Source organism: Metalysinibacillus jejuensis (genome assembly GCF_003057615.1).
Classification (GTDB): Bacteria; Bacillota; Bacilli; order Bacillales_A; family Planococcaceae; genus Metalysinibacillus; species Metalysinibacillus jejuensis.
The window spans coordinates 1-57,671 of the sequence record NZ_QAFW01000009.1 but is presented as its reverse complement, the minus strand read 5'-3'; the positions used below and the strand labels follow the sequence as shown (position 1 = coordinate 57,671).

General features: G+C 37.5%; 59 protein-coding genes (1 of these 59 running past the window's edge). 13 read left to right on the top strand and 46 right to left on the bottom strand.

The genetic code is table 11. The features are described 5' to 3' along the window. The 10 genes from DDE80_RS04910 to DDE80_RS04870 all read right to left on the bottom strand — a co-directional run. Window positions 1-349, bottom strand: the 5' portion of a protein-coding gene (locus tag DDE80_RS04910) for a heavy metal translocating P-type ATPase (protein WP_108306559.1). It extends 1,553 nt beyond the left edge of the window; 349 of the gene's 1,902 nt are visible here — the first part of the coding sequence; it begins with the start codon at window positions 347-349; the stop codon falls past the left edge of the window. A gap of 231 nt (window positions 350-580) precedes the next feature. Further along, entirely contained in the window at window positions 581-2,116 is a 1,536-nt protein-coding gene (locus DDE80_RS04905) for a fumarate hydratase (protein ID WP_108306558.1), read from the bottom strand. Between the two features lie 99 nt (window positions 2,117-2,215). Next, entirely contained in the window at window positions 2,216-2,371 is a 156-nt protein-coding gene (locus DDE80_RS15280; protein ID WP_201261495.1) for an SE1561 family protein, read from the bottom strand. A gap of 99 nt (window positions 2,372-2,470) precedes the next feature. Continuing rightward, complete coding sequence (locus DDE80_RS04900; protein ID WP_108306557.1) at window positions 2,471-2,857, bottom strand: DMT family transporter; 387 nt, start codon at window positions 2,855-2,857, stop codon at window positions 2,471-2,473. Window position 2,858: 1 nt separating this feature from the next. Next, window positions 2,859-3,215 (bottom strand): DMT family transporter, encoded by a 357-nt coding sequence (locus tag DDE80_RS04895; protein ID WP_108306556.1) that lies wholly within the window; start codon window positions 3,213-3,215, stop codon window positions 2,859-2,861. A gap of 12 nt (window positions 3,216-3,227) precedes the next feature. Beyond that, the gene (locus DDE80_RS04890) at window positions 3,228-3,797 is read right to left on the bottom strand and encodes a TetR/AcrR family transcriptional regulator (protein ID WP_108306555.1); all 570 of its coding nucleotides are present in this window, start codon (window positions 3,795-3,797) and stop codon (window positions 3,228-3,230) included. Window positions 3,798-3,891: 94 nt separating this feature from the next. Then, window positions 3,892-5,235 carry a TldD/PmbA family protein gene (locus tag DDE80_RS04885; protein WP_108306554.1) on the bottom strand — a complete coding sequence of 448 codons (1,344 nt, stop codon included), beginning with the start codon at window positions 5,233-5,235 and terminating at the stop codon, window positions 3,892-3,894. After that, the gene (locus DDE80_RS04880; RefSeq protein WP_108306553.1) at window positions 5,235-6,626 is read right to left on the bottom strand and encodes a TldD/PmbA family protein; all 1,392 of its coding nucleotides are present in this window, start codon (window positions 6,624-6,626) and stop codon (window positions 5,235-5,237) included. The genes DDE80_RS04885 and DDE80_RS04880 overlap by 1 nt, the downstream gene beginning before the upstream one ends. A gap of 60 nt (window positions 6,627-6,686) precedes the next feature. Beyond that, window positions 6,687-7,613, bottom strand: a complete 927-nt coding sequence (locus DDE80_RS04875) for a YihY/virulence factor BrkB family protein (RefSeq protein WP_108306552.1) — start codon at window positions 7,611-7,613, stop codon at window positions 6,687-6,689. 18 nt (window positions 7,614-7,631) lie between these two features. Continuing rightward, window positions 7,632-7,964: a YtxH domain-containing protein gene (locus DDE80_RS04870; protein ID WP_108306551.1), complete on the bottom strand. Its 333-nt coding sequence runs from the start codon at window positions 7,962-7,964 to the stop codon at window positions 7,632-7,634. 172 nt (window positions 7,965-8,136) lie between these two features. On the opposite strand from DDE80_RS04870, the gene DDE80_RS04865 reads away from it, so the two are divergent. Further along, on the top strand, window positions 8,137-8,358 hold the full coding sequence (locus tag DDE80_RS04865; RefSeq protein WP_108306550.1) for a DUF1128 domain-containing protein: 222 nt from the start codon (window positions 8,137-8,139) through the stop codon (window positions 8,356-8,358). A gap of 92 nt (window positions 8,359-8,450) precedes the next feature. On the opposite strand, the gene DDE80_RS04860 is transcribed toward DDE80_RS04865, so the two are convergent. The 3 genes from DDE80_RS04860 to motA all read right to left on the bottom strand — a co-directional run bounded on the left by DDE80_RS04860 (window position 8,451) and on the right by motA (window position 10,745). Beyond that, window positions 8,451-9,080 (bottom strand): ribonuclease H1 domain-containing protein, encoded by a 630-nt coding sequence (locus tag DDE80_RS04860; RefSeq protein WP_161952270.1) that lies wholly within the window; start codon window positions 9,078-9,080, stop codon window positions 8,451-8,453. 101 nt (window positions 9,081-9,181) lie between these two features. Next, window positions 9,182-9,964, bottom strand: a complete 783-nt coding sequence (motB, locus tag DDE80_RS04855; protein WP_108306548.1) for a flagellar motor protein MotB — start codon at window positions 9,962-9,964, stop codon at window positions 9,182-9,184. Continuing rightward, on the bottom strand, window positions 9,948-10,745 hold the full coding sequence (motA, locus tag DDE80_RS04850) for a flagellar motor stator protein MotA (protein ID WP_108306547.1): 798 nt from the start codon (window positions 10,743-10,745) through the stop codon (window positions 9,948-9,950). Before motA ends, motB begins: the two co-directional genes overlap by 17 nt. 285 nt (window positions 10,746-11,030) lie before the next feature. On the opposite strand from motA, the gene DDE80_RS15275 reads away from it, so the two are divergent. Then, window positions 11,031-11,168 carry a hypothetical protein gene (locus tag DDE80_RS15275; RefSeq protein WP_201261494.1) on the top strand — a complete coding sequence of 46 codons (138 nt, stop codon included), beginning with the start codon at window positions 11,031-11,033 and terminating at the stop codon, window positions 11,166-11,168. A 360-nt stretch (window positions 11,169-11,528) separates the two neighbouring features. After that, window positions 11,529-12,098 (top strand): beta-class carbonic anhydrase, encoded by a 570-nt coding sequence (locus DDE80_RS04845; protein WP_108306546.1) that lies wholly within the window; start codon window positions 11,529-11,531, stop codon window positions 12,096-12,098. A 44-nt stretch (window positions 12,099-12,142) separates the two neighbouring features. On the opposite strand, the gene DDE80_RS04840 is transcribed toward DDE80_RS04845, so the two are convergent. Both DDE80_RS04840 and DDE80_RS04835 read right to left on the bottom strand, forming a co-directional pair. Next, window positions 12,143-12,727, bottom strand: coding sequence for a GNAT family N-acetyltransferase (locus DDE80_RS04840; RefSeq protein WP_235612278.1), 585 nt, complete (start codon window positions 12,725-12,727; stop codon window positions 12,143-12,145). Next, on the bottom strand, window positions 12,727-13,551 hold the full coding sequence (locus DDE80_RS04835; protein ID WP_108306545.1) for a polyphosphate kinase 2 family protein: 825 nt from the start codon (window positions 13,549-13,551) through the stop codon (window positions 12,727-12,729). Before DDE80_RS04835 ends, DDE80_RS04840 begins: the two co-directional genes overlap by 1 nt. 98 nt (window positions 13,552-13,649) lie before the next feature. On the opposite strand from DDE80_RS04835, the gene DDE80_RS04830 reads away from it, so the two are divergent. Further along, window positions 13,650-14,354 carry a hypothetical protein gene (locus tag DDE80_RS04830; RefSeq protein WP_153060871.1) on the top strand — a complete coding sequence of 235 codons (705 nt, stop codon included), beginning with the start codon at window positions 13,650-13,652 and terminating at the stop codon, window positions 14,352-14,354. 20 nt (window positions 14,355-14,374) lie between these two features. Here the strand turns inward: DDE80_RS04830 and map are convergent, their stop codons facing one another. Beyond that, window positions 14,375-15,124 carry a type I methionyl aminopeptidase gene (gene map / locus DDE80_RS04825; protein WP_108306543.1) on the bottom strand — a complete coding sequence of 250 codons (750 nt, stop codon included), beginning with the start codon at window positions 15,122-15,124 and terminating at the stop codon, window positions 14,375-14,377. 137 nt (window positions 15,125-15,261) lie between these two features. On the opposite strand from map, the gene DDE80_RS04820 reads away from it, so the two are divergent. After that, a complete protein-coding gene (locus DDE80_RS04820; protein ID WP_108306542.1) occupies window positions 15,262-15,591 on the top strand; it encodes a magnetosome magnetite crystal formation protein family in 330 nt (109 codons plus the stop codon). Between the two features lie 43 nt (window positions 15,592-15,634). Then, a complete protein-coding gene (locus DDE80_RS15270; protein ID WP_201261493.1) occupies window positions 15,635-15,784 on the top strand; it encodes a hypothetical protein in 150 nt (49 codons plus the stop codon). Here the strand turns inward: DDE80_RS15270 and DDE80_RS04815 are convergent. The 8 genes from DDE80_RS04815 to asnB all read right to left on the bottom strand — a co-directional run bounded on the left by DDE80_RS04815 (window position 15,781) and on the right by asnB (window position 27,220). Next, window positions 15,781-18,837 carry an AAA family ATPase gene (locus DDE80_RS04815; RefSeq protein WP_108306541.1) on the bottom strand — a complete coding sequence of 1,019 codons (3,057 nt, stop codon included), beginning with the start codon at window positions 18,835-18,837 and terminating at the stop codon, window positions 15,781-15,783. The genes DDE80_RS15270 and DDE80_RS04815 overlap by 4 nt on opposite strands. Beyond that, window positions 18,834-19,985 (bottom strand): exonuclease SbcCD subunit D, encoded by a 1,152-nt coding sequence (locus DDE80_RS04810; RefSeq protein ID WP_108306540.1) that lies wholly within the window; start codon window positions 19,983-19,985, stop codon window positions 18,834-18,836. The genes DDE80_RS04815 and DDE80_RS04810 overlap by 4 nt, the downstream gene beginning before the upstream one ends. A gap of 106 nt (window positions 19,986-20,091) precedes the next feature. After that, entirely contained in the window at window positions 20,092-20,949 is an 858-nt protein-coding gene (locus DDE80_RS04805; RefSeq protein ID WP_108306539.1) for an SGNH/GDSL hydrolase family protein, read from the bottom strand. Between the two features lie 14 nt (window positions 20,950-20,963). Continuing rightward, window positions 20,964-22,193: an aminopeptidase gene (locus DDE80_RS04800; RefSeq protein WP_108306538.1), complete on the bottom strand. Its 1,230-nt coding sequence runs from the start codon at window positions 22,191-22,193 to the stop codon at window positions 20,964-20,966. A gap of 1 nt (window position 22,194) precedes the next feature. Continuing rightward, window positions 22,195-23,343, bottom strand: a complete 1,149-nt coding sequence (locus DDE80_RS04795) for a DEAD/DEAH box helicase (RefSeq protein WP_108306537.1) — start codon at window positions 23,341-23,343, stop codon at window positions 22,195-22,197. Window positions 23,344-23,427: 84 nt separating this feature from the next. Continuing rightward, window positions 23,428-24,132 carry a cysteate racemase gene (gene cuyB, locus DDE80_RS04790; protein ID WP_108306536.1) on the bottom strand — a complete coding sequence of 235 codons (705 nt, stop codon included), beginning with the start codon at window positions 24,130-24,132 and terminating at the stop codon, window positions 23,428-23,430. Further along, window positions 24,133-25,317 (bottom strand): carboxylate--amine ligase, encoded by a 1,185-nt coding sequence (locus DDE80_RS04785; RefSeq protein WP_108306577.1) that lies wholly within the window; start codon window positions 25,315-25,317, stop codon window positions 24,133-24,135. A gap of 73 nt (window positions 25,318-25,390) precedes the next feature. Continuing rightward, complete coding sequence (gene asnB / locus DDE80_RS04780) at window positions 25,391-27,220, bottom strand: asparagine synthase (glutamine-hydrolyzing) (protein WP_108306535.1); 1,830 nt, start codon at window positions 27,218-27,220, stop codon at window positions 25,391-25,393. Window positions 27,221-27,382: 162 nt separating this feature from the next. Between asnB and DDE80_RS04775 the strand changes: the two genes are divergently transcribed. Continuing rightward, complete coding sequence (locus DDE80_RS04775) at window positions 27,383-27,955, top strand: metallophosphoesterase family protein (RefSeq protein WP_108306534.1); 573 nt, start codon at window positions 27,383-27,385, stop codon at window positions 27,953-27,955. An 82-nt stretch (window positions 27,956-28,037) separates the two neighbouring features. Here DDE80_RS04775 and DDE80_RS04770 read toward each other — a convergent pair whose 3' ends face one another. Continuing rightward, a complete protein-coding gene (locus DDE80_RS04770) occupies window positions 28,038-29,786 on the bottom strand; it encodes a protoglobin domain-containing protein (RefSeq protein WP_108306533.1) in 1,749 nt (582 codons plus the stop codon). Between the two features lie 188 nt (window positions 29,787-29,974). Between DDE80_RS04770 and DDE80_RS04765 the strand changes: the two genes are divergently transcribed. From DDE80_RS04765 to DDE80_RS04750, 4 genes are all read left to right on the top strand, one after another. Further along, a complete protein-coding gene (locus DDE80_RS04765) occupies window positions 29,975-31,276 on the top strand; it encodes an efflux RND transporter periplasmic adaptor subunit (RefSeq protein WP_108306532.1) in 1,302 nt (433 codons plus the stop codon). Then, window positions 31,263-31,940 (top strand): ABC transporter ATP-binding protein, encoded by a 678-nt coding sequence (locus DDE80_RS04760; RefSeq protein ID WP_108306531.1) that lies wholly within the window; start codon window positions 31,263-31,265, stop codon window positions 31,938-31,940. Before DDE80_RS04765 ends, DDE80_RS04760 begins: the two co-directional genes overlap by 14 nt. Continuing rightward, a complete protein-coding gene (locus DDE80_RS04755) occupies window positions 31,937-33,154 on the top strand; it encodes an ABC transporter permease (protein ID WP_108306530.1) in 1,218 nt (405 codons plus the stop codon). The genes DDE80_RS04760 and DDE80_RS04755 overlap by 4 nt, the downstream gene beginning before the upstream one ends. Window positions 33,155-33,452: 298 nt before the next feature. Further along, window positions 33,453-35,135, top strand: a complete 1,683-nt coding sequence (locus DDE80_RS04750) for a methyl-accepting chemotaxis protein (protein WP_108306529.1) — start codon at window positions 33,453-33,455, stop codon at window positions 35,133-35,135. Window positions 35,136-35,493: 358 nt separating this feature from the next. On the opposite strand, the gene DDE80_RS04745 is transcribed toward DDE80_RS04750, so the two are convergent. Further along, on the bottom strand, window positions 35,494-36,114 hold the full coding sequence (locus DDE80_RS04745) for a hypothetical protein (protein ID WP_108306528.1): 621 nt from the start codon (window positions 36,112-36,114) through the stop codon (window positions 35,494-35,496). 94 nt (window positions 36,115-36,208) lie between these two features. Between DDE80_RS04745 and DDE80_RS04740 the strand changes: the two genes are divergently transcribed. After that, window positions 36,209-36,820 carry a hypothetical protein gene (locus DDE80_RS04740; RefSeq protein ID WP_108306527.1) on the top strand — a complete coding sequence of 204 codons (612 nt, stop codon included), beginning with the start codon at window positions 36,209-36,211 and terminating at the stop codon, window positions 36,818-36,820. A gap of 264 nt (window positions 36,821-37,084) precedes the next feature. On the opposite strand, the gene lnu(B) is transcribed toward DDE80_RS04740, so the two are convergent. From lnu(B) to DDE80_RS04725, 3 genes are all read right to left on the bottom strand, one after another. Then, entirely contained in the window at window positions 37,085-37,888 is an 804-nt protein-coding gene (lnu(B), locus tag DDE80_RS04735) for a lincosamide nucleotidyltransferase Lnu(B) (protein ID WP_002294514.1), read from the bottom strand. A gap of 53 nt (window positions 37,889-37,941) precedes the next feature. Then, a complete protein-coding gene (gene lsa(E) / locus DDE80_RS04730) occupies window positions 37,942-39,426 on the bottom strand; it encodes an ABC-F type ribosomal protection protein Lsa(E) (protein ID WP_002294513.1) in 1,485 nt (494 codons plus the stop codon). A gap of 442 nt (window positions 39,427-39,868) precedes the next feature. Beyond that, window positions 39,869-40,453, bottom strand: coding sequence for a recombinase zinc beta ribbon domain-containing protein (locus DDE80_RS04725; RefSeq protein ID WP_002294511.1), 585 nt, complete (start codon window positions 40,451-40,453; stop codon window positions 39,869-39,871). Window positions 40,454-40,514: 61 nt separating this feature from the next. Between DDE80_RS04725 and DDE80_RS04720 the strand changes: the two genes are divergently transcribed. Then, on the top strand, window positions 40,515-40,973 hold the full coding sequence (locus DDE80_RS04720; RefSeq protein ID WP_002325145.1) for a hypothetical protein: 459 nt from the start codon (window positions 40,515-40,517) through the stop codon (window positions 40,971-40,973). Window positions 40,974-41,023: 50 nt separating this feature from the next. Here DDE80_RS04720 and DDE80_RS04715 read toward each other — a convergent pair whose 3' ends face one another. The 17 genes from DDE80_RS04715 to DDE80_RS04640 all read right to left on the bottom strand — a co-directional run. Then, on the bottom strand, window positions 41,024-41,275 hold the full coding sequence (locus DDE80_RS04715) for a hypothetical protein (protein ID WP_002294510.1): 252 nt from the start codon (window positions 41,273-41,275) through the stop codon (window positions 41,024-41,026). Window positions 41,276-41,492: 217 nt separating this feature from the next. Next, window positions 41,493-42,302 carry an aminoglycoside nucleotidyltransferase ANT(9) gene (ant(9), locus tag DDE80_RS04710; protein WP_108306526.1) on the bottom strand — a complete coding sequence of 270 codons (810 nt, stop codon included), beginning with the start codon at window positions 42,300-42,302 and terminating at the stop codon, window positions 41,493-41,495. A gap of 131 nt (window positions 42,303-42,433) precedes the next feature. Beyond that, window positions 42,434-42,961: a phosphoribosyltransferase family protein gene (locus DDE80_RS04705; RefSeq protein WP_002294507.1), complete on the bottom strand. Its 528-nt coding sequence runs from the start codon at window positions 42,959-42,961 to the stop codon at window positions 42,434-42,436. 43 nt (window positions 42,962-43,004) lie between these two features. Continuing rightward, window positions 43,005-43,868 carry an aminoglycoside nucleotidyltransferase ANT(6)-Ia gene (locus DDE80_RS04700; RefSeq protein WP_002294505.1) on the bottom strand — a complete coding sequence of 288 codons (864 nt, stop codon included), beginning with the start codon at window positions 43,866-43,868 and terminating at the stop codon, window positions 43,005-43,007. A 32-nt stretch (window positions 43,869-43,900) separates the two neighbouring features. Continuing rightward, on the bottom strand, window positions 43,901-44,635 hold the full coding sequence (locus DDE80_RS04695) for a class I SAM-dependent methyltransferase (protein ID WP_000662263.1): 735 nt from the start codon (window positions 44,633-44,635) through the stop codon (window positions 43,901-43,903). Then, window positions 44,616-45,485 (bottom strand): nucleotidyltransferase domain-containing protein, encoded by an 870-nt coding sequence (locus DDE80_RS04690; protein WP_000228166.1) that lies wholly within the window; start codon window positions 45,483-45,485, stop codon window positions 44,616-44,618. Before DDE80_RS04690 ends, DDE80_RS04695 begins: the two co-directional genes overlap by 20 nt. Before the next feature lie 102 nt (window positions 45,486-45,587). Next, window positions 45,588-45,833: a single-stranded DNA-binding protein gene (locus DDE80_RS04685; protein ID WP_000567889.1), complete on the bottom strand. Its 246-nt coding sequence runs from the start codon at window positions 45,831-45,833 to the stop codon at window positions 45,588-45,590. Between the two features lie 143 nt (window positions 45,834-45,976). Then, window positions 45,977-47,548 carry a recombinase family protein gene (locus DDE80_RS04680; RefSeq protein ID WP_024400882.1) on the bottom strand — a complete coding sequence of 524 codons (1,572 nt, stop codon included), beginning with the start codon at window positions 47,546-47,548 and terminating at the stop codon, window positions 45,977-45,979. Between the two features lie 3 nt (window positions 47,549-47,551). Continuing rightward, window positions 47,552-47,965 carry a recombinase family protein gene (locus DDE80_RS04675; RefSeq protein WP_000510187.1) on the bottom strand — a complete coding sequence of 138 codons (414 nt, stop codon included), beginning with the start codon at window positions 47,963-47,965 and terminating at the stop codon, window positions 47,552-47,554. Further along, window positions 47,966-48,415, bottom strand: a complete 450-nt coding sequence (locus DDE80_RS04670; protein ID WP_235612277.1) for a hypothetical protein — start codon at window positions 48,413-48,415, stop codon at window positions 47,966-47,968. It lies immediately after the preceding gene. 650 nt (window positions 48,416-49,065) lie between these two features. Continuing rightward, window positions 49,066-49,941 (bottom strand): DUF3800 domain-containing protein, encoded by an 876-nt coding sequence (locus DDE80_RS04665; protein WP_108306525.1) that lies wholly within the window; start codon window positions 49,939-49,941, stop codon window positions 49,066-49,068. Continuing rightward, a complete protein-coding gene (locus DDE80_RS04660) occupies window positions 49,941-50,330 on the bottom strand; it encodes a helix-turn-helix domain-containing protein (RefSeq protein WP_108306524.1) in 390 nt (129 codons plus the stop codon). The genes DDE80_RS04665 and DDE80_RS04660 overlap by 1 nt, the downstream gene beginning before the upstream one ends. A 308-nt stretch (window positions 50,331-50,638) precedes the next feature. Then, a complete protein-coding gene (locus DDE80_RS04655) occupies window positions 50,639-51,094 on the bottom strand; it encodes a helix-turn-helix domain-containing protein (RefSeq protein WP_108306523.1) in 456 nt (151 codons plus the stop codon). 290 nt (window positions 51,095-51,384) lie between these two features. Beyond that, window positions 51,385-54,726, bottom strand: coding sequence for a DEAD/DEAH box helicase family protein (locus tag DDE80_RS04650; protein ID WP_427901796.1), 3,342 nt, complete (start codon window positions 54,724-54,726; stop codon window positions 51,385-51,387). Window positions 54,727-55,024: 298 nt separating this feature from the next. Then, window positions 55,025-56,587, bottom strand: a complete 1,563-nt coding sequence (locus DDE80_RS04645; protein WP_108306521.1) for an SIR2 family protein — start codon at window positions 56,585-56,587, stop codon at window positions 55,025-55,027. A 32-nt stretch (window positions 56,588-56,619) separates the two neighbouring features. Continuing rightward, complete coding sequence (locus DDE80_RS15580; RefSeq protein WP_282432381.1) at window positions 56,620-56,742, bottom strand: hypothetical protein; 123 nt, start codon at window positions 56,740-56,742, stop codon at window positions 56,620-56,622. 25 nt (window positions 56,743-56,767) lie between these two features. Beyond that, window positions 56,768-57,671: restriction endonuclease subunit S domain-containing protein (locus tag DDE80_RS04640; protein ID WP_486624544.1), on the bottom strand; the 904-nt coding region annotated here is incomplete at its 5' end.

Sequence of the window (57,671 nt, the reverse complement as noted above, 5' to 3'; positions counted from 1 at the left end):
TATTCATCGCATACGTTTCTAGCGCTCCACTCATCGCGAAGATAAAGATAAGTACTGCACCTTCAGCCCAGTAACCGATAATTGCTGAACCAACTGCTGCTAAAATCATCAGTAACTCTACATTTAAACGTTTATCTACTAGCGTATCCTCTATCCCTTCTTTTGCTTTAGCAAAGCCTCCTATAATGAAAGCAGTGAGATAAGCTACAACAGCTGATGTATGTAAACCAACGGTGTCTAAACGCCATGCGATTAAAATAATGATACCTGAAATAATAGCAGCAATTAATTCCTTATGCTCGACTATTTTCTCATTTAATGATAACTTTTCTCGTTTAGATTTATTCATAACATCCTCCTTGATAATGAATTTCAATTTCAAAAGCCTTAAAATACAATGTTAACAATTTTTTTATAGACTGATTTCCCTTTCATTACTTTATAATTATTATAACAAAGAAAAAGTTACAATCAACCATTTTATACCGATAAATATTATCATTGAACAGCAAAAAAGCGCTATCCCTTGATACATAAAGGATAGCGCGAAAAAATATTTTTATTTTATATCATTTTAATATTAGAATACGCGTTCAGCGTGCATAGCTAGCTTTTCTAAAGACGATTTATCTACATCCGCATGCAATGAATTACCGTGAGAATCCATTGTTACTACTGCAGTAAAGTCTTCTACCGCTAAATGCCACATTGCTTCAGGAATCCCAAACTCCATTAAGTCAACACCGTCTACAGATTTAATGCAATCTGCGTAATATTGTGCAGCGCCACCGATAGCGTTTAAATACACACCACCATGTTCTTCAAGCGCTTTTAATGTTTTAGGCCCCATACCACCTTTACCGATAACAGCACGAATGCCATAACGCTTCATAATATCACCTTGGTACGGCTCCTCACGAATTGAAGTTGTTGGACCAGCAGCTTTTACTGTCCAGTTATCATTATCGTCTTTTGCCATTACAGGACCACAGTGATAAATAATTTGACCATTTAAATCTACTGGTGCTTCAACGCCTTCACCCATTAAATGATGGTGAATTGCATCACGGCCCGTGTACATACGACCTGTGATTGACACAACGTCCCCTACGTTTAATGAACGAATTTGTTCTTCCGTAATTGGTGCTTGTAGTTTCACGACTTTATTGCCTGTATTTTCGGTAGCTACATCATCTTTAAATGTAATTTTTTCACCATCTTGATAATGCCAGTTCATAATTTCGCCAGTTTCAGCATTAATGTCAATTGCCATACGACGGTAAGCCCAGCAGTTATATGCTACTGATACATAAAATGATGCAGGAATACGGTTCATGACACCGATTTTACAGCCTAATAAAGTTGCTTCCCCACCGAAGCCCATCGTACCAATACCGAATGTATTTGATGTTTTAACAATGTAATCTTCTAGTTTTGCAAGGTCAGCATTAAGGTTTGTATCATCCACACTGCGGAATAATTGTTCTTTTGCCAGATCATAACCAGATGAACGGTCCCCACCAATACCTACACCGATAAAGCCTGCAGAACAGCCTTGACCTTGTGCTTGGTATACTGAATGTAAAATACACTTACGAATGCCGTCTAAATCACGACCTGCACGTCCTAAGCCTTCAAGCTCTGTTGGTAAGCTGTATTGAATGTTTTTGTTCTCACAGCCGCCACCTTTAAGGATAAGTTTTACTTCTACATAATCTTTTTCCCATTGTTCATACTTAATTACTGGTAAACCGTTACCTAAGTTATCACCGCTATTTTCACCTGTAAGTGAATCTACTGAGTTCGGTCGAAGTTTAGCATCTTTTGTTGCTTGTGCAATCGCTTTCTTAATTACCGATGTGATTTCCATTTGGTTTACGCCAACAGGAGTTTTAATTTTAAATGTTGGTAACCCTGTATCTTGACAGATTGGTGACACATTATCTTCTGCCATTACGATATTATTTGTGATTGTGTCTAAACTCATAGCTGCACGTGTGCCTGCGTTTTCTGCTTCTTTTGCTGCTTTAATTGCACGGCGCACGTCTTTCGGTAAGTTTGTTGATGTTTCTGTCACTAAATCGTAAATACTTTTTTCCAATGTCGCTAAGTTCATGGATTATTTTCCCCCTGTAAAAAATAATAGTTACATCCTTACTTAGTATACTACCTTCTCGGTACGAAAAAAAGAGCACAGGCTTGTGCTCTTTAAACTTTACACTTCTTTCATTTTCTCTTCTAGTTCATCCATCATCGAAATTAAACGATCAATATCTTCAACTTGAGTTGTTGCTGGATCCATTTCATCTAATACTGTTAAAAAGTTTTCAAGACGTTCTTTTAAATAGTTTACTTTAGTTGTTTCTGACATTGTTACGCACCTCTCTCATACTTTCATCGTAAAATAAAACATTACTAAAAAAATGAGTCTAAAGCATCAACTATTTCAAAAAATGATGGCATTCTTTCATTAAGAAACAAATTTCAGACCAACTACACCAATAACAATTAAAATCACACTAATTATACGTCCCATACTTTTAGATTCACCGAAGAAAATCATATTAATAATTACAGCACCTGCTGTACCGATACCAATCCAAACAGCATAAGCAATACTTACTTGTAAATATTCAAACGAGAAATATAGTAACGCAAAAGCGCCACCAAAACCAAGTAAATAAATAAAACCATTGAACATATTTTTTTGTTCACTGTATTTTTTTAAACCAATTACACCTAAAAATTCAAATGCTGCCGCAAGTATTACTAAAATCCAGCCAAGTGTAGCTGCTGATAAACCCGGCACCGTCTCTATAACAAAGTCTAAGGTAGCTGCTGTTTCTATCGTCGTCATATTAAGCTACCCCTTTCGCTTTTTTCTCATCTAAACTATCTGCAATATTGAGCCCCATAACTCCAATTACGATAACTACAATAAATAAAATTTTTGCTAAGCTTAACGTTTGTCCAAAAAATAAAACATCCATTAAAGCTACTCCTACCGTGCCAATCCCTGCAAAGATGGCATATACCGTACCTGTTGGTAAACATTCGCATGCCTTCGTTAAAAAGTGAAAATCCACAAAAATGAAGAACACAATAAAAATCCAATGCCACCAAGCTGAAGCTACATTGAAGCCAAAAATCCATACAAGTTCAAAAAAACTTGTGGCGGCTACATATAACCACGCTCTTTCCTTAACTGTTTTCATTCTAAAACTCCTTTATTTTTTCAGGGCATGATATAACAACTCAAAAACTTGTTGTTGTTGTGCTTTCGCGTGTTGCTGTGCATCGCTATCATATAAATAAATTTGCTCTGCCGCTGATTCAATTACACCTATCATTAATTTTGATACGGCTTCTGGTTGAACAGTTGATCTTACAAAACCTGCTGCTTGTGCATTCATCAACCAGCTTTGCAACCACTCATAAATCGGCGCATAAACCGTTTCCCATTCTTTTAAATGCTCAGTCGCTGCAAGACCAGCATAAATTAAAGCCTGAATGTCATGATAGTTGCGTGCTACTTCAAAAATCGCTTTGATAATTTGCTGTAACTGCACTTCAGCAGTCGCTTGCTCATCTACTGTTTGGTTTACAACATCTAATGTTTTATGTACCATCACTTCAGCAATAGCAGGCATTAATGACCACTTTGATGGAAAATATAAATAAAAAGTGCCTTGGGCAATTCCAGCACGCCGCACAATATCAGATATGGTTGCTTTATGCACACCATTTTCCTTAAAAGCTTCGATTGCAGCTTGTACAATTCCATCCTTTTTACTCATGCCACCCCTCCTGACTGACTGTCATTCATTTTACACGAGTTCTTACGTTTTTGCAAAGAAAATAACGAGGAGCTAAGTAGCACCTCGTTATTTATTACTCTACTGTTACTCTTATTGGTGCAATTTGAAGGGATGGACTCGCTACACGCCCAAAGCCATTATACGTATCGTCTGCAACTTCTTGAATATTATTAAGCATATCAAAAAAGTTACTCGCAATCGTCATTTGCTTAGTAGGCCCTATAATTTTTCCGTCTTCAATATAAAAGCCGCTCGCTGCAACCGAAAAATCCCCGGATATCGTATTAGCACCTGCATGTAAGCCTGCTAAATTTGTAATCATAACACCCTTTGTCATCCCTTGAATAAGTTGATTTTTTGTTGCTGATCCTCGCTCTACGACAAACATATGAGGTGCAATAGCAATCGTCCCCTTATAAGATGGTTTAAATGCATGACCTGTCGTTTCAATCCCTTCTTCTTGCGCTGTGCGACGATTGTGCAATAACGTTTGTAACACACCTTCTTTAATAATAGCTAGTGGTTGTGTAGCCACGCCTTCTGCATCAAAAGTTGTTTTATTTAATGAAGTAGGATAGCGAGGGTTATCAATAATAGTTAACTTATTTGTCGCTATTTTTTGTCCCACTTTCCCCTGTAAACGAGACATACCTTTTTGTGCCTCCTCAGCTGAGAATGCGCCGGTAAAAGCATTAAGTAATGATGTTGCCGCTTCATTTTCCATAATGACAGGATACTTTGCCGAAGGAATGGATTGCCCGCCTAAACTTGTGATAGCTTGCATAGCTACTCGCTCAGCAAATTTCTCACTTGTAAACGCTTGTAAATCTTCTATGATGGCTACTTCTCCGCCTGTTTTAGTTTCGCCGTTGGCCATCGCTACTGCATTAGCAAAAATAATAAGCCCATTACTCTTTTCGTGTAGCTCTAATCCTTTAGCATTTAATAAATGACGCTCACCCGTAAAGAGTTGCATCTGGCAATAACTCACGCGTTTAATGCGCGTATCTATAGCTAATATTTGCTGTTCTACACGCTGTAACGTTTCAATCATCATAGGAGGTGTCACTTGCTCTAGTGAAGCGTGATAAAAATTAGCCTTAGCATAATGTTCGCTTCCTGCAAAGCTTGTCGCTGTATCTTCAATTTCTAAGATGCTCGCATTCTTTTTGACCGCTTCGATTAAAAACTGAATAGAGTCTTGTTCGATTTTTTCGGTATAGGCATAGCCCATTTTTTCTTGGTAACGCGCTCTAAAACTAACGCCACCTTCTTCCGATGTTTCGTACGTGTCTAATTTATTATCATTTACTTTAATACGTATCGCTGAACCAAATTCAGCGTATACTTCAGCATCACTTAATCCTTGCGCTGTCGCTTGTTTAAGTAGCTGCTGTTGAAATTGTATGCGCTCCATTATTTCCCCTCCTTCGTTCCGCCAACGGTCATTTGGCTAACGCGAATCATTGGTTGTCCTACGTTAACAGGTATGCTACCACTTAGCGAACCACACATCCCGGCGCCATGCGCTAAATTATTTCCTACAAGATCAATGTTATATAAGGTTTCAGCACCATTACCAATTAAAGTAGCGCCTTTAATTGGCGCTTTAATTTCACCATTCTCTACGATATAGCCTTCCATTACCGCAAAGTTATAATCACCTGTTGCAGGATTTACAGAGCCGCCACCCATATATTTTGCATAAATTCCATACGCTGTTGCCTTAATAATATCTTCTGGCTTCGTCGTGCCATTAGCGATAAATGTATTAGTCATACGCGAAGTTGGATTGTAGCGATAGGATTGACGACGTGAAGAACCTGTCGCCGCTGTATTCATGCGACGCGCATTAAATTTATCTACTAAATAACCTTGTAAAATACCGTCTTTAATTAACGTATTACGACGGGTTTTTTCACCTTCATCATCCACATTTAAAGAACCCCATTCATTCGGAAGTGTACCGTCATCAATATAGGTAACTAAGTCTGATGCTACTTTTTCTCCGATACGGTTGGCAAACACAGAGTTATTTTTAGCTACGGCAGTTGCTTCGAGACCATGACCACAAGCCTCATGAAAAATAACACCGCCAAATTCATTATCAATAATGACTGGAAATTTCCCACTTGGACACTCCTTAGCTCCAAGCATCGTTACCGCAATGCGCGCCGCTTCTTTAGCGTAGTGCTCTAAATTTAACGCTTCGATAAATTCAAAGCCTGCATGAGCGCCAGGGCCATAGTATCCCGTCTGAATAATCTCCCCATCTTTAGCAGTTGGTACGATATTAAGACGCGTACGCACCCTTGTATCCTCCACTAACTTCCCTTCACTATTTGCAATTAAAACATGTTGCTGTTCTTCGAAATAGCGCACTCTTACTTGGCTAATTTTCTCGCTATAATTACGCGCGATTTGATCTGCATGGCGCATCACTTTCACTTTGCGCTCATAGTCTACCGTTTGAGGCATTTGTAAAATAGGGTTCACAAGCGCAACTTCCTCTTTACTTAGCGGCTTGATCGTACCACTTTGTCCATTTGTAATAGCCGCGGCTGCACGTGTTGCTGCTTTTATTAAGCCTTGCTCAGAAAAATCGGTCGTATACGTATAGACATTTTGTAACCCTAAAAAAATGCGTATGCCTATACCAAAATCGCGACCAGACACTGCACGCTCAATATGGCTTGTTTGTAACTCCAAATGATTCGCAAAGCGATCTTCCACAAAGATTTCTGCAAAATCACCGCCTGTAGCTAGCGCGGCTTGTAAAACGTTTTCTATCGTAGATTGTTGTAACATACAACTAACCCCCTTTGGTTGAGTATAACAAAAAAAGGTATAAGCCTGACAATGTCAGACTCATACCTCTGCTTTTCGTACTTGCTTAGCGAGTGTACGCTTTTGCATCGTAGCATTTAACACGCCGCCTAATATTAATATCATACCAGTAAAATATAACCACAACATTAACATAATAACCCCACCAATACTGCCGTATGTAGCAGAGAAGTTGCCAAAGTTATCTACATAGAATGAAAAGCCATACGTTAGCACCATCCATGCTGCAGTAGCGAAAATAGCACCAACCCACACACTTCTAATTTTCAAACGTGGCGTAGTATTAGGTACAATCCAGTATAAACCAACTAACACGATGAAAATAAGTAAAGGTGGCATTACCCAACTTAAAATATTAAGTAAATTGACAAAGCTCATTTCAATATCAATAAATGAGGTAATAAAACTAACGATTTGCTGGCCAAAGACCGGTAGCACAAGAGCTAGCAATACAACAATTACTAATGCTAGCGTGAAGACTAGCGATAAAGCTCGGTCCTTCATACCTGCTTTTGCTTCTGTTTCATAGGCTTTATTCAACGCATTCATTAATGCATTAATACCTTTAGAGGCTGACCAAATCGTACCTAAAATACCGATAGAAAGTAAACCACCGTTACGATTCGTTAGCACATCTTTTAACGTTCCTTCTATCATTGTATAAATTTCATTTGGCATAATGCTCGCCAAAAAAGAATAAATTTGTTCTACTTGTAAATTTAAAAAGGGCAATAATGTTACTAAAAAGATAATTAACGGGAAAAATGATAGTAAAAAGAAATAAGCTAATTGCGCACCCAGTGCTGAAATATCCACACGTTGCACACGTAACATTAAATCTTGTAAAAATCCTTTACCTGTTAATACATCAATGTCTTCGATTTCAGGCGAAACGAGTGCCTTCACTTTCGTTAATGTCTCATTTTCTTTTTTTTCGACACGAGCCATACCAATTCCCCCTATGTTTTAGTGAGAAGCGCTGTCCTCTTTATCAAAAGCAGCTTTTGTATCACTAACCATAGATTGAATTGTAGTTGGCATATCTTTAAATTGTTCTACTTGCCCCATTAAAGATTGAATACCGTCACTTGCACCATTATAAAAGCTTTGTGCTTGTTCAACTTTTTCTGAAATCATTTCTTGCAATTCGTCGCGGTTAGCGGCGTAATATGACACTGTACCAATCACTGTTTTTGTATTTTCAATTGTTTTTTCGCGCGTTGTACGGTCTAACATGCTCACCGCTGCACCTGCTAGCGCTCCTAATAAAATTGATGGTAGTAGTTTACTTTTTGCCATAATACTCTCCTCCTAATTTATGTGTAGTATTCCCTTTTGCGCTTTACTTAAACGCTCGTACATTACTATCTTACCAAAGAATACACGACTATAGATAATTTTTCAAAGTTGACTTTTTCACAACATAATGGAATGATAAATTTAATGATATAGGAAGGCGGTTTTGTTTACTATGGACTTAACAACACCCTCAAAAGAAAACGTGCAATATATAATTGAACAATTAAAAGATAAATTACGTATGGTTAATGTCGATGCCATGCGCTCAGACAACTTTGGTGAAGGCAATTATGAAGACTTATATGATCTTTATACGATGGTTATGAAACGCGATAATTTTAGCCCAAGTGAAATGCAAGCCATCGTTGCTGAACTCGGTTCACTACGTAAATAAAGCTAAAAAATGTTAGACCGGTACAATTGGTCTAACATTTTTTATTTGCTAGCTACTTTGAGATGATTTGAACCCTTACACGATGCAACCTTTTACGCTATCGGCAAAAATAACCGCCCGTTTTGGCATAATAAATGTGCTTTTTTATGTATAGAAGTGTCGGGTGCAACACGAATATGTTCAACTTCAATTTGAATATAGCGACGCATAACATCGAAGAAATCTTTTACTTCTTGCTCCGCTGGTTGATAACGGGCTTTGACACATTGATTTTGAAAAAAATGGACAACACTCGTATTATCACTATAAATATATAAATGTGTTACATCATTGGCTAGCGCGAGTTCTATAGCACGCTTACATGCATATAGCTCTGTACCGTAACTCTCAAGTGTTAAATACGTAGAAGGCACTTGACCATAGTCCTTTAACTCTCCATAAACGACGCCGTAATAGCCTGTTTGATTAAGCGGAAAATACGCACCGTCTACATACCAATGCTTCGGCTGTACAAAAGGAGCATCGGGCTTAACATCTTGTATTACCTCTTCTTTTACTGCGGGCGCATTATGCGCTACACAGGCCTCTGCCTGCTCTCTTGTTTTAAAGCCATATAAGCGGCTACCTTTTACACCAGTACTTTTTTCTCTCGCTTGTGTTAACGACTCATAAATAGCAGCAGTTTCTTCAGTAATAACGACGTAGTATTTATTTTTTGTCATAACTTCTTCCTCCTTTAAAAGCCCTTTAGCAACGTATCGAGCAGCCTCTCTCATCAGTAGATTTTGAGGGCGCTTCACGTAAAACTAAAGGGCTTTATTATTTAAGGTGTTTCTTCTTCAATTGTTACCGTGCCATCTTCTAATACACGTGGCTGAATTAATACTTCAACTCGACGGTTTTTAGCACGTCCTTCTTCTGTATCATTTGTATCTACTGGCTTATTTTCGCCATAACCTTTAGCACTAAAATACTTCGGATCTAACTGGGCATTACTCGTAATCAACTGTTGCAAAAAGTTTACGGAGCGCATAACCGAAAGTGACCAGTTAGATGGAAACTGTGCGGTGTTAATTGGTACATTATCTGTATGCCCGGTAATAACCACATTACGTGGGGGGTCAAACACTAATAGCTGTGATAACTCATTTGCGACTGGAATGTACTCAGCACGTATCGTAGCTTGCCCCATATTAAATAAAATTGAATCACGAATCGTTACGAGTAAACCCTCGTCTGTTAGTGTGGTTTCAAACATCTCCTCTAACTCATTGTTAGCTATGAAACCGTCCACACTATCTTTAATTTCACCTAGCGCTTCCTGATCTTCAATATAGGCAGAGCTCTGCATCATTTCTTCCAAATCTTGCGACTGTGTTGGTGTCATTGTATCTACAGGTGATGGATGTTCCATAAAGCCTGTACCACCATCAAACACTTGATTAAAGACTTCTGACATACGTTCTAATTTTTGTTGATCAACGGAGCTCGAAGCAAAGAGTACAATAAATAGCGCTAATAATAACGTTAAAATGTCGGCGTAAGGAACTAGCCAGGATTCGTCAACATGCTCTTCTGGCTTTTTACGCTTAGGCTTCTTGGCCACCGCCTCCACCTTCTCCCATGATTTGTTTGCGTTCTGCCATCGTTAAATAAGAAGATAGCTTCTGCTCAATTACACGTGGTGCTTCCCCTTCAAGCACTGATAAAATACCTTCAATCATCATATAACGTTGCTTTACTTCAAGAGCAGATTTACGTTTTAATTTATTAGCAAATGGGTGCCATAAAACGTAACCTGTAAAGATACCAAGAAGTGTTGCAACGAAGGCTGCTGAAATCGCATGCCCTAATTTATCAATATCGTTCATATCTTTTAGAGCTGCAATCAGACCAATTACGGCACCAAGTACCCCTAGTGTCGGAGCGTATGTACCAGCTTGTGTAAATATCGCTGCCCCTGCTGAGTGGCGGTCTTCCATTGCCTCAACCTCTTCGGTTAATACATCTCTTATGTAATCTGCACTTTGACCATCAATTGCTAATGTTAAGCCGTTCTTTAAAAATGGATCCTCTACCTCATTTGATTTACCTTCTAATGCAAGTAAACCTTCTCGACGTGCTAAATCCGCCCATTCTGAGAACATTTTAATTAGCTCAACATCACTTGCAAGCTTTGTTTCTGTAAGTAAAATTTTAAATAGCGTTGGTACATTTTTCAGCTCTTTCATAGGTACAGCAATTGTTACTGCTGCAATGGTACCAAAGATGATGATTAAAATAGCAGCTGGGTTAAGTAGTGCATCTAACCCTACACCTTTTAATACCATCCCGGTTAATAGCGAAGCAAACGCTAATATAAGACCTACTACCGATGATATATCCATTTTTCTACCTCCATGCATAATAGCCCTTGTGGGATTTTACTCAATACTACTCTTATATTTTAACAACTTTCTACATCAAACGGTTGATTTACTTGTAAATCTTATGATGTAGCGAATTAAATTGTTACAAATTAATCACTATTTGTAGGGATACTTGACCATTTTATTACATGTGCAAAGTTGTGAACTAGCATTTCATATTTAAGCCTTACTTTTGGCCATTGGGTATTGTATACTTAAGTTATAATAGTTTTTAATCAATCAATAGAGAGGAGTATTATTTCTATGTTTACAGCAACTATTCTAGGTTTCTCAGTAATTATTTTAATTTCTATCGTTTTCTTTATCGCATACTTAATGTTCGGTCTTGACTCTTCATCAGCTTCTAAAGTTGATCCAGCTCCAGAAAATAAAATAGTCTGATACCTAGCCAAAAACCTTAGCTTATATGGAAGCTAGGGTTTTTTCATGTGCTTTTCCTTCCTTATTGTAAAGGATTATTCCCTATATTCCTATGTTTTTAAAAAAAGATAAATCGAAAGTAGCACTTATTGTATCTATATACCTATTGAATTACATTTTTTTTAAATAAAAGTGGATTTTTATCCCTTAATAAAATGCACGGTATTATTTTGTGTGCAATTTGTTACGATTTTTTGTCAACTTTCTAAATTATGTACGTATTCGCTACTGTTTTTCATATTTTGTTAAGATTCAGTATTGTCTGTTTCTATTTTGCTCGTATTATTTTAAAATAGAAGAGATGGGAGAGGAGATATAAACATGTCAATTTTACAAGATATTCTTAGCTTCAATAAAGATTTCGTTACTAATAAGGAGTATGAGCCGTATATTACGACCAAATATCCTGATAAACGCATCGTTGTTCTTTCATGTATGGATACTCGTCTCGTTGAACTGTTACCAAAGGCAATGAACTTACGTAATGGCGATGTTAAAATCGTTAAAAGTGCAGGGGCACTTGTAAGTCACCCATTCGGTGCCATTATGCGTAGTTTGCTAGTAGCTGTGTATGAGTTACAAGCGGATGAAGTATATGTAGTAGGTCACTATGACTGCGGTATGAGCGCGGTAGACCCTGAGAGCATGATTCAAAAAATGATTGAGCGCGGTATTAATCCAGAAATTATTGATATGGTAGAGTTTTCGGGCATCGATTTAAAAGATTTCTTACGTGGCTTTGGCGATGTAGCGACAAGTGTTATGAAAAGCGTAGAAACAATCCGTAATCATCCATTGATGATTAAATCAATTCCTGTTCACGGTTTAGTCATTGACCCAAATACAGGCCGTCTAGACATTATCGAAGATGGTACTGTTGTTCGTTTATAATAAACAAAAGCGCTTCGTTTTCTAGTAAAGAAAATGAGCGCTTTTTATTTATTTTCTTCTTTTAATAACGCATATAAATAGTGATCTTCCCACTTGCCATTTAACCATAATAATTGGCGTAACAACCCTTCACGCTCAAACCCCACCTTTTGCAATACCCTTTGTGAGGCAAGATTTGCAGGCGCTACATGCGCTTCTAAACGATGCAATTGCAGCTGATGAAAAGCAAAGCGAGTGACTTGCTCAACAGCCTCAGTCATTAATCCCTGTCTAGCGTAATGTTGATCAATGGCATAGCCAATAAAACCACTTTGGTAAGGCTTACGCTTAACTGCATACAATGCGATATGACCAATTAACTCACCATTTAAAAACATACCAAATGTATATTCTCGCTGGCGTCGCATAAGATAATAACTTTCTCTAATTTTTTTACGTTGTGCTTCCTTTGTATAGTAATACGGACCGTGTATTGGCTCAAAGGCTGACCATGCTTCACGATTGCGCCATAAAAAACTAGCTAGCGCTTCAGCATCCCTAACTGTAAATGTACGAATAACACAACGCTCACTTGTCTGAGTGAGACGTAGTGAGCGCTGTGGCAATAAATGAATTAACCAATTCATCATTACTTTTTATTCTTTTTCTTCTTTTTCTTTTTAATCTTTTCTTTTTCTTTTAGCATTTCTTCTCCGTCTGGTGGATTACCTAGCGCATCAATTAGCTTTAAACCGCGAGCCTCTAATTTTTCTTCGATTAGACGCAGTGTTTCTTCAAGTACATGAATGCGCGCATAACGCTTATTATTACCAGGTACAAGCACCCATGGCGCATTTTTTGTATCTGTTTTTTCAAACATCTCTTCCGCTGCTTCTTCGTACTTCTCCCACTTATCGCGATTGCGCCAATCCTCATCTGTTAACTTCCATGCTTTATAAGGATCGTTCTCACGGTCAAGGAATCGTTGCAATTGTTCTTCTTTTGACACGTGTAACCAGTACTTGACAATGATATAATTACCATCTGTTAGCACCTTTTCAAATTGATTAATTTCATCGAATGCACGCGACCATTCTTTTTTAGTAGCGAAGCCTTCAACACGCTCTACTAACACGCGACCATACCATGAACGGTCAAAAATGCCGATTTGTCCGTGTTGTGGTAATTTACGCCAAAAACGATGCATATAATTGTAACGTAACTCATGTGGTTGCGGTGCTGAAATTGGGTGTACTATGTAACCACGTGGGTCGATTTTTTCTGTAACACGTTTGATGGCACCGCCTTTACCAGCAGCGTCCATACCTTCGAATACTAAAATTAAACCGATTTTATTATCGTGTAAAAATTGTTGGGCATTTAACATTTCGTATTGAAGGCCTTCTAGCTTTTGATTGTATGTTTCTTTATCAAGTTTAGCGCTTAAGTTTAAGTCATGTAATCTTCCTGACATTTTTATCACTCCTAAATGATTTATAACTCTACTTTACTAAATTTTGAGAGATAATGATACCAAATTCCAATTTAATCACACAGAGAGGGGGGTTTTATGTGCTATATTTTTCGTTGATGTTAATTACCTACATCGGGTCTTTAGCCTCAGCTATTGTTTTTTATATTTGGCATATCACAACGATTGATACCTTTAACACAATCACGCGCTATCCCGTGCTGTTATCACCAACCCATCTATTATACGGTTTTATTTTCGTCTTATATTTAGCGCTCGCCTATTGGTTAGTACAAGTTAAAAAAACAGGGCCTACTGCTAAAAGGGCTGTTCTTTTTAGCGGCAGTATGCTACTTCAAATCGCGTTATTTGCTACATGGCACCTTGAATATATTCGCTATATGTTTATCGTCAATGTTTTGTTAACGATAACGCTGTATTATCTGTATCGTACATACCCTATTGCAGACCGTCTAGCGCGCTTACCTATATCGCTATACTTAGCTTCTGTGACTTTCTCGATGATTTTTATGTTTGAACTAACAGTTGTTTTTTATAGCTTTCATGGCTTTGGGTTAAGCAAACAACTTTGGGTCATTATTTTGTTAACATTCAGCACCGCACTCGCTTTACGTTTACGTTATCACTATAATGATCGCGCTTTTTCTATAGCGTTTATTATTATTTACCTCGGCATCGCTTTACGTCTCGGTTTAGACGAGTTACTCGTTACGATGTGCGCGTTATTTTTAAGCGGCGTACTCGTTGCTGGGATTTTATATGTACAAAAAAACATGGCCGCTTAAAAGCGAGCCATGTTTTTATATTAATCTTCAAGTTGTGTTAGGATAATCGGTTTTCCTTTTGTTACTACAATGGAATGCTCGATTTGTGCCACACGTGATTTATCAGGTGTCACAAACGTCCAGCCATCACCGAGTTCTACAATGTGCTCGGCTTTTTCTGAAATAAACGGTTCAACCGCTAGCACCATACCTTCTTTCATAATGGTTGAGTCCCACGCATCATAATAATTAAGCACATGATTAGGCTCTTCATGTAATGAGCGACCTAAACCGTGCCCTGTTAAATTCATAATAACAGTTAAGTCATGTGCATAAGCCTCACGCTCAACCGCTTTACCAATTTGGTTAAGCTTAGAGCCTGCTTTTACTTTAGTCATCGCTCTTTCGAATGCAGATGCTGCAACATCACATAATTTTTGTAATTTTTCATCTTCCCCGACTACAAAAGAAATTCCTGTATCTGCAAAATAACCGTCGCACGAGCCAGACACATCAATATTAACGATATCGCCTTCTTTAATAACGCGACTACCTGGAATACCGTGCGCTACTTCTTCATTGACGCTAATGCATGTATAACCTGGGAAGTCATACTCTGCTTTAGGGCCTGAGACAGCACCTAACTCCTCAAACATACGACCAGCAATATCATCTAGCTCTTTTGTTGTTACACCTGGTTTAGTAGCTGCTTTCATCGCTTCACGAATTTGGGCCATAATACGTCCAGCTTTTTTAAATGCTTGTAACTCTTCTTCTGTTTTAATAATCATTTCTGAAACGTCCCTTTCCTATCATAAGATACCTTTAATAATAGCACAGTTTATTTTCGTGAAAAGTGTTTCGCTCCGCAATATGTATGAAACTTTTACTAATTTACATACGTATATATAACTGAGGAGTGATATTTATGGACAATGAACGCGTACTTGCTTCACTTAGCTACTTTAGCATCTTTTTTGCACCATTTTTATTTCCTATTATTTTATTTTTCATCGTGAAGGATGAATTCGTTAAACAACATGCTAAACGTGCCCTACTATCTCATTTAGTGCCTGTCGTTTTCGGTTTCATTCTCGTTTTCTTGCTGTTAACGAGTTCATGGCTAGCCGATCTTAACGACAGTAACGGTACCGGCATTGCCATCGGCTATGTCATCGGTATGTTGGCATACCTTGCTGTAACCTTTGGCTTTTTTGTATGGAATATCGTACAAGGTATCCGCGTTTTAAAGTTTTAAGCATACATTTTTAGGCTAAATACTAATAAAGGAGTGAAAAGGCATGAGTAAACGTCAAACAAAAGCACAAGCCAATGAATCAAAGGTAGGTAAAATTATTCGCCTTGGCATCACATATGCACCAATTATTATTCCAATTGTACGTAAAGTAATAAACAACCGTAAAAAAAGTAAAATAACATTCGGTTACTAAGTGAAGGTTACAGTCGTTGTACTGTAGCCTTCTTTCTTTTTCGTGACATGTAAAATAGCTGGCATTTCTTCCTTTAATTCTGCTACATGTGAAATGACGGCGATTGTTCTGCCGGTGTTACGCAGCTCTATTAAAGTCGTTATCGCACGGCGTAGCGCTTCCTCATCTAACGAACCGAAACCTTCATCGATAAACATCGTATGAATTTCTACGTTACCGTTGAAACTTTGAATCACATCTGAAACGCCCAAAGCTAAACTTAAAGATGCATTAAATTTTTCGCCGCCTGACAATGTTTTTACATCACGCTCTGTATCAGCATAGGCGTCATATACGCTTAAGTCTAAACCTGTTTGTGAACGCTTATCAGTCAACGCTGTGGTGCGTACTAGTTGATACTGTTCATTAGAAAGTACACGCAAACGTAAATTTGCCGCTTCGATAATCTGTTGCAAGTAATACGTTTGTACATAGCGCTCAAATGAAAGGTTTAATTCGTTTTTCCCCATTAACACATCCGCAATATGCACCATTTGAGCGCGTTCATGCTCTAACTCTCCAATCCGTTCAATTAAGATGTCGAGTTGTTTCAATAAATTCGTACATAATGCAATATATTGCGCTACGACATCCCGTTGTTTATACGCCTCACGCGCAGTATGTTCAGCTTGTTGAATCGCTTGCGCTAACGGCTCTGTCGCCTGTATTGTTTGGTCCTTATAGCTCGCTAAAGCAGCGCGTTGCTGTGTAAGATTATAAAATTCCGTATCATATGCTTGAACAAGTTGCGCCAATTGTTGTTGTATTGCGGGTGCAAGTTTACCTTGTTCGTAAGCTGCAGTATTAGTAAAGCCAGCTTGCTGTTGTGCTATTAGCGCCTTATTCTCGGTTGCTTGTAATTGACTTGTCGTTTGTTCCGCTCGCTCTTTGGCAACGTGTAAAGCAATATCTTGTTGCTGATAATGTTTAGCAACTTTCTCATACTGAGCGGTTACTTCCTCATAAGCTGTCGTTAACTCTTGTAATTGCTTCGTGTTAGTAGCAATTGCTTCGTTTACTTGTTGCTCACTACGCTCTCCTACACTGCTTTGTAATAACGTCATTGTGATTTGGGTTTGCTGCAAAGCTTGCTGACTTTTATCGTAAGCTATTCTCGCTTGTTGAAGTTGATCAGTATTTAATGCTACTTGTTCTGTTAACTGTTGAAGATTTGAGCGCATTGCTGCTAGATTTTTACGCTGGCTCATATGAGCTTCATATTGTTGACCAAGTCGCTGTTGTTCCGTTTCAATATCGGCTAATTCCCGCTTTGGTATTTCTAACTCTGCTAATCTTGTGGCGCTGTGCGCAACATCACTCTTAGCTGCAGCTAGTTCATCTTTAGCCTCTTGATACTGTTGCTTTATTAGCGCATAGTGTTGAAGATTAAAATCTTTAGGATATGTAGCCAACTGTGCTTCACTCACACGATTTGCGCAAACGGGGCAAGTATCTCCATCATGTAAATGTGCCGCTAACTCTGCAGCGCGTTGTTGTTCACGCTGTGCTTCCGCTTTATCAAATTCAGTTTGTATACGATGTAATGCTTGTTGACAAAGCGCTTGGGTTTCTTCAAATGCTTTATGTTTTTTTTGCACATTAGTATAAATGGTTTGGTGACGTTGTTCTTGTTGTAATTGCATTAATTTAACTTGATAATTAGGCGCTTCATCAATTTGTTGTTGCAGTTCATTAACTTCTTGTTGTAGTTTATTTACTTGCTGCTGTAATTTTTGGTCTATGCGTTGTTGCGTTGCTAACGCGGCTTGCGCAGTTTCGAGCTGTAGCGTAAGCGTTTGTTCTTCAGCTGTCAATTGCGTTAACTGTTTAAGACGAGGTAGATGTTGTGTTTCATCCTCTTTGAGTGTAGTACGTAACGACTCAATTTGCGGTAAGGTTTTTTGAACTTGTGCCAAAGCTTTAATTAGCTGTTCATATTGCATTTTTATTTCTTCATAGCTCGCCTCAGCCTCGTGTAACTGTTGCACAGCTTGAGCATTTGCTACTACTGCTTCATCTAAAGCATCCATATAAGGCTCAATAAGTTGCGCTTTTGTCGCTATAGCTAACTTCTCACGCTTTAGTTGTATTTGCTCTTTCTGTTGTCGCATATCATCGTAAGCTACTGCGATTTGTTGATAAGATTCAACCTTTTCATTATGTTTAAGTACACGGTCAAAGTTCTCTCTTGCCTTGCTTACCTCTTGCTCTGCATGTTGATAGGCTTGTTCTACCTCACCTACTGCTTGTTGATAGTACAGAAGCTCTTCTTGTAATGCTGTATTGAGCTGATAACTATTTACTTCCTCTTGATTAACAATACTCGCTAACTTCGAATCCTCACGTATATAGAGCGTTTCTGGTAGTTGCTTCATAAAGAAAGTAAGTTCTTGCTTACTTTCTTTATACCTTGTGTCTAGTAGCTTTTTTTGTTCATTAAAATGCTGGGCAATTTGTTGATAGCGCTCCGTCGTAAAAATTTTACGCAAAATTGCTTCTTTATCTAATGAATTAGAAGTTAATAATTTACGAAATTCCCCTTGTGGTAACATAACGATTTGTCGAAATTGGTCTGCATCCAAACCGATAATTTCTACAATTTTAGGGTCGATGGTGCTTTTATTTTGTTTTTCTGTACACAGCACTTGTTGTTGATTAACAAGCTCAAAGAGTTCGACTTTATCTCCGGTTTTTGTTTTATTGCCCTTTTTAATATGACCTAGTTGGCGCGTAATTTGATAAACACGTTCATGCATTTCAAATTGTAATGTTACGGCTGTATAGCTTGTATCTTCGGCAAAGTCACTACGTAAACCATCATTTTTCCCACTGCGATCTTCGCCACTCGCACTATCATAAAGCGCAAAACTAATCGCATCAAAAATAGTCGTCTTTCCTGCACCCGTTGCCCCTGCTATTGCAAAAATGCCTTGCTCATGCAACTTCGTAAAATCAATAGTTTCGGTATTTTTATAAGGGCCAAAGGCTGTCATTGTTAAATGTAGTGGTTTCATATGTGTCGCCCTCCTTGCGCTAACTCATCTAATGCTTGCAAAAATAAATCCGCTGTTTCATCAGGTGGCAATTTACCTAAAACTTCTTGATAGAAACTTTCAAAGAGTTGCAAATCATTCATCTCCTCTACTTTTGCCGTAGTTGTATTTTTCGTCACAGTCGTTGCTGCAACGCGTACAACGTGCATAGCGTTCGGATATACCGTACGCACGCGCTCCATTGGCGAGGCTACAGGGTATTCATTCGTTAAGCGTACAAAAACATAATCGTTGCACGGCTCATGCTGTAATATTTCTTCAAGAGTACCTTCAATTTGACGCAAATCATAACGAGGCGTGAGCGTTCGCTTTGTGACACTAGCAGCGCCTTGTGCATCTAACTCTACAACATAATAGCCTTTTTGATGATGGCGTTCTGATAAGGAGTATTTGAGTGGTGTGCCTGCATAGCGCACCGTATCATTGCCAACTTTATGCGCCTTATGTAAATGACCTAGCGCAGTGTAGTGAAATGGTTCAAATAGTGCTGCATCAACATAAGCTACGCCACCTACAGTTAAAGGACGCTCCGAATCACTCGTGTTTTCTTCATCACTTGCGCCATTTTTCGTAACAAAAGCATGGCCAACAAATACATGGCGCGCTCGTTCATCCATAGTTGCTGTAATTGTATCAATCGTTTTTTGCATAGCGTCTTGATGTGTTGTAATCGTATCGTCTTTATGTGCAAGACGTACAATGCTCGGCTCTGCAAAAGGCACTAAATGAAAATGCACTTCGCCAAACGCATCAGGTAATATAACGCGCATTACATCTTTTTGGTATTCACCTGCGATGTAATAGCCGCTTTTTGCTAACAACTCACTGCCGAAAGCTAAACGACTCGGACTATCATGGTTACCCGCTACACAAATCACGGGAATTTCTAAGTCATTAATTAGAATACGCAATGTTTCGTTTAATAATTGTATAGCTTCTACTGGTGGAAGCGCACGATCATATAAATCACCTGCAATAATAATAACGTCAGGTCGTTCGCTACGCATATGTGCGATAAACTGTTGTAAAATATAGCGCTGATCTTCCGTCATATAAACACCTTGTACAATTTTTCCTAAATGCCAATCGGCTGTGTGAACAATTTTCATCATTAAAACCTCCAAAAGAAAACGTGTGTTCCTATATTGTAGCACAAATTACAAAAAAATACTGCTACAATCGAATGCTTTAGCCAAATGATTGTAGCAGTAACTTTTATAAAAATTTATCATAACCTTCAAATAATGTAACGACAGTTGCTAATGCTACACGCGCTGTTGCTACGTCCTGCTCTATCGTTTGTTGATTAGCAATAATCTCTTCAAAACTAAGCGGATTAGCACGTGGCATATGCATTATACTCATTTGACCGCCTGTGTAGGTGCGCAAAAAGGCATTCGCCATTACGCGGTATCCTTCTAAATTGGGATGAATGTCGCTAGGGTTGGGCAAATAAGTTGTTGCGTCTAAACCAAAGTCATCGTAAAGTGGCACAAAAATAGCACCAGCTTGATGTGCTTGTTGTTCGAGAATCGCGTTCAACTTACTAATTTGCTCAGCAGCTCCCTGTTTTTGATTAGCGTGTACATAAGGGTAAGCAAAATAATACCCCATCACATACACTTTAGCTTGCGGAGCACGCGCTTTTAGCTCATCGAGTAAAACAATCATCTGTTTGCGTACACGATTCAGTGCAAAATCAGCGCTTATTTGATTATAGCTAATCATACCAGCCGCTACATCTCTTGCCACGAGTGGTAAGACATCATTGGCTCCCGCTGATATTGTAATAAGCGTAGCCTGCTCTAATAAAGGCTGCGCAACTGGCTCCTGTATTCGCTCAATGACATCGGTTGTCGTGAAGCCAGGAAAAGCTAGCTCTTTCGAAAAAAATGATAGTTGTCCAGCAATGCTCAGCTGATTGGCAATGAGTCCTGCATAGCCATAATCAATTTCTTGATACGGTGTTTGACCTGCTGCTAAAGAGTCGCCAATCGCAATATAATTTTCACTAGCATTAGCAGGTATAGCTACTAGCCAAAATGCCAGCATACTACAAAGTATACGCTTCATTACCGTCCCACCTTTTAGAACGCCCAGCTACCTTTACGGAAAATAGGTTCTGTCGTTCCGTCTGCTAAAACACCATCAATGTCCATATTTGCACTGCCCACCATAAAGTCCTCATGTGTGATGGATACGTTTGCACCTACTGCCTGGAGTTGTTGTTCTGACATCTCACGACCTCCAGCTAAACAAGTAGGGTAGGCTTCACCAATCGCTAAATGGTTAGAGGCATTTTCATCAAATAACGTGTTGTAAAATAAAATATTTGAAGCTGAAATCGGTGATTCATGTGGCACTAAAGCAACTTCACCTAAATAGCGCGAACCTTCATCTACGCTCATTAACTGTTGCAATAAAGCATTGCCAACACCCGCTTCGGCCTTTACAATTTCACCTTGTTCAAATGTCAATGTAAAATCATCAATGATATTGCCTTGGTAAACGAGTGGCTTCGTATTGCTAACATAGCCATTGACACCTGTTTTCTTTGGTAATGTATACACTTCTTCTGTTGGCATATTTGCCACAAATGTTACATTTTGCGGCGTCTTACTACTTGCCGCTAACCATAAATGCTCCGGCGCTAACTCAATCGTTAAATTTGTACCCGGTGCTTTATAGTGCAACTTTGTATAGTGTTTTTCATTTAATTTAGTAGCTCTCGCTTCAAGACCTGTAATATGTTGACGCCATTTTTCAACTGCATCACCTTCACCGATGCGCACTGTTGCAAAAATCGCTTCCCACAAAGCCGCTACACGCTGTTGTTCTGGCAAATCAGGGAAAATTTTCGTTGCCCAAGGTAAGGAAGGCACAGCTACAATTGACCATGCAATCTCATCCTTCATAGCAGCTGCTCGGTAGTTGGCTAATGCTTTACCACTCGCTTTTTGTTGCGCTGTTAGACGCTCTACTGGAATACCCGTTAATAAATCTGGATTATCCGCATCTATCCATAACAAGGCGCCTTGTTTTTCGATAAGTTCATCACGCTGTAACGCTGCCCATTTAGGATACTGTGAAATTTCTTCTTCACTTGCATGTTCATAAAATGCACGGACCACTACATCGTCCGTTAGTTGTACATGTACGCGCCCTGCCCCTGCTTCATAAGCTTTCTCGACTACAATGCGTGCAAAATCAAGCGCTTCAACGCTCGTATTAATGAGTAAGTACTGCCCTTTTTGAATGTTAACGCCAACCTTAACCGCTAACTCCGCATACTGCGCTAACTTTTCTTCAAATGTCATATTATTTTCGCCCCTTCTTTGCAATTGTGGTAGCGTTGCCATCAATTAATCCACCATTATGCCATACTTGCTGTACCGGTTTTTGTGGAATTTGTTTCGTTAAACGACGGAAGTCACGCTCTTCACGGTACGACAGCAATGTAATTACTTTACCATCCTTACCTGCACGACCTGTACGTCCCGAGCGATGCAAATACTGTTCAATCGTGCGTGGTACATCGACATGAATAACATGTGTTAAACCTTCAATATCTAAACCACGTGCCGCAATATCCGTCGCGATTAGAATGCTAGCTTCTCCTTTTCGGAAGCTATCAAGTGCTTTTTTCCGCTCTTCTTTTTTCATATCAGAATGTAATGTTACAATTGGTGCATTGCGGTAAGATAGCTTTGTTTCTTTCATTAATACTTGATCAATATTATTAACAAAAGCTAACGCATGAATACCTTCTGTATGAGCTAAACGACGTAAAAACTCTGTTTTTTCACGCTCATCTACTTTTACGAAAGTATGCGCTACTTTACTCGTATGAACCATATCTTCAGGCTTAATAAAAATACGCACTGGCTCAAACATCATACGTGTTGCTACAAGCTCAATTTCTTCTGTAATTGTTGCAGACACAACGATAACTTGACGGCCAAATTTTGCTCCATCAATAAACGATTTTACTACTACACGGTAATCACGACTTAATAGCTGATCACATTCATCTAGTACTACAGTGTCAATATCTTTTAATTTTAACTTCCCTGAACGAACAAGCTCGTTTAATCGACCAGGCGTACCTACGACAATTGTAGGTTTCTTTTTTAATTTCTCAACTTGACGTGCCATGTTAGCACCACCAATTAATTGCTGTACCGTAATATCTGTACCTGCAATCCACGTGCGAATTACTTCTACAATTTGCATACCTAGCTCTTGTGAAGGTGCTACAATTAATGCTTGTGTAGCTTTACGATTGCCGTCAACTTTATGTAAAATTGGCAATACGTAAGCAAGGGTTTTACCTGAGCCCGTTGGTGATTCTGCAACGATATCTTTGCCTTCAATCATCGCTGGAATCATTTCTTCTTGTATTTTCATTGGACGATCAAACATCCACTTCTGTTGTAAGTCTTCTTTTAACAAATCAATTACTGACATGGTTTGCCCCACCTTAAATTATAATAATTTATTATACCATTGTTTGATTAAGCGATTGTAAAAAAAGAAATGCACTGCTGTTACTCAGTACATTTCTTTTTTACTTTGATAACCACTTAGCTGAATTGCACGTTGCGCTAATACAACCAGTGAGTCAATATAGCATGATCCAAGTTGCAAATCACGATTAATAATAGATAACTCCGTACACCCTAAAATAAGGGCATCGCATCCTAATGCTACCATTGCTGTTTCAATCGGCTGCCATTCTTCACTCGTAACAGATTGCCCTGCTTTTACTTTATGATAAATCATTGCCATCACTTGCTTTTGTACGGTAGCAGGCGGCACAATTGCCTCCATACCTTGCGCGACTAATGCTTGCTGGTACACACCAGCAGCTATTGTGCCGTCTGTTGCAAGTATGCCAACGCGCTTCGCCTGTTTGGCTTGTGCATACGCGACTGTCTCATTAATCATATGCACAAGCGGAATATCAATAGCTTCTGTAATCGCTTGATAAAAAGTATGCGCTGTATTACACGGCAATAACAACAAGTCAGCACCTGCTACTGTTAACACTTGTGCCGCTCGCTGTAAATAAGGTATAGGGTTAGGTGCTGTATTGTCTAGCACATAGGCTGTGCGATCTGGAATTGTCGTATCATTATTAATGATTGTATGGATATGTTGTTGATCGGTTTGTGCATCGGTTAGACGAACGATCATTTCTCCTAAAAACATCGTCGCTAATGGTCCGACACCACCGATAATACCAACCTTCTTCATTTATTCTGACAAACCTTTTTTATTAAAGTATTTTTTATATTTACGATAATGATTTAACGTATGCAACTGTAATTTAACCCAGCGTTTTGGGTTTAAATCCTTTTTATAAAATAACGAGTTTGTTACTTTTCCCGCTTTAATTAATTGCTTAGCCTTGTTAATCATCTGTTGATTATCCGCATATTTAAATAGCACACCATGTGGAATGACCGTCCATAAATGTTCGTCTTGCACATAAACGACGTCTTGTGGCTTATTTAACATATGGTCATCTGCTACATATTTCATTAAGTTATGACCACTAGCTGTTACATAGTAACTTGAACGTCCGTTACGCAAGTTAATTTCAAATAGCTTGTACTGGCCATCACGCTCATCATACTTCATATCAAAATTTGCAAAACCTGTATAACCAATATCCTCAAGGAAAAACTTAATTTTATCCATTAGCTCTTTATCATACGTCGTAATAATTGCAGCGTAGCTCCCAATACCTTCTGGTGAATGTTCTTCTAATATTGGATTGCCTAAACACATCAACTTTACTTTTCCATCTTTATTAACGTAGGCGTTTAATACGCGCATATAAGAGTCATCGCCAGGGATAAACTCTTGTATGACTAGCGTATCTTTATATGTTGACGCATAAATCGCTTGCAAAATCGCTTGTTTCTCTGCTTCATCATGCGCTACGAACACTTTCTTTTTGCCTGGAAATGAGCATGCCCAATAAGCAACAGAGTTAGATGCTTTAATGATGATAGGGTACTGAAATGGTACTTCAAATGTTTCATAATCATCATACGTACATAGGGTAGTTTTAGGATAAGCAAAGTTATACGTTTCACACATTTTATAAAAGTTTTCTTTTAATAAGATACGATCCATCAATGACTCATCAATATATGGCACCGTAAAGTATTGCTGTAGTACGGGTTTATTTTTAATGATTAACTTAGCATAGTCATCGCCACATGCTAATAATAATAAGCGTTTGTCTTGACCATAAACTTTCGCCACCTGTCGTAATGCGGCTAAAAACACAGCTTGTTCATTCAAGTTTTCGACTTCTGTAAAATGTAAAATTGAGCTATGCTCAGTTGCTGATAATTGTGAGCGACCTAGCACTAATGGCTTGATACCATACTCCTCATAAAAAGCTCGTGCCATACCGTAGGCATTCATATCAGAGCCTAATAAAACGGGTAAAAAATCGTACACTTTTTCCTCCACTACCTTTCAACATAATGAATCTCTGTTAGTTTTTTAAAAAATATTGTTCGTACCATACAAGGAACATATACACAGACCAAATCTTACGTTGGTTTTGCGCCACACCTTTATAATGGTCAACAAGTAACTTCATAATTTTATTTTGATCAAAAAATTGCGCCGCATATTCGCTTTCAAATGCTTTTTTAACAGTGGTAAAGAAAGCTTCCTCCTGTAACCAAACGCGGATTGGCACCGGGAACCCTAACTTTTTACGCTTTACCCACTCTTCTGGTAGCGCATTGCGTGACGCTTCACGGAAAGCATATTTCGTATCGATTTCATTAACACGATAGTTAAGGGGTAAGCGTTCTGCTACCTTTAATAATTCGCCATCTAGCAATGGTGTACGCACTTCTAAACCATGTGCCATCGTCATTTTATCTGCTTTTAATAAAATATCATCCACCATCCATAAATGGAAATCAAGCACTTGTTTTTTTGTCGTATCATCTTCGCCTTTTAGCGTATCATAGATAGGCTTTGTAATATCTCGTACAGAAGGCGCATTTTGGAATTTTGGTCGTAAAATATCCGCTGCTTCTTCCTCATCAAAAATATGAGCTTGTCCATGGAAAGTTTGTTCAACAGGTAAACCGCCACGCATTAAAAAGCTCTTACCTTTAGCTCCCGCCGGCATTTTCTTTGCGACATTTGCCGCTAAACCGCGCAGTGCTTTCGGTACTTTTTTGTATTTGCGCATCACATTTGAATCATTATACTCAGCATAACCACCGAAAAACTCATCGGCTCCTTCTCCTGAGTATACGACCTTCACATGCTCTTTTGCTAATTTAGCTAAAAAGTATAACGGCACAATCGAAGGGTTAGAGTGAGGCTCATCCATCATGTATTGAATATCACCTAACGCATCAATGCACGTTTGACCGTCCATAATCGTGCTCACATGCTCCACACCTACTTCTTGCGATAAAGCTTCGGCACTTTCAATTTCAGAGAAGATTTTGCTGTCAAACCCTACAGTAAATGTTTTCTCTGGCTTCGCTACAGCCACTACATAGCTTGAGTCTACCCCACTTGATAAGAAGGAACCAATCGGTACATCTGCTTTACTATGTGCAGCTACTGATTCACGTACTGTCTCATCAATTTCACTTACAAAATGTTCTAAAGGTAAATCAACAGGCTCAAATTTCACAGACCAGTAGCGTGTTGTTTCGATTGTATTATCTTTAATAAACGCATAATGTGCTGCAGGAAATTTAAAGACATTTTTGAAGAATGTCTCTTGTAAAACAGGAAATTGGAAAGTTAAATATGGCTTTAATGCTTGTTCGTTCAATTCCTTTTTAAAATGTGGATATGCTAAGAAGCTTTTAATTTCTGAAGATAATAGAAGCGTGTCGCCTACTTGGCTATAATAAAATGGTTGAACACCGAACATATCGCGTGCTGCAAACATCGTTTTAGTATCTTTATGCCAAATTAAAATAACGAAAGCACCGCGTAATTTTTTAACTACGTCTGCTCCCCACTGTTCATAGGCTTTTAACACAACTTCACTTGTGGCTTTTGTCGCGCATTTTACGCCTTCTTGCTCTAACGAAGCACGTAATTCGTTCTGATTATAAATTTCACCGATAAAAATAATCTCTTTCATACCATCGTCACTTGTAAAAGATTGATGACCTTTTTCGTCATTGACAAGATGTGTGCTACAAAAACCTAAAGCGATGTCCTCTGTAATAAACGTACCTTGTTCATCAGGACCACGGTGCTTAATTTTTGTTAACATGTCTTGTACAATCTTCTCACTATCGTTATTTTTCCCTATAAATCCTGTAAATCCACTCACCGTACAAAACTCCTCTCGATTTTACCCTTTTACTTTATTACTATACCCGACTAACGATATAATCACGATTAATACACCTATTCGGCTTTATTCGCTTTCTACAGAATAGCATGTATGCATTTTACATATCAAATAACAACATTGTAAGTAAAGGAGAAATTTATGCGCTACGCTATTATTAGTGATTTGCATAGTAATGAAGCAGATACTTACGCTGTTCTTACACAAATTACTACCCTTTTTCCGGATGCAAAAGTCGTTGCCCTCGGCGATTTGTATGAATGCCTCGTTAGCAAAAAGAAAGCGGCTAAAAAACAAACGATCGCTCTACAAAAAGCTGTACACGTCAGCTCGTCCTTTGAGGCGCTCCTAACGTTTCCTTCTGTCATCGGAAATCAGGAAGAACGCATTGCAAAAGTTACTGGAAATCGACACTTTCAACGATGGCCAGCTACTTTAACAATTGAAAACGCTACGCTTATTCATGGGCATCAATTTGCATGGGATGAGCACTGGCAACCTACATTTCCATCGTTTTCAACACCACTCGTCTTTTTTGGTCATAGCCATCGTGCAGCATACTATGTAGGAAATAAACGCATGCCGATGCCACCGAATGCACGCTTAGACGTTACTAATAAACAGTTAATGATTAACGTGGGCGCTGTAGTATTTCATCGTGAATGGTGCTTGTATGATAGTGAAAAACATTATGTACAATTTATGAAAGCCTAAGCGCTACTATCAGTATCGGAAGACAAGGCAAATTGATAAACCGAATGGTGCAGTAACTTCACGCCTCCATTCGGTTTTATTATTAATTAAACTTTGTTTTATCTTGCACAATTAATGCACGCAATTGTTGTAATTTATCTACTACTTCATGTGATACTTCGGTTAAGTCTACTAACACTTCCTCTGCTTTCGCCTTATTGCCATCATTATAAGATTTCACAGCTAAACGTGCGAGCTCTTGCATTCGTAAGTATGGGCGCTCTAAATCTTTAAACACTTGCTTATCCCCAAGCGTCTCTTGTCCTTTGCCATAGTACCACGTACCAAGGCGTGATTCTTTCGCTGTACCAACTTCTTCAAGGGTCATTTCATCGAAACCTAGCAACAAGTTATAAATGCGCCAACGCCATAATAAATGGTCCGTGATGGCTAATGAGATAACATCTTCATGGCTAATAATAAAGTTTTTTGAAATCGTAGAAGAACGATACTCATCAATCATTTGACTCAACTTATAAATCGTTGCACCGGTAGTAAAGACAATATTACGGCTTTGCTCCATCGTTTCTTTAATGTTTGCGTTACGTGCTGTAATCGCTGTAGCCGCTTCATTTTGCGCTTGTGTCGTCCGTGCAATTTCATCAAAGCGATCTCCTTGATGTTGCAAGCTCGTATTTACTTCAGACAGTGTAGCTGAAATACGAGATGTCTCAACTACCCCTTCATGTAAGTCAGTCGCAAATTGACGCGTTAATGAATCAATATGATTTGTAATTGCTAATAGTTCACTAATATCTTCCTGAATCGATTGCACAGATGTCTTCGTATCATCTGCCAATTTACGCACTTCCTCTGCTACTACAGCAAAGCCTTTACCAGCTTCACCAGCACGCGCTGCCTCAATCGATGCATTAAGAGCTAATAGATTAGTTTGATCCGCAATGCCTTTAATTAACTCCATAAGTGACGTCACACTCGTCACTCGTTCCACAAGTTGTGAAGTATGCTGTTGCATCGTTTGTTGACCTTCATCTGTTGTGTGCAAAATGCTAGTAACATGCTCTAAAGATGCTAAATCTTTATTAAGCGCGCCAAGCGTTTCACGCGTCGTCAATGCGATGTTACCAATTGTGCCTGTAACTTCCTCAATACTTTCATCTAACTGTTGCATCGAGTCATTGGCAGCTAAAATGTCTTGCTCTTGGCCGTCTTGAAATGCCATTAGCTCTTTTATTTGGTCGAGTTGGGTATTGTACATAATGATTTCACCTAGACCATTAACGACTGAACCTGCCTGAATTTCAATATACGTTTCCACAATAATTTGTTCGTCAATTGTCACTAAGCTATCATACGCAAGCAAAACGTCTAGCATATTTTGTGGGTCCTTAGCAAAACGATCTACGATTAAAGGTATAATTAGCTGATTTACTAATGTATATGCTGAAATCATCCAGTTCGGTAAGACCCCTAGACGCGCATGAGTATAGGCGATTCTTCTACGTTTAAACACATAATTCAAGTCAAGTTCATCTTCAAATAAACTAACGAAATGGGCGTCAAATGTTTTCTTTAGCCGCTCGACTGTCGTGTTATCTTTAATGACCTTCGCAAAATCAGGAATTTCTAATAAGCGGTCGTAAAAGTTATCCAAAATTGCTACGCGGTTTTCGGCATATAAATCTTTTAAAAACATTACCGACTCACGGCGAATACGAGAAAATGCTAAAAAATCGAGCTTTTCTTGAAAGCGTTCATTAGTAGCAATATCTGAATCTGTACTTTTATTAAAATAAGCATATAAATCAATTTTTTTCTTTTTAAATAACAAGGTTAGTCACTCCAAAGACGTTCATTTTTCAATTAATTTCATTTCTTACTAGTAGTATACTATGGTTTTTGTTATGGTACTCAACTTTTTCCATAAATTATACGTCTATTGATTTATGAAACATAATACGTTTCATTTCGTATTAAAGTAGAGGCATTTTTATGCACTACAAATGATGGAGGTAAGTAATGAATAAAAAGAAAAAGATAGTAGTAATTAGCGTAATTAGTATCGCACTCGTTGTAGCCGTTGTTTTTGCAATTATGAAATTTACAGCTACTGAAGGCGATATGGAAGCTTTTGATGAACCTTTAATGACTGAACCTGTTGCCATGCAAGAGTTAGGCGAAACAATTTTAGTCACAGGTAAAATCATTCCGACAGATGAACAAAAAGTATTTGCTGAAGGTGAGAGCGGAGAAATTAAAGAGTTTTTCGTTAAAGAAAACCAACAAATTAAAGCGGGTGCCCCTTTATTTGCTTATGACACTACAAAAGTGTCGAATGAATATAGCAAAGCTGTACGCGCACGCGATTTAACGAATAATCGCTTAAATATTACAATTAACGAATTAGCAGCGGCTCGTAAGCAGCTAACCGATATGAAAAAAAATCCTGAGCTGTCTAAAGAAGAGCTGAATGCTGCTGCTAAAGATATCGTATCGCTTGAAATGGACATAGAAAATATTAAAGGTGAAGTTTCGTCTCTTCAAGAAACAATCAACGATTTAGCTGCCACTAAAGAAAAAATGGTCGTTAAAAGTAAAATCGATGGCATCATCGTTAAAATTAATAAAAATGTAGAGCCGAGTGAAAATGGTAGTAGTGAACCTATCGTACATATCATTTCGAGTGGGCCATTTAAAGTTATCGGCTCTATGAGTGAGTTTGATACGGTAAAAATTAAAAAAGATCAACCTGTAATTATTCGCCCTAAAGTGTTTAAAGACCGTACATGGAACGGTGTAATTGAGTCAGTGTCTCACTTCCCTGGTGGTGAAGGTGGCGACGAAATGGGCGGGGGCAACGTTACGATGTATCCGTTTAAAGTAGCTATCACAGATGATACTTCTGAGCTTCGTCAAGGTTTCCATGTATCGCTTGAAATTAATGTATCTGATCTAGCACAAAGTAAACAGCTCGCAATCCCTCATTTAGCAATTGATATTGATGAAACAGGTGAAGAGTTTGTCTACGTCTTAACGTCAGACAATATTTTAGAAAAACGCGCAATTGTTTTAGGTGACTCAAGCGATGAGTTCGCTGGTATTTTGGAAGGTTTAGAAGAGGGCGAACGTGTTGTCGTTAATCCTTATATCGTTGCGCAAAAAGGGTTAGAAGTTGGAAAAGAAGTTAAAGAAAAAGACTTAATGCCCGCAGACGATATGATGGACGACGAAATGTTAGAAGAAGATATGACTGAGCCAACTGAAGAAATGGAGCCTCAAGAAGTACCAACAGAGGAGGCAACCAAAGATGAAGCTAACTAATATTACAAAAGTATACGGCTCTGGTGAATTACGAGTCCCCGTACTTCATGGTATTGACTTAACTATTACAGACGGTGAGTTTGTAGCGATTATGGGGCCTTCTGGCTCTGGTAAATCAACTTTAATGAACATTATAGGTTTTCTCGATAAACAAACAGAGGGCACATACTTTTTACATGGTAATGATGTCGGAAGTGCTAAGGAAAAGGATTTAGCTAAACTACGTAATGAACATATCGGATTTGTTTTCCAGCAATTCTTTTTATTACCTCGTCTCAATGCGCAAAAAAATGTAGAAACACCGTTAATTTATGCAGGTGTTTCTAAGAAGGAACGCGCTGAGCGTGCAAAAGAATTACTCGATAAAGTCGGTTTAGCTGAGCGTATGGGACATTTACCGAGCGAGCTATCTGGCGGACAAAAACAACGTGTCGCAATCGCACGTGCGCTTGTCAACAATCCTTCTATTATTTTAGCGGATGAGCCTACAGGTGCACTTGACTCTAAAACGGGTGTGCAAATTATGGAACTGCTAACCGCATTAAATCAAGAAGGTAAGACCGTTATTATCGTTACACACGAAGAAGAAATTGCCGCTTATACCGATCGTATTATCGTGCTACGAGACGGACTTATTGTAGAAGACAAGAAGGTGATGAAGTGAATATTTGGGAAAGTTTCATACTCGCTTTATCCTCCATTTGGAACCATAAAGTACGCTCTATTTTAACGATGCTCGGCATTATTATCGGTGTAGGCGCTGTTATTATCGTCGTAGCCATTGGCGAAGGCGCAAAAAAACAATTAACCGATGATATGTTTAATGCAGATGACAATGCCATCTCCTTGCACTTCGAACAAACCTCGTTTGATGAAACAGGTGAGATGGAATGGATTGAACCGCCTGAAGTAACGTCTGAGCAATTGCTACAACTAAAAGAAATCTCAGGAGTTAAAACAGTAATTGGGACAAATAGCGGCTGGGGTAACTTAGTTAATAATGACAAAACAGCTGAAATGCAAATTAAAGGTATTGATAATCAATACTTTATCGCTAAGGACATTCAACTACTAGAAGGTCGTCGCTTAAATACGCGAGATAATGATAGTTACTCACGCGTAGCTATGATTGACTCCGTAACGCGCGAAAAATTATTTAAAGCAGATGAAGATGTAATCGGTGCTATCGTTGAAATTGATGACAACCCTTATAAAATTGTAGGGGTTTATAAATCCACTCTGCCTGAGGAGTTCCTCCAATTTGACGGTTTTTCAAGCGGTGAAATGTTGATGCCGCGCACATTAATTTCCCTTATGTTTGGGAGCCGTGAAATTGAAGATATCGAAGTAATTGCAGATAATCCCGAAACATTAGGCGAGACAGGTAATGCTGCTGCAGAGAAATTAACAGCAATCGTAGGCAGTGAAGATGGCTATTATCAAGCGAATGACATGACAGAGTTCCTTGAGGAATTTGATAAATTTTACTCTACTATTACGTTATTTATTAGTAGCATTGCAGGTATTTCCTTACTTGTAGGTGGTATTGGCGTTATGAATATTATGTTAGTATCTGTCACTGAACGTACACGAGAGATCGGTTTACGTAAAGCATTAGGGGCAACACGTGGACAAATTTTGCTCCAATTTTTAATTGAATCTGTAACACTAACCTCGTTAGGTGGGTTGATTGGTATTGCTTTTGCGACAATCGTCACAATGATTGCTTCACAATTCCTACCATTTGCTGCGGTGATGAATCCTATCGTTATTTTAATAGGTGTAGCTTTCTCATCTTTAATCGGGATTGTCTTCGGCATTCTACCTGCAAATAAAGCCTCTAAACTTAGCCCTATCGAAGCGTTACGTTATGAATAAATCACAATAGCTACTTGCTCTTAGCAAGTAGTTTTTTTATTACCTTAATTAGTATATTTATTCATCCTATTATTCCCTTTTCTTATTGTGCAATACATTTTTCAAACTTCCTCATCTTCCCAACTTCGGCACTAGGACTAATGACTAACAATGCCAAACACCTTTTTATATGATAAAAACTACTTTTTACTGCTTTAAGCTTAGGAATCACTACATTTTTATAACGAACTTGTTATGATAGTATACTATTGGTAAAATTGTTAATGACAATAACTAAGAAATATAGGAGGTTTATTCATTGAAATCAATTAAAATGAAATTATTAAGCGCTTTTGCCATTATCGTTGTATTTGTCGCAGCTTATAGTATTTATAGTTTTAACACAAATACAACTATGGCATCTGAAAGCAAAACTATTGCAGAAAAAGATTTACTTCTTCTTATGGCTAATAAAGAATTAGCTACCTCGATTAATATACGTACAGCAGCTGTAGCTAATTATTTATTAACCGGTGACCCTATACATATCGAAACTTTTAATCAGTATATTGAAGTAGCAGAGCAACAAGTAGTTATTTTAAACGAACTAACAAGCAAAGAGGATGCGGATGCACTTAATAAATTAGCAGACAGAGCACGTACATGGCGTGAGCAAGTACAAAAAGGGGTGTTTGCAGTTTATGATAAAGACCCTGAAAAAGCGATGGCTAATGCCGAAAAAACGGTAACCCTTGGAGCGGAAGTGAGCGAATCTTATCAAAATTTGGCAACTATAAGTAGTCAGAATATTATAAACCGTAGTATAAAAATGATGAATCAAGCAAAAAGTGCAAAAATTATTGGCTTAACAGTTGGATTGATTGTAATTATTGCTGCAATTATTGTTGGTATTGTCACTGCAAATATCATCACTAAACCAATTCGTATGGTCGTAACATATATGCAAAATTTAGCTAATGGTGATTTGCGTCAAGAACCACTCACTATTAACAATCAAGATGAGCTACGTACACTTGTAGATGCGACAAACACGATGAATAATCAACTGCGTAGTACTTTAACAGTAATTAGTGATGTAGCGGAAACCGTCGCTGCTAATAGTGAAGAGATTGCGCAGTCTTCAAACGAAGTTCGCTCTGGTGCTGAACAAGTAGCGCGTACGATGCAAGAACTAGCAGAAGGTGCCGAACAACAAGCGAGCAGTGCCACAGATTTAGCACAAATCATGGATAATTTCTCATCAACTGTTGGTATCGCTACACAAGAAGGCGAACAGTTAATGGCACATTCGCAAAGTGTTCGTGATTTAACTTTAACTGGACAACGCTATATGAATGACTCTACACAGCAAATGAATGACATTGATGATATTGTACAAATTGCTGTGCAAAAAGTAGAGGGCTTAAACGAACAATCTAAAGAAATTTCTGAACTTGTTTTAGTTATTGACTCTATTGCTGATCAAACAAACCTACTCGCTTTAAATGCAGCCATTGAAGCAGCTCGTGCTGGCGAACAAGGTAAAGGCTTTGCTGTAGTCGCAGACGAAGTGCGTAAATTAGCTGAGCAAGTCTCACTATCTGTGACAGATATTTCTTCTATTGTCACACGCATTCAAGATGAAACAGCAGATGTTACAAAATCACTACAAGCTGGCTACGCTGAAGTGAAAAAAGGTACAGCACAAATTACAGAAACCGATGCTACGTTCAGACAAATTTCTGAAGAAGTGAATGGGATGTCAACCAACATACAAACTATTACTACTAATCTTGAAGGTATCTCAAATACAACTTCACAAATTAACCGAGCTATTGATGATATCGCTGCTATCTCGCAGCAAGCCGCAGCTGGCGTAGAAGAGACGAGTGCTACAGTACAAGAAACAGCGAGTACACTCGACGAAGTAGCTCGTGGCACAGATCACCTTGCTACACGCGCCGAAGAATTAAATCACCAAGTCAATTACTTTAAGCTATAACCAAATAGAGACCGCCATCGTGGGCGGTCTCTATTTTTATTGGGTAGCACTTGTAGCTACTGCAACTGACACTCCCACTCATAAATAAGTGGGGTTCTAAAGTACAAAAGATTTCTTCTTTGCTCTCCCATCAACCGATGTTACTGGTTGGGTACAACACAAAGACACTATCTTATTTCCTTTAGACTTTAACGAACAAGACGACCATTGCCATCATTAGCGTTCGCATCGGCTCATGCCAAAACCGTTTTTCATACTACAGATTATATCGGTTAATCACTCTAACTACAATAAAAAGACATAGAAAAATTCAGATAATTAGAACACCCTAGTAGGTGTTCCTTATCTGACCTCACTTTCATCCCAAGCCTAAAGGCAAGGGCTTTCTCGTTCGGGAAATCTGTAATAAATGAGTATCTAAATAATCTACAATTTCTTTCGCTAGTGCCGCGCCTTTTTCTGGGTTGGCTGTTAGGGCACGTACTGACATTGCCCAGTTCCCTTCATTCCAGCTCGTAAATACAGAACCCGCACCTGCATCTTGATAAGCAGTAATCGTTTTATTTAACTGTACAGGCTGACCACCTGCTTGCGTATAATCTTCATAACCGACTAACTCAGTAACCTCTGCCTCACTCGCAAATGAAGTAACCTCCAAGCGCGCAAGTAATTTTCCCTCTGCAGGAATTGCATCATCATTTACTATATAGGGCGTATCACTTTCATAATACGTAATTTGCGCAACATGCCCATTGTCACTTACCGTTGTTGCTAAATAATTACCTTTAGTAACTGCTGGATTTGGCAAAAGTATATCTTGTTGCAATTGACTTTTAATATGCTCACGCTGATCATGTATATCTTCCTGCGGCGACGCTTTAGCTTCAGCCACTGGTTCTTCCTCTACTTCAGCAGCTTCATTACAGGCACTCAATAACAGCAAAGTTGCCACCCCTATACATGCATAAACTTTTTTCATCCCATTCACCTCTCACGCTACTTTTCCCAAATGCCGACATTTGCAAACAACGCCCATAATTTTGGTATATACTAACAGTAAAGGAGGTTATATCATGAAACAATTAGCAATTGTATTAGCTGTGTTAGTACTTACAGCTTGCAATGTCAAACCTGAAGCTGAAGCTCCTGTTGAAAACATAGAGCCCATCCGCGAACAAACAACAGTAGCACCTACTGAAAAGCCTATTGAAAAACCTGTTGAAAAAGAAGAACCTAAAGCACAACCTGTAGCCGTACAAACCGAACCTGTCGTTGAGGAAGAGCCGCCACCGCCACCTGTAACAAGTGGTCTATCACGTCAAGAAATGAGTATGTACTTAATCCCAATCTCACAAGAAATTATGCAAGTGCTTTATGTGAATGTCCTTCAAGAAGAGGATGGATACAACTTCTTACCTTTCTCACAATTTGAGCACAGCATTTTGGAATTGGCTACACCAGAAATGACACAACAAGTGAGAGCTTTTTACGAGGACCCGCAGTTCTGTATTAACTGTGACAGTAACTTCTTCCCGTATATTAATGAGTTTGAAATTACACAAGATACTGACGCATTTATTACACTTAGCGGTGTAGAAAGTTATTTTGGTGAGCGATACCCACTCAGCTTAACGTATAAAAATATAAATGGGCGCTTCAAACTTCATAGCTTTGAGTACCATTAAATAAAACAACAGCCACGATGCTTAAGCATCGTGGCTGTATTTACTTACAATTTTAATTTGCTAACGTCAGCCAAGCAACTGCCTCGCAGTGGATTGAGAGGACAGAATGAATGTCATTTGTGTATGTCCGTTCTCGGAAACATATCCACGACACTTTTTGCACTATCGGTAGACGGGAACATATCCATAGGCTTCGCTGTTTTTTGAAAAACTGAGGTATGCTGTTAATTTTCAGTACCCAATACTGTGAATAACGTTACTCTCCTATTCACTAATGTAATTCAACAATCTTTCTAAAATGTCATGTGTAACTTTTAAGTTGTATTGTTCAATAAGGTGACTTTGCAAATCCATAACTAATAGCAAAGAATTTTTATAGGCTTCAAATAATTCTACCTTATCTAATCGAGCAGTGGTCTTTGCAAATTTTTTATAATTTTCAAGGCTAATTTCTTTTTCAAGGTTTTTACTCATGTTTAGCCAATTATCAGCATTTTTTTCTGCCATACGTATAAGTTGTAGTGTATTTTTTTGAAGTTGTGATAAGAGTTCTAATGAACGAGCATATTCTCCTCTTTTTAGAACGTTGATTCCCATCAACCATAGATTAGAGAAATTACACAACAAAAAATTAGCATTTTCTTCAGTAAGTCTATTTGGTCTTGCACCACTTATCTCTGATAAATAATTTTCTAATTGCCCTGTTTCATCGTAAATAAGCATAGCCTTCGTATCAGGAATATAACCTGAATCTTTAAACGAGGGGATTATGTTCATATCTTTTTCAGAAAGGAAATGAAATTCCCCACGTATAAGATTATCAAAAATAACTACCTCTGTTCCGTACTCATTTTTATAAAGCATCAAGTACGGAGCTACGTCAAACAACCAGTTGGATGAATCAAAGTTCGAGGTTATACTATCTTTCAAAAATATATAGAACTCTATATCAGAGTATTGGTCACCTTCTCCTTTGGTAAACGATCCATACATCATACAAGCTGTAATTCGTTCATCTGACTCAGTAAGATTCTTAACGTTTGCAATTAATTCTTTTTGTTTTAACATTTCTTCACCCTTTCATGTAAATATCTTTTAGTTATTGTGGCAACTCAAAATCTCTACAAACCTAAATTAATATTTTTCGTACAAATGTTATTGCAAAAAGCATCATCATGCTCCACAAACAATAGTGTAGGACAATATTCCAAAATCATTTTTTCAATTTGGATACGTGAAAAAATATCAATATAGTTCAATGGCTCATCCCATATATACAAATGTGCACTTTCACAAAGGCTTTTAGCAATTAGTACTTTCTTTTTCTGACCAGCACTAAAATCCACCATGTTCTTATCAAACTGCTCTCTATTAAAATCCAGTTTACGAAGAATCGTTTTAAATAGAGTTTCATCGATCTTATTATTATAGGCAAATTCAGATAGATTACCTTTTAAATATGAAGTATCTTGCGAAATATAAGAAATTTTTAGTCCACTTGCTAGCATAAAATTTCCGGTAAATTTAATATCATCTCCATTAATCAATTTTAGGATACTAGACTTACCACTCCCATTTTTTCCGATAATGGCAACTCTATCACCAATATTGACTCTGAAATTAAGATTACTGCATACTTCTTTATCTCCATAAGACAATGATAAATCATTCGCTTCTATTAAGCACTCTTTGTGAAATTCAAGTGGTGAAATTTTTAAGTCATCATATTGTTCAATGTTGTGGAGCAGTTCTGATTTTTGTAAAACGGCTTCCTGATGTCTTGACTCAATATTTTTGGCACGTTTCATCGCTTTTGCAGCCTTATGTCCAACATAACCCTTATCCAGTTTTGAACCAGAATTTGTTGTTCCATATTTACTTTTTTCTACTTTATTTGACCAGTTTGAACTACGTTTTGCTGCATAAGACAACCTTCCTATTTCTTTAAGGAGTTTCTTGTTTTCTGCCAGTTCAAAATTATCTTGTAACGTTTTGTTCTCCCACCAAGAAGTAAAATTTCCCTTTTGGATTTCGATATTCGTTTTATTGATAGATAGTATATGGTCAACACATTGATCAAGTAAGCTTCTATCATGAGATACCAAAATAAACCCCTTCTTGCGTTTCAAATAGTTTTGCACTACATTACGTGCATCGATGTCAAGATGGTTTGTAGGTTCATCAATAAGCAGGAAACAACTCGCTGTAAGGAATAAAGCTGCAAGAAGGACCTTCGTTTGCTCACCATTTGACAATGTATTAAACGGACGATATAAAGCATCTTCTTGAACATCAAGCAATGATATTTCACGAAAAATCTCCCAATCCATACATTCCGTACAAATACTCTTCATTACTTCAATTGTATATAGACTCTTATCTTCCACATCATAAGGAAAATACTCAAACTTAACTGTAGAACTTATATTGCCGGAATACGCATATTTGCCAAGCAGTAAATTTAAGAAAGTAGTTTTACCGCGTCCGTTTCTTCCAATAAAACCGAGTTTCCAATCTGTATCTATCTGAAAACTTACATTTTCAAAAATATTGTCATAACTTCCTTCATATGAAAAAGTTAGATTTGAAACATTTATTAAGGACATATATTTCTTCCTCCTTTACATTATAAAAATTTTATAAGCAAAGTCGGTTTTCGGCATTAATTACTCTATAATGTTATCCAACTCTGCAAGGATTTTGTCATGAATGACATAGTATCATTGTCTATCACGTTTATCTTCCTTTCTTTTACAAATATTAAAAGCCGCAAGAAAGTAAATTCTTACGGCTCAAAAACAAATACTATTATTACCTTTTGTTATACATAACATAAGGTTACTGTAATGTATTATTGAGTGTAGAATACTTAACTTTCTTGCAATTTGCATAACAAAACAAACGGTTCTATAGCCGTTTCTTTAAATATCTTATTATGCATCATATAATTAGCAAGAAAAGTTATACATTCTTCCACCTCCAAGTCGTTTTATTATATCATATTATCTTTAAAAATCCAATATAATTCTTCTGTTCTCTTTCTAAAGATTACCCTTCTACATCAATCTCGACTCCTGATTTGAATTCAACGGCGAACTTATCATGAAATACCGTAACTTTTTCTATAAGCCTCCTTACTAACTGCTCATCATATTCCTCTAACTCACAGGATTGTTCATTAAAGAAATCAGTCATTTCAGCGATTCGTTGCCTTTTTCCTTCACGCTCTGCATTTTCAACAAGTGCATTTTGCTTCAATTCTCGAAGGTGGTAGATTTCATCAGCCACATCTTCATAGTCATTCTTGGATTTTGCTTGGATAAGAAGCTGTTGTTGTAATTCTTCCAATTTGCTATCAATATCATTGGTGGCATTATCATTTTCTTCATTAAGTATAGTAGCTATGTTTTTCTGCAACGCCTGGAGGAAGGGTTCTTTGTTAGCCAAAAGTTCGTTAATAGCCTTGACCACTGCTGTCTGCAATGTTTCCTCGTTTATGGTAGGGGCAGTACATTCAGATCCTTTTTCCTCCAAACGGCTGACGCATCTCCAAACAATAGACTTGTAACCTCGGTTATTCCAGTGTACCCGGCGGTAAATATCACCGCACTGGCGAGCAAACTGCAACTGCAACTATGCAGGCACTTAATCTTAAAAGAACTACTTTCTATAAACTGGTGAAGGAAGTGATTGTATGATGACGATGTGTCCACGATGTTTAGAGCTATACAGTGAAATTTGGTCGAAGCCTTGTTGTAAATGCGCCGATAAGACCATTCCTGTTGATATTGAACTCATCAATGTCGTTCAGATGCTGCTCACTAGAGGCTTCGATGTATCTTATGCCACTTGTTACCCAGATAAAGAACAAGGTGAGATCGAAGCTATGGAAATTGAGATTCACTTTAGGGAATTGTATCCGCAGGCTCTCTTTGATGGTCTCCCACCTGACTGGATTGTAATTGACGAATACCCAGTTCTTGGCGGTAAGGTTCTTGATGAACCTGTTGATATCCTTACATGTGCAATCGAATATCGATTTGAAGAGAGCATCCATATTCAAAAGGATATCGCTATAAGCAATCTGGAAACATGGCTCGAAGAGAAAGACCCGCAATCTTGTAGGGCTATCCTTACATTGGCCGGCTTCTGAAAAAGTAAGACCCTCTCAACAGTAATGATCTGCTGAAAGGGTACTTTACTTTAATCTATGACCTTGAAGTGCCTTAATGCGTCTTTAATAGCTTCTACTTTATATTCTGGTGCTGGTTTATATGGGCGTTTTAGTTCTTCAACTGCGTTTGGTGCGTCGTACATCGGCAGGCCTAAGTTTCTTTTGACCTCTGCAATGTTTGCAGTGTGAACTTTGAAGCCGTACTTTTCTTCGATATACTCCTGAATAAGCCTGTAGGTGATACGATCTGGCTGGATTTTTCGGTCGTCTGCGTACTCCATTTTTACACTGATAAAATCGTCTGCACTTTTGTGGGACAATAAAACACACGTCTCAACGTGGCTCGAGTTGATGGCATTGATGTCTTAAGCTGATTTTTAACCCTTTCGTTCGCGGGAACGTATCAACGGTATTTTGATTATTTTTTAAGAAACTGATATATGGGGGAACATATCGAAGCAATCAATAATGCACATTAACAACTAGTCTTTGTTATATTTAAACTATTCGAAAAGGTAATTGGATATTAAGGGAAGACTCTATAGACTTTTTCATATGATTAACGAGTTCAGCCACCTCAGATTCCATTCCTTCCCACTTGTCAACACACTCTCCTAAATAAGCCTCTCTCGCTTTGTTGAGTAAAGTAGCATGCTCATCGGGTAATTGAGGTATCGCCCATTCAGCTGCCAGATCTTTTGAGCGAATTTCACCAGTAGATGCTGTCAGCCACATTCTGGCTAAAGTTAAAATCACATTGCGTTCGTCACCGTTAATGCTAGCTATCAACCCGGGCAACGATTCTTTAATTGCTTTTCGAATATCTGTCATTGGCACAGGCTCAATTACTTCTGTTGCCTTTGGTCCCAAAAGGTTAATACTATTTTTTCTTAGTTGTGCTAAAAGTATTGCTAAATCCGGATCATAAGTCGACTCAGGAATTTCTCCCTTTTCAAACTGCTCTCTTAGCCACTCGCCATACATAAATTCATATTTGGGGGGGAAATGCCAAGGGACAATATCCTTTTGATTTATGACCGTAACTTCAAGAGGCCTCATATCTTTTATGTTTCCTATTTTCCTAGATATAAGCATTAACCTATTTGTAAGATTCCTTCGAGTTTTTTCAGATAAACTTTGATTTGTTATTACCAAAATATCTACATCGCTATTCATACGTAAACCACCCATTACTGCCGAACCATACAAATACACCCCAATTAACATATTATCAAGTAGTTCCGCTATAGTTTTTAATGCTTGAATTGCTTCTTTCGGAATTTTTTTGTTACTTAAATCTATACTCAACTTCGATCTCCTTTCGTCTGAAAACTGTTTTTTAACGCCTCTTAAAATTTATAAAAAAAGAGTAAACATCTTTCGTTGTATTGTAAATTAACGCCATCCAAAATTTTGATTCAAGATTTTCTTTCGGTTTATTATATGTTTGAGCCAATATAAGCTACAAAACTGCTGTCTATCCATTTTTGAGTAACCTCATTTATATCAATCCCAATAGTAGCCAACCCAATAATGCTGCAATCCAATTTCTCTAACAAAGCTATTAAAGCCTTCATTTGAGAACCTGTCTCTATCCAATCATCTACAATCAAAACTCTTTTGTTCCTCACAATAGAACTCTTAGATATTTCAAAGCTTTTATCTTGACCTGAATAGTCGGTAAAATGTGTCGAAATAATCTCTTCTTTTGCGTATGGCAGCTTATCACCTTTTCTTACTCCAATAAACCCCACTCCAAGTTCTTTGGCTATGGCAGTGCCTAGTATCCATCCAATTGCTTCTGGGGCAGCCACATAATCTACTTTATTTTGAAAATCCAATGATAGTACTTTTACAATTTTATCAAAAACGGTTTTATGTGTAAAAATAGTTAGTAAATCATATTTTCCAATTGAGTTACGAGGTAATATACCTCTAATTTCATTTATAACATCAGTACTTTCCATACATTTACACCCCTTGCTTATGGTTAATAATCTTTGCTAATCTTTAAAAATAGTCATTTTCAACATATTTTTTATACATGTCCTCGGTATATCTTGTTATGTTCTTACCATACTCTGGATAATCAAACCCCAGTAGTTCTGCTACCTCTTTGGACACTTCCCTGAACAATTGGTGGCATATAAATAATGACTTCCAAATATTTTCATAGGAATCCATGCGATATGTAGATAATAATCTATTCCATAGATCTTCATCAATGTATTTGTTAATATACTTATAATTTTTCCCAACACTTAATGAAAATTCTGTCTTTATCCCAACCTTCCACGACATCATCCTAAGTAGTTCAAACCGTAGAATCTGGTTCAGATGATCGATTGCAAACAGTATCTCTTTGCGGCACAATCCTTTAATAACATAAGGTGTTACATTCCAAAATTCATTGCAGCAATCATCATACTCCCTTGCGCTTGGCTTTCTTACATGATAATCTATATCAGTCGGAACTATGTCCCTTTTAATTCTACAATCTTTATCAATTAGAACCTTTATTAATTTATCGCCCTTTAGGTAATTATCTAACTCTTCCAAGGGCAATAAGGTAAGATCAATTTTATTGTAATCATCAAATAGCATAAGATAGGAAAATCCCTTTTCTTCAGGTGGGAATAATTCCATATCCTCCGGCTTTTGCATCATTATTATATTCCCAAATTGATTAAGCCAGTCATCATTAGATATAAATGGTTCTATATCACTTACAAAATATGTAATATCATAATCCTGAAATTCATCTTTAGGTATATTAATATTTGCGCGTGACCCCTCAAGGGTCACAATTCGAATACGTTCATCCTGTTCTGCTAAAGAAAGTACTAAATCCATCATTTCTTTTTCTGATCTCATTTACATACTCCTCGTTTATTTTTTCTATATTATTACATCTTCTTTTTTGCCGATACAATCAGCATCATTGGGCGTCGCATTTCATCCGCCATCCCCGGAATATCCATCATGTTCTCTGGCGGCTGTGGCTCCACAATCTGATTTATTATAAAACTATTTGAAAGCAGTGTATTTAGATATGTGGTCAGTGTTCTATGATATTTTGTAACCTTTTCTTCCAAAAACATAGCTGTCCGTTTGCCCTCATAATAATAATTGTCCACCGGGAAATGCAGTATTTCTCCTTTTTCGTTATAATACCAGTCTTGTGTTCCATGAGCAGTAAAAACAGGATGTTCAACTGTAAAAACTAAATTGCCACCAGCCTTCAGCATCCTATATATCTTTTTTATTAAATTCTCATAGTCTGCTACATAATGAAACGCAAGCGAACTTAGTATTACATCAAAGCTCTCCTCTGGGAAATCCACATCTTCTATGGCACAGCATTCATATTCAATCTGTGGAAAATGGGTTTTTCCTTTTGCTACTTCGAGCATTTTATGAGAAATATCAACACCTACTACAGAGGAAGCACCGTTTTCCATCGCATATATACAGTGCCATCCATAGCCGCATCCTAAATCAAGCACACGCTTACCCTTAAAATCAGGTAGCATCTTTTTCAAAGTCTCCCATTCTCCCGCACCAGCCAGTCCTTTCTGCGAGCGACTCATTTGACTGTATTTTTGAAAAAATATATTATCATCATATTTGTTTTCTTTCATCTGAACTCTCCTCGTTTAAAAAGTTATTTATCTCCGATACAATTTCATTCACTTCATTATAAAGCTTCTCGGTCATGTCGTAGCATTCAAAAAGTGAGATACCGAGTACTTCAAAAATATGATTTACCTTCTCGGTATATTTTTCAGGTTTATGTTCAAAAGTTTCAAGCAGTTTTATAGCTTTCTTTTCGTTGATACAATAAGCATTATTACATGCAAATAACACTTGATTTAAACATGAAACTATACGAAAAACATGACCCGCAATATAATATTTATCGTCTGTTCCCGAATTTGCTTTTACAAACATTAAAGAGAACCCTGCTTCAAACATAAAAAAGTTAACTAAACTTTTCTGCAAAGCATTGGGATAAGTTTCTGCCTGTTTTTTTAATTCGCATAAGCTTTCATTCTTAGCATATAGTATTTTGCTAATCGCTAATTCTCCTCGATACATTGCACTAATATAACCATGGGGATGCCCAGTCTGATAATTGGCAGTAACAATTCCGTGCTCTGTATCTTTCATTATTTGTTCCACACGTTTAATATCACGTAAAATTAAATCCACATGATACCCGTTTATGACTAACCATCCGCCGCCATTAATCCAATCACCCCATGCTCCGGGAGGTACAACAAGGTTATTTCTATGCTCATCATCCAGCTTTGTAGCGAATTGATTAATAGTATTTATGTCAAATGATTCTGAATTGTAATAGATGCCGATATCTATATCCGAATCCTCTGTATGGGTGCCCCTTGCACGTGAACCACCTAAAACAATACCTTCTATATAAGACAGAGAGGATAATTTCTCTGCTACTGATTTAATAATATTATCTACCATCAAGCATGCTCCTTTTATCGATTCACTGCTGTAAAAATTCCAAGCCAAATCTTTTGCTTCTACTCAACATATTTATAATTTTTTTAATTTCACAAAAGATAGTTAAAACTTATCAATTGTCTTTTTATACCTCTGCTGATTAGATGAAGTCTTTTCAATAGCCTTTAAATTACCATTCATTTTGCTAACATGGTTTAAAAATAACGTTCCAAGCAGAAGTCGATCCTTTCTGGGTATCCTATTCCACACATATCCCTTGAATAAATCTTTAACAAGAAAAACTTCGCCATCATTTAGATTTTCAGTTTCTCTAATAGCTTCTTCCAATAGCTCATTTACATCAATCATGTTGTCCACTCCTTATTAATAATAATATCAACAACATTGTTGATATTATTATACGTATATTCACAGTCAAAGTCAATCCGTAAATAAGAAAAGCCACCAATCAAGGAAGTAACACCTCTCAATTGGTCGCCATTTCTGATATCCTATATCTCAATATCTATTTCAACACCTGATTTAAATTCAACAGTGAGCTTATCATCAAATACCGTAACTTTTTCAATAAGCCGCCTTACTAATTGCTCATCATATTCCTCCAACTCGCAGGATTGTTCATTTAAGAAATCAGTCATTTCAGCGATTCGTTGCCTTTTTCCTTCACGCTCTGCATTCTCTGCAAGTGCATTTTGCTTCAATTCTCGAAGGCGGTAAATTTCATCAGCCACATCTTCATAGTCATTCTTGGATTTTGCTTGTATAAGGAGCTGTTGTTGTAATTCTTCCAATTTGCCATCAATATCATCGGTGGCATTATCATTTTCTTCATTAAATACAGTAGCTATGTTTTTCTGCAAGGTTGAGAGGAAGGGTTCTTTGTTAGCCAAAAGCTCGTTAATAGCCTTGACCACTGCTGTCTGCAATGTTTCCTCGTTTATGGTAGGAGCAGTGCATTCAGACCCTTTTTCCTCCAATCGGCTAACACATCTCCAAACAATAGACTTGTAGCCTCTGTTATTCCAATGTACCCGTCGGTAAATATCGCCGCAGTGTCCGCAGTAAACAATACTCGATAAAGCATACTTGCTGCTATAGACTCGCTTTTTACCGCCTTTGCGGCCACGAAGATTTGCTCTTCGAACCATCTCTTCTTGAACTTGCATAAAAAGCTCCCTTGGAATAATCGGCTCATGGCTGTTTTCTACATAATACTGGGGAACGATGCCGTTATTCTTGACCCGCTTTTTAGAAAGGAAATCAACCGTATATGTCTTTTGTAGAAGGGCATCACCGATGTACTTTTCATTCTGCAATATCTTTTTTAGTGTTTCTGGTCTCCATTTGGCTTTGCCTGCCGCTGTAAGAATACCGTCTGCTTCTAGTCCTCTTGATATTTGTAAAAGACTAGCTCCTTCAAGGTACTCTCTATAAATCCGTTTAACAACCTCTGCACCCTCGGGGTCGATGACTAGTTGCTTGTTTTCATCCTTGGTGTATCCAAGGAAACGCTTATGGTTGACCTGGACTTCACCTTGTTGATATCGATACTGAATGCCCAGCTTAACGTTCTGACTTAAGGATTGGCTTTCCTGTTGGGCAAGGGAAGCCATAATAGTCAGCATAATTTCACCCTTGGAATCCATGGTGTTGATATTTTCTTTTTCAAAGAATACAGCGATGTTTTTATCTTTTAACTGACGGATGTATTTAAGGCAGTCTAACGTGTTTCTGGCAAATCGGCTGATGGATTTTGTAATGATCATGTCTATTTTTCCTGCCATACATTCCTCAATCATGCGGTTGAACTCTTCACGCTTTTTGGTATTTGTACCTGTGATACCATCATCCGCAAAAATCCCTGCCAATTCCCATTCCTTGTTTTTCTTAATATAGTTTGTATAATGTTCAATCTGAATTTCATAACTTGAAGCCTGCTCCTCACTATCCGTTGAAACACGACAGTAAGCAGCCACTCGTATTTTGGGTTTGCTCTCACTAGTTTTATTATTTCCGACTCGTTTAATTGCCGGAATCACTGTGACATTTCTACTCACTGCCACTTGTTACACCTCACTTTCTATCAAACTGTAGGCATATTCCGCCTGCTTGTATGGGTCTTCATATTTTTGCACCAGAGGTTTTGCTTTGAACTTTACAGGGTAATCCGTTTTCGGTTCATCTTTAGGTTCCCTTATCCTCCCGAGCTTTTCTGCTCGTTTTCGTTTTTCTTCTCTGGCTTTTTCAAATGTCTCCTCATCAATAATGGGAGGGTAAAATTCATCGCCTAGGTAGTGCTTGTTCTGCAACATCTTACCTGCTGTGGCATGATAACAATCTATCCCAGCTTTTTTAGCAGCTTCCTTCAAAGAAAGGCCTGCCAAGTATCCGGAAAATAATTCTTTTACCTGCTCAGAAGTCTTTTCATCCACAACAGCTTTTCCATCTTCAATTCTATATCCATAGGGTGTGTGACCCATCTAATTCACCAACCTTTCCTTCAATGTGATTCCACATTTTAATTCAAAACCTACTTCCTCCCGTGAAAAGACAATAATCCTCTCTACGTAATCTTCAAACAACTCATCCTCATAAGCTGTGAGCATTTTGGACTTAGTGGCAAACTTAAGCAGACGGTCAACCTCTTCAACTTTTGTAAAATTCCCATTGACGGAACGAGTAAGTTGATTCTTTTCGACAAGAATCCTTTCTCTTTCTGCTTCCAGTGAATTCTTTTCTTTATTAAACAGAGCAGGTTCCAGATATCCTTTGGCCATTAGACCTGTCAGCATCTGACGATACGTTTGTCCATTGGGCAATACCGCTATTTGTTTTTCCGCTTCCTCTTTCAACGAATAAGCCCCGATTAGAAAGAAATTTGGAAATATGACTTCCTTATCCAAAGAAAAAATCACCCACACTGACTTCATTGTCTGTCCACCCCTTTATCTTCTTCCTATAAAATATTGTAAGTCATTTCAACTCCCGAAAACAGCATCACGACTATTTTCTCCTCAATCCCAAAAAGAGGATCCAAAAGTCATTCAAACTTTTCCTTTTCCCTTAAACCTTAAAAACGAGAAAAAGATTCAACTTTTTCCCGTTTTTCATTCCTACTATGTCCCTTTATTAAATAAACTTCCGAAAACACACCCCGCCACCCCGCATTCCTTCGTTCCCTTTTAAAATAAAGTCTTCCGACAAAACCCGATTTTCACCCTTTTTATTTCATGTTTTGATCGTTTTTCACGCTTTTTTTCCCATTTTGTTCACGTTTTTCTCAGTTTTTAATAAAGATTTCCGAACCCAATCTTTTTCCAGTTGTTGTGGCGGAGGGGTTTCCAGGCTTTTTTCGAGCTTTTTACGAAATCTTTATTCCAAAATTGGGGCGGAGAAATCGGAAAAGCTTGTTTTAAATCGGACGTTTATTTTGCAGGGTTACATTGCTAACGTCAGCCAAGCAACTGCCTCGCAGTGCCATGAGTGCTGAGCGTGGACAGAAAATTTTTAAAGATGTGGTAGAATCACCTTTGATTACGTTTTATAACTTTATAAATTCTTAACCAATTTTATAAACCTATTAATCTTTACCACTTATAACAGCTACTTGTTCTTGGGTTTTTATTTCTCCACTTTTGACTTTGTCCTCTATTACATCCGCACTCATTTTTAAAAGATCAACGCTTTTAACTAAAACTTTCTGCCCAAACCTTTTAATATTTGAACGATTTCCACAATAAGTCTTCGATTCAATTTCTTCGTACAATCCCTCGGTAGCTTGTCTATAACTACTTAAATGCCTATTTAATGCATTAGGAATCATATCAGCAATTTGTAATCCAATCTCATTTTTACTCTTTTCAATGAATGTAATACTTCTGATATACTTCGATATAACACTAGATTCATAGAATAAGGTGCCTGTTATACATCGCAATTGAGTAAAATGGGTATATAATTGATCATCAAGGTTGGTGTCACTTTCACTCATTCGTGATTCAATCACAATTTTACCCTTGGCTCTATTTTCAATTAAAAAATGAGTGAAGTTCTCCATAATAATCTGTAATGCCATAAAATATTTATCCCTATGTCCCGGATATGTTTGAGCTACGTTATTTTGATGTAAGGAAGCCGATAGAACAGTAAATTCATTTGCTTTAAAAAACTCTACTACCTTATCAAAATACTTCTTTTTATTTTTCCCTTTACTCATTGTATTTTTAATTAATATTGACATAGGATCTGTTTTAGTAATATTTTTAGGCGTACGAATATCAGCCTCATGTAGTATCACGTTTTCATCTCCAAAAATATCAATTTTAATTTTATTTATTTGTGTTTTAATTTCGTTGTACTCTGAATCCTTTATTACCACGCCTGCTAAACAAAAGTATTGAAAGGGTGGATTTGCTTGAATTTCATCTAAATACAGGGTATATGTGTTTAATGTCATTACAGTGTTTCCTCCGTTTTTTTGTGTAGAGAACTTTGCGCATATGGCAATAAATAGGTGTATGCTGGTCCATTAAACTCTAATTGCTTTCTATATATTAACTTTCTTTCCTCGAGTTCTTTTAACCAATTACTTATGCTTCTCTCCGTACATTTAAAATATTCACTCATTGATTTTATACTAACCCAAGTCTCTCCAGTTTCATTTTTAGTGTGTAGACCTAAATACACATAAAGCTTAAAGGCATTACCAGATATTTCTCTTAAATAAAACTCTTCTTTAAACCCATTGAATATAGGAAAAAAACCATCATTTTCAAAGGAATTTTTCTTCCAAATTTTAAAGTTTTCTTTACAAGTTTCGGTTAATTGATTCTTATTATTTTTCATTACTTCCAACCTCTCAGATAGGTCTTTGGATTCATTTCACAAAATAATCGAATGAAATTTCTAACTAACTATACGTACCCTATGTGTCAATTTGACATTCAGCTTTATTGAAGGTATTATTGGGAATAAGAAAACCAAAATCTTACGAACCACTGGAATGCAATATGCTTTTTTAAGTATAGTCAATCTATTGAAGTGTAGGAATTAATGTTTTCTTATTTTTTTGATCTGTAAAGTGCAGACGAAAATATACTGTGAATCCTCATAGTCCCGTTCTCTGCACCGAAGGAATAGATAGCCTCAAGAATTTATTCTTGAGGTTTTTTGTTTATCCAAAATTTCTCATACAAGTTTATGACACTTTCCTCATCTAGCTTTGATTTAAGTATCAACTCTTCATTAAAATCCACTTCGCTATCATTTATTTTCCCATACCATTCTGATTTTATATCTATCAAAGTTTTATATACATTTTCTAACTTCAGATAATCTTCATATACTTTGAACTTTGTTATTCCTTTTAATAATTCAATTTCTTGTTCTTTAACTTTTAATTTACTTTCTACGACATTCAACAAAATATTTGTACTATCAATAACTAATTTAGGGGAAATGATCTGCTGCCTTTTTATTTTAAGGACTTCATTTTCTGGTATAAACCATGAACCATTTTTTTTATTTGCCTCTATTATACCAGTAGAAATATAATTATAGATTGTATTAACATGAACACCTAATAATTCCGCAGTTTCTTTAACATTCATTTTATCCACAACCTATCTTTTAATATCACAACATTGTAAATACAATTCACAAACTATTAAAAACACTGTGAATATATTTAATGTTATTACCAAATACTATTATTGTCAAATTATCATGTTTTTAATCTCTAAACAAAATAATTGAAAAGGACAGATATATTAAAACTAAAAACGAACTATATTTCAAACCTTCAAAATTTGAAGGCTCCATATAGTTCGTTTCTATATGATAATCATAGTATAATTTATTCAATTCCCAATAAATTCACTTTAGTTCTCTCAAAATATAATTACGATATATCCTCCGGGTTCCTGTTAATCCGATCAATAATCGCCAACACACTCCTAGCTTTCGGCAATTGGTCTTTGAAGACAACCGTAATGCCACCTAGCGAAGTAAACGGGTCTTGCTGTAAAGCTTGGCGTTCGAGTGTGCCGTTTTTCACGATGTAATCGATAATTAATTCGACGAAGTTGGTTTGTTGTAAGTTTAGATTTTCGGCTGTGATGAATTCCGAGAACGCTTCGACTGCTGCTTGGCGGTCGAGGCCGACGATTTTGCGGACTAATTTTGTGACCGGCGTGTCGCCGTAGTCCTTTTCGTACTGTTCCTTAGAGCCAAGTTCTTGCCATAACACGCGCTCTAAATATTCAACATCCTGCTTCGTTAACGGCTTATTGTTACGCAGCTTGTAAATGGCTAGATTGTCGGCGTTTTGGTTTTCCTTTAAATAATGCTCGACCTTTTTCCGATAGCTCTTTAGGTCGTTTACGTTTAACATCGATGCATTTTCCGCAACCATCATCACTTCGTCTTGGAAGTTCGTATAGTAGATTTTTTGATTTGAGCGTTCAATATAGCGAATTAAATCACGTAAAGCCACACGGACACGTTCTAAATCTGCAATGTTCGCTCGCTCCCAAAACTCTGTCGTACGAACTTCTTCAATGACATCACGCTGCGCTAATACTTGTGGAATTGTCCCAAGCTTCGCTAATGCTTCTGCTGTATCTACGACTTTCCGAATTGGCTTCGTTGCATTGTTCGATTGCAAGTTCGCTAACTCAATCGTTAACATCAACAAGTCAAAACGTTTTGCCAGCTCGTCATCCTCAATCGGAACAATTAATGGCGAGACATTTTCTTTTATTTCATTCGTTTGCACAACCGATAATGCCTGCCAACTGTCCGCATTTTGATATTTATGCACGTACTGCAAATATTGACGCACACGGAAATTTTCATCATTTAATGCTCGCACATCCGCTAAAATTTCATTCAATAACTTTTCACGATACACGATGAACGGCTGTTCTTGATATTGCATTGCTTGTAATTCACGTACAATATCAACCTTCGTATTAAATAGTCGTTCCGTTAACGATTGCGTAATTTTCGTTTCATCGCCGCGCTCATTTACACGGAAATACTCGAAGTTGCGTAAATAATCAAAAATTAAAAAATACTCCTTATCCTCACCTGGGCCAAATAAATTTTCGCGCAAACGTGTACCGCGACCAATCATTTGCCAGAACTTTGTTTTTGAACGCACTTTTTTAAAGAAAACAAGATTTAAGACGTTCGGCACATCGATTCCTGTATCCAACATATCCACCGAAATCGCGATTTGTGGCATCTTCGTTGGATCAGAGAAATCATCAATGAGTGATTGGTAATACTCCACACTATAATCGATCACTTCCGCAAAGTTGCCACCACACTCAGGGAACTTTAAATCAAAACGCTCTTTGATGGCCATCGCATGTTTATGATTCTTAGCGAAAAGTATTGTTTTCCCTAACTTGTCGCCACCTTCAACTTTTAACCCTTGTTCCATTAAATCGCTTAGTACTCGATCAATCGTATCTTTATTAAACACGAATTGGTTAATAGCCGAACTATCGATATCTTTTACTTGTGGCTCGTCCTCGAAAATTTCATCGAATTCCTCTTGCTCTTCCTTCGATAAATCATCGTAACGAATACCGTCATCTAAAATTTTTAACGTCGTTTCGCGGGTGCGATAGTCGACAAGATAACCATCTTCTACCGCCTTCGATAATTCATAAGCGTACGTCGGGACACCGTTTTCTAAATCGAAAATTGTGTACGTATTTTTATCAAGCTCGTCCTTTGGTGTTGCAGTCAAACCAACGAGCATCCCATCAAAATAATCAAAAATACTTTTATACTTTTGATAAATCGAACGGTGTGATTCATCAATAATGATTAAATCAAAATGACCGACTGTAAATAAACGTTCGCCCGTCTTGCTTTTCACTTCATCGATCGCATTCATCATTGTTGGATACGTGGAAAACACCATACGCGCCGCCTCTGGATCGGACTTTTTCTCAAGCATATTGCACAGTGATAAAGTTGGTAGTAACGTATTAAAATTACGAAACGCTTGCTTTACAAGTGACGTACGGTCAGCTAAAAATAGCACGTTTTTAATCCAATGATGCTTCGTTAACACATCGACTAATGAAATCGCTGTACGTGTTTTCCCACTGCCTGTCGCCATGACAAGTAGCGCTTTCCGTTGATTATTGCTAAACGAATCGCAAACGGCAAGAATCGCTTCTTTTTGGTAATAACGATTTGTAATGTCATCATTAATAACAATATTCGTCAGTGGTTTTTTCATCTTGCGGCGGTCAATTAATAACTGAAGTTCATCTTGCGTGTAGAAGCCTGACACACGACGAGCTGCGTACTCGTCATGCCAAATATACGTTTCAAAACCATTCGTATAGAAAATAATCGGACGAATACCTTGTGCCTGTTCCACACAATCCGCATATAATCTCGCTTGATTACGTCCTTCCTTTGGATCGCGTGATGTACGCTTCGCTTCCACGATAGCTAAAATTTTGCCGTTCGTACCACGCAGTACATAGTCGATAAACCCTTCCCCTGAAACGTTTGGCATTCCTGCAATCGGAAGCTCTACATCGACATTTTTATCCATTTCCCAACTAGCTAACTTTAAATCTAAATCGATATAACGCTTACGAGTTTCAAATTCAGAAATCGTTTCGACTTCAAAGTTATAATGATTTTGCGATTCCACACGGTTAGCCGTTAACTGCATACGTAGTGCTTCATTTTGCTTACGAAGTTCTTCAAGCGACTTGTCCTTTTCGCTCAATTTTTCGTATAAATTGTTTAGCTCTTCCGGACGCTCACGTTTATATTCCGCATCGTATAATATGCTTTCATCAAAATCCGTTGCTGTATATTCCTCTGCATAGCAATAATCAATCCAAGAGACAAACTGATGTAAATTATGTAATGACAACACCGCTTCATCTCGTGTAATTGCCACATTTGTATGTACTGCTGCATTTCCAAGCTTCACCACGTACTTCATCATCGGAAGTAATTGTTCATCAATAATGCTTAAAAAATGTCGATCATGAATGAGGCTCGATAAATTGTCTTGGTAAGGAATTTTCACATCATTATCAAATTGATACACCCATTTAACAGCGAGTTCCAACGCACGGCGCGAAAGAATCGCAACCGTGGAAGGACTAATTTGCATCGCACGCTCCGCTTCGATGCAGGCATTTGAGAAACTATTAAAAAGCTGTTTATCTTTTAAAAAACCAAAGTTCAATGTAATCACATCCCTTTCACATAAGGTCATCCATTAAATACTTTATTATCCAATTATACACATGTAAAAGACCTAGTGAAATATACATCCATTTATCTGTTTACAATAACGCTGTTTTTTTATAAGATGTACATACAAACTGTATTTACATTTTGTATGTACAGACTTCAATTACTCAATCGGTAATTCCATGCTGATCAGATAGGTGTTTATTTATAAATGCTAAGTCTGTTAGGTGTGTAAAGTTGAAAAGGGGTTTCCTGTACGGTGTTTGTTTACAAATGCTTGAGTCAGGAAGCTCTTTTTATTTGCCCCACTTCAAATAATCATATATCGAAATAAGTCTTCTAATATTTGTTCTTACTGCTGATTTTACGTTTTGAAGTGCATTGACATCTTCCGAGAAAATTTCTTTAAGTACTTCTTCAAGCGCGCTCACTTCAATTTGTTCCTCTTCAAGATATGCAATTAACCTTGTAGCACGTTCTAAGGAAGCCTTTTCCTGATTCCATATTTGTTTTACGGATATGTATTCCCCACGACTTTTTCTCTGCTTTTTAATTGAAGGTGAGATGATTGTATCAAAATTCAACTTTTCGGCTAATTCCTTACACTCTGGAAAATCCTTTGTTGATTCAGCTAAATATTTATGAATCGGTAGCCTACCAGAGTTTTGCTTTAAAACCTTGGGAAATGCATATTCTAACATTTCATCTGCCGTAAACTCTAAATCACCTAATACGATATCACGATACCATTCATTCCCATCAATTCCTTTTAGCCCTTTTAATCCTAAATCCGACACTTTTCCAATTGCTAGTACTAATTCTTCATCGTCTACTCGTGTATCATCTAACGCAGCTACACGTAAATTGGTAGTTGGCATATTTGTAATTGTGTAATTATAGAGTTCTTCTTTAAACCGACGTAAAATTTTAACTGGTAGCTTTGTTTTCTTTTTGCCAAGCGCATTATATAGCAACATAAAATCTGAAAGGACGATTTTTTTCATTATTAGAGGCTTATTATCAATCATAATTGTAAATGGGCTTACCTCTGCTCCAACAGCATCTGGTAAGTATTCAACAAATACAAATCGATTTTCTAGCATAGACACTTGTTCCTCATCTAAAATATCAACGATTGCCTTCAAGATGTTTTGAATATTCGTATCGCTAATAGAATAACCAAGAAAAACAATCGGGTACTCCATAAAAATAGTCATCAACTTTGCCGCTAAATAGGCACTTTTCTGTTCAAATAGTGCGTAGTCATTTTCGTTAATAACAATACTTTCCGGCTTTTCAACAGAACCGTGAATTTTATAAATTTCAGCAATGCCATGAATTGCCGAAAAGATTAATTGCGACTGTCCGACATATTTTGTGAATCCATTGAATGTATCTTCAAGAAATGAGTCATAATTTGTCGTAATAACACCTGCAATACTCTTTTCAGAAATTTGAGCAAGCTTACTAATTTCTACTGAATAATCTGGATTTACAATTGTTTTCTTTTGAATCAACGCAGCTATTTCTGCTTTAAATGGTGATAATCCGTTTCGTTTAATTTGTTCTAACATATCTCCTTCGACTGTTCTAATCAAAGGATCTGTAAACCATTTCTCATCAAAGTCCTTTTGAATAAGTTCAGCAACTTTTGGCATGATTCCGGCTTTAACGTCTAACGTCTTCGCTTTATTTTCATAAGCACTGTAGGCAAAATCATCTTGATTAATAATAGTCGCAAAATGCTCGAGCAAACCTTTCCAATCTGGTAAATTTAAATATCTACGCGATAAGCCCGAACCTACAAAAAGAATCGGTGTCGCATCAAACTTTTGCACAACATCGTCAATTTTTAACATCTGTTTACACCAACCTTTCTTTGAAACTTACCTTACACACGGCGCGACAAAATCGCAACCGTGGAAGGACTAATTTGCATCGCACGCTCCGCCTCGATGCAGGCATTAGAGAAGCTACTGAAGGTTTGTTTATCTTTTAGAAAATCAAAGGTCAATAGTCATCAGCTCCTTATAATAGGATTAATCTTGGAATAATTCGCCTTTGAAGGCTTTTTGAAGAAGTGAATTATATAGATTTTCCATTTCAATTAAAGATTCTTTCAATTTGAAAATTTCAATATTAATATAAGAGATTTTTTCCTCGAAAATATTCTGCATCTGAATTGGAGGACATAAAAACTCTATCTGCTTCATTACTGACATTGAAGGCAAATTTGGAACTCCACTTCCTCTACTCACGCTAAATAAAATCGATTGAATATGTTCACTTCTAAAAACAAATTTAAAAAATTCCTTATTCATTACATTTGTATCTAAAGTAAGTTTTAATAATGCTTGATTGATTATTCCTTCTTGTGCATTTGCAGGGATTTCAGCAATTCTTCCTAATGTTACCCCTGAGCAACTCACTATTAAATCACCCGGCATTACTCGAAATGCTTCTAATTCATTATATTTTTCTTCTGTAATGAAATATCTGTTTACTGTAAAGTCATCATTTATCGCATGATATTGTTCATACACTAAATATCCACTATCAACAAAAATTTCTTTTTTTAACGCTCCGCCAAAAGGTCCCCTCTTTATTGCTCTCTTATCTTTTACAACTATTTGAGTCAAATTTTTTGTATCCCATGCTCTAGGATTTATCCTTGGATCACCAAACATCTCTAAAAACAAACTTTTTGTTAATTCATCTAATGCTGTTATTTGGGATTGACGTTTTCGTTTTAAACTTATACAGCTATCTAGAATAGATACAATCCGCTGTTGTTGCTCAATATCTGGAATATCCACTTTAACGACTTTCCGAAAGAAGTCTCCCAACCTCAAGGAGTGTGAAGGTGCGAATAGCACCAATGAGTAGGTGGGAGATGAATTTCGGTTGGCTTTAGCCAAAGAATTTGGTAAAATATAGACATAA

What these genes read in the sequence shown, in the direction of transcription:
- DDE80_RS04665 (WP_108306525.1), bottom strand. Translation starts at nt 49,941, where the DNA reads ATGACATTAAACACATATACCCTGTATTTAGATGAAATTCAAGCAAAT.
- DDE80_RS04795 (WP_108306537.1), bottom strand. Translation starts at nt 23,343, where the DNA reads ATGTCAGTAATTGATTTGTTAAAAGAAGACTTACAACAGAAGTGGATG.
- DDE80_RS04815 (WP_108306541.1), bottom strand. Translation starts at nt 18,837, where the DNA reads ATGAAACCACTACATTTAACAATGACAGCCTTTGGCCCTTATAAAAAT.
- DDE80_RS04690 (WP_000228166.1), bottom strand. Translation starts at nt 45,485, where the DNA reads ATGGTAGATAATATTATTAAATCAGTAGCAGAGAAATTATCCTCTCTG.
- DDE80_RS04670 (WP_235612277.1), bottom strand. Translation starts at nt 48,415, where the DNA reads ATGAAGTCAGTGTGGGTGATTTTTTCTTTGGATAAGGAAGTCATATTT.
- DDE80_RS04845 (WP_108306546.1), top strand. Translation starts at nt 11,529, where the DNA reads ATGTCAATTTTACAAGATATTCTTAGCTTCAATAAAGATTTCGTTACT.
- DDE80_RS04860 (WP_161952270.1), bottom strand. Translation starts at nt 9,080, where the DNA reads ATGACAAAAAATAAATACTACGTCGTTATTACTGAAGAAACTGCTGCT.
- DDE80_RS04810 (WP_108306540.1), bottom strand. Translation starts at nt 19,985, where the DNA reads ATGAAAATTGTTCACACAGCCGATTGGCATTTAGGAAAAATTGTACAA.
- DDE80_RS04695 (WP_000662263.1), bottom strand. Translation starts at nt 44,635, where the DNA reads ATGAAAGAAAACAAATATGATGATAATATATTTTTTCAAAAATACAGT.
- DDE80_RS04760 (WP_108306531.1), top strand. Translation starts at nt 31,263, where the DNA reads ATGAAGCTAACTAATATTACAAAAGTATACGGCTCTGGTGAATTACGA.
- DDE80_RS04805 (WP_108306539.1), bottom strand. Translation starts at nt 20,949, where the DNA reads ATGAAGCGTATACTTTGTAGTATGCTGGCATTTTGGCTAGTAGCTATA.
- DDE80_RS04765 (WP_108306532.1), top strand. Translation starts at nt 29,975, where the DNA reads ATGAATAAAAAGAAAAAGATAGTAGTAATTAGCGTAATTAGTATCGCA.
- DDE80_RS04900 (WP_108306557.1), bottom strand. Translation starts at nt 2,857, where the DNA reads ATGACGACGATAGAAACAGCAGCTACCTTAGACTTTGTTATAGAGACG.
- DDE80_RS04885 (WP_108306554.1), bottom strand. Translation starts at nt 5,235, where the DNA reads ATGGAGCGCATACAATTTCAACAGCAGCTACTTAAACAAGCGACAGCG.
- DDE80_RS04645 (WP_108306521.1), bottom strand. Translation starts at nt 56,587, where the DNA reads ATGTTAAAAATTGACGATGTTGTGCAAAAGTTTGATGCGACACCGATT.
- DDE80_RS04775 (WP_108306534.1), top strand. Translation starts at nt 27,383, where the DNA reads ATGCGCTACGCTATTATTAGTGATTTGCATAGTAATGAAGCAGATACT.
- DDE80_RS04745 (WP_108306528.1), bottom strand. Translation starts at nt 36,114, where the DNA reads ATGAAAAAAGTTTATGCATGTATAGGGGTGGCAACTTTGCTGTTATTG.
- DDE80_RS04705 (WP_002294507.1), bottom strand. Translation starts at nt 42,961, where the DNA reads ATGGAAAGTACTGATGTTATAAATGAAATTAGAGGTATATTACCTCGT.
- DDE80_RS04720 (WP_002325145.1), top strand. Translation starts at nt 40,515, where the DNA reads ATGATGACGATGTGTCCACGATGTTTAGAGCTATACAGTGAAATTTGG.
- DDE80_RS15280 (WP_201261495.1), bottom strand. Translation starts at nt 2,371, where the DNA reads ATGTCAGAAACAACTAAAGTAAACTATTTAAAAGAACGTCTTGAAAAC.
- DDE80_RS04660 (WP_108306524.1), bottom strand. Translation starts at nt 50,330, where the DNA reads ATGAAAAATAATAAGAATCAATTAACCGAAACTTGTAAAGAAAACTTT.
- DDE80_RS04835 (WP_108306545.1), bottom strand. Translation starts at nt 13,551, where the DNA reads ATGTCAGGAAGATTACATGACTTAAACTTAAGCGCTAAACTTGATAAA.
- DDE80_RS04875 (WP_108306552.1), bottom strand. Translation starts at nt 7,613, where the DNA reads ATGGCTCGTGTCGAAAAAAAAGAAAATGAGACATTAACGAAAGTGAAG.
- DDE80_RS04675 (WP_000510187.1), bottom strand. Translation starts at nt 47,965, where the DNA reads ATGGGTCACACACCCTATGGATATAGAATTGAAGATGGAAAAGCTGTT.
- cuyB (WP_108306536.1), bottom strand. Translation starts at nt 24,132, where the DNA reads ATGAAGAAGGTTGGTATTATCGGTGGTGTCGGACCATTAGCGACGATG.
- DDE80_RS04905 (WP_108306558.1), bottom strand. Translation starts at nt 2,116, where the DNA reads ATGAACTTAGCGACATTGGAAAAAAGTATTTACGATTTAGTGACAGAA.
- DDE80_RS04715 (WP_002294510.1), bottom strand. Translation starts at nt 41,275, where the DNA reads ATGGAGTACGCAGACGACCGAAAAATCCAGCCAGATCGTATCACCTAC.
- DDE80_RS04840 (WP_235612278.1), bottom strand. Translation starts at nt 12,727, where the DNA reads ATGATGAATTGGTTAATTCATTTATTGCCACAGCGCTCACTACGTCTC.
- DDE80_RS04895 (WP_108306556.1), bottom strand. Translation starts at nt 3,215, where the DNA reads ATGAAAACAGTTAAGGAAAGAGCGTGGTTATATGTAGCCGCCACAAGT.
- DDE80_RS15270 (WP_201261493.1), top strand. Translation starts at nt 15,635, where the DNA reads ATGAGTAAACGTCAAACAAAAGCACAAGCCAATGAATCAAAGGTAGGT.
- DDE80_RS04785 (WP_108306577.1), bottom strand. Translation starts at nt 25,317, where the DNA reads ATGAATGCCTACGGTATGGCACGAGCTTTTTATGAGGAGTATGGTATC.
- DDE80_RS04870 (WP_108306551.1), bottom strand. Translation starts at nt 7,964, where the DNA reads ATGGCAAAAAGTAAACTACTACCATCAATTTTATTAGGAGCGCTAGCA.
- DDE80_RS04800 (WP_108306538.1), bottom strand. Translation starts at nt 22,193, where the DNA reads ATGACATTTGAAGAAAAGTTAGCGCAGTATGCGGAGTTAGCGGTTAAG.
- DDE80_RS04655 (WP_108306523.1), bottom strand. Translation starts at nt 51,094, where the DNA reads ATGAATGTTAAAGAAACTGCGGAATTATTAGGTGTTCATGTTAATACA.
- DDE80_RS04880 (WP_108306553.1), bottom strand. Translation starts at nt 6,626, where the DNA reads ATGTTACAACAATCTACGATAGAAAACGTTTTACAAGCCGCGCTAGCT.
- DDE80_RS04685 (WP_000567889.1), bottom strand. Translation starts at nt 45,833, where the DNA reads ATGATTGATGTAAATGAGCTATTGGAAGAAGCTATTAGAGAAACTGAA.
- DDE80_RS04865 (WP_108306550.1), top strand. Translation starts at nt 8,137, where the DNA reads ATGGACTTAACAACACCCTCAAAAGAAAACGTGCAATATATAATTGAA.
- DDE80_RS04740 (WP_108306527.1), top strand. Translation starts at nt 36,209, where the DNA reads ATGAAACAATTAGCAATTGTATTAGCTGTGTTAGTACTTACAGCTTGC.
- DDE80_RS04820 (WP_108306542.1), top strand. Translation starts at nt 15,262, where the DNA reads ATGGACAATGAACGCGTACTTGCTTCACTTAGCTACTTTAGCATCTTT.
- DDE80_RS15275 (WP_201261494.1), top strand. Translation starts at nt 11,031, where the DNA reads ATGTTTACAGCAACTATTCTAGGTTTCTCAGTAATTATTTTAATTTCT.
- map (WP_108306543.1), bottom strand. Translation starts at nt 15,124, where the DNA reads ATGATTATTAAAACAGAAGAAGAGTTACAAGCATTTAAAAAAGCTGGA.
- DDE80_RS04890 (WP_108306555.1), bottom strand. Translation starts at nt 3,797, where the DNA reads ATGAGTAAAAAGGATGGAATTGTACAAGCTGCAATCGAAGCTTTTAAG.
- DDE80_RS04700 (WP_002294505.1), bottom strand. Translation starts at nt 43,868, where the DNA reads ATGAGATCAGAAAAAGAAATGATGGATTTAGTACTTTCTTTAGCAGAA.
- motA (WP_108306547.1), bottom strand. Translation starts at nt 10,745, where the DNA reads ATGGATATATCATCGGTAGTAGGTCTTATATTAGCGTTTGCTTCGCTA.